Annotated in this window: 47 protein-coding genes and 3 tRNA genes (2 of these 50 running past the window's edge); 23 read left to right on the top strand and 27 right to left on the bottom strand. The window is 36.6% G+C overall.

Annotated elements, in window-relative coordinates:
- Nucleotides 1-853, top strand: the 3' portion of a protein-coding gene (locus tag ACK4R1_RS00975) for an LVIVD repeat-containing protein (RefSeq protein WP_409682370.1). The gene continues 392 nt to the left of window position 1, outside the view; 853 of the gene's 1,245 nt are visible here — the last part of the coding sequence; its start codon lies off the left edge, out of view; it ends in the stop codon at nucleotides 851-853.
- 57 nt (nucleotides 854-910) lie between these two features.
- Here ACK4R1_RS00975 and ACK4R1_RS00970 read toward each other — a convergent pair whose 3' ends face one another.
- The 5 genes from ACK4R1_RS00970 to gdhA form a co-directional block, all read right to left on the bottom strand.
- Nucleotides 911-1,291, bottom strand: a complete 381-nt coding sequence (locus ACK4R1_RS00970; protein WP_121312043.1) for a TraR/DksA family transcriptional regulator — start codon at nucleotides 1,289-1,291, stop codon at nucleotides 911-913.
- A 12-nt stretch (nucleotides 1,292-1,303) separates the two neighbouring features.
- On the bottom strand, nucleotides 1,304-4,705 hold the full coding sequence (ileS, locus tag ACK4R1_RS00965) for an isoleucine--tRNA ligase (RefSeq protein WP_409682367.1): 3,402 nt from the start codon (nucleotides 4,703-4,705) through the stop codon (nucleotides 1,304-1,306).
- A 122-nt stretch (nucleotides 4,706-4,827) separates the two neighbouring features.
- Complete coding sequence (recO, locus tag ACK4R1_RS00960; protein ID WP_409682365.1) at nucleotides 4,828-5,541, bottom strand: DNA repair protein RecO; 714 nt, start codon at nucleotides 5,539-5,541, stop codon at nucleotides 4,828-4,830.
- A gap of 64 nt (nucleotides 5,542-5,605) precedes the next feature.
- Nucleotides 5,606-7,897 (bottom strand): two-component regulator propeller domain-containing protein, encoded by a 2,292-nt coding sequence (locus ACK4R1_RS00955; RefSeq protein ID WP_409682362.1) that lies wholly within the window; start codon nucleotides 7,895-7,897, stop codon nucleotides 5,606-5,608.
- Nucleotides 7,898-8,062: 165 nt separating this feature from the next.
- Nucleotides 8,063-9,406: an NADP-specific glutamate dehydrogenase gene (gene gdhA / locus ACK4R1_RS00950; protein WP_409682359.1), complete on the bottom strand. Its 1,344-nt coding sequence runs from the start codon at nucleotides 9,404-9,406 to the stop codon at nucleotides 8,063-8,065.
- 266 nt (nucleotides 9,407-9,672) lie between these two features.
- On the opposite strand from gdhA, the gene ACK4R1_RS00945 reads away from it, so the two are divergent.
- Nucleotides 9,673-10,455: a THC0290_0291 family protein gene (locus ACK4R1_RS00945; RefSeq protein ID WP_409682356.1), complete on the top strand. Its 783-nt coding sequence runs from the start codon at nucleotides 9,673-9,675 to the stop codon at nucleotides 10,453-10,455.
- A gap of 3 nt (nucleotides 10,456-10,458) precedes the next feature.
- Here ACK4R1_RS00945 and hflX read toward each other — a convergent pair whose 3' ends face one another.
- Nucleotides 10,459-11,679, bottom strand: coding sequence for a GTPase HflX (gene hflX, locus ACK4R1_RS00940; RefSeq protein ID WP_409682353.1), 1,221 nt, complete (start codon nucleotides 11,677-11,679; stop codon nucleotides 10,459-10,461).
- Between the two features lie 188 nt (nucleotides 11,680-11,867).
- Between hflX and ACK4R1_RS00935 the strand changes: the two genes are divergently transcribed.
- Genes ACK4R1_RS00935 through ACK4R1_RS00925 form a run of 3 tightly spaced genes read left to right on the top strand, consistent with a single transcriptional unit; the run spans nucleotide 11,868 to nucleotide 21,369 of the window.
- A complete protein-coding gene (locus ACK4R1_RS00935; RefSeq protein ID WP_409682350.1) occupies nucleotides 11,868-18,524 on the top strand; it encodes a choice-of-anchor J domain-containing protein in 6,657 nt (2,218 codons plus the stop codon).
- 38 nt (nucleotides 18,525-18,562) lie between these two features.
- Nucleotides 18,563-19,480, top strand: a complete 918-nt coding sequence (locus ACK4R1_RS00930) for a type IX secretion system membrane protein PorP/SprF (RefSeq protein ID WP_409682347.1) — start codon at nucleotides 18,563-18,565, stop codon at nucleotides 19,478-19,480.
- A gap of 20 nt (nucleotides 19,481-19,500) precedes the next feature.
- On the top strand, nucleotides 19,501-21,369 hold the full coding sequence (locus ACK4R1_RS00925) for an OmpA family protein (protein ID WP_409682345.1): 1,869 nt from the start codon (nucleotides 19,501-19,503) through the stop codon (nucleotides 21,367-21,369).
- A 298-nt stretch (nucleotides 21,370-21,667) separates the two neighbouring features.
- Here the strand turns inward: ACK4R1_RS00925 and ACK4R1_RS00920 are convergent, their stop codons facing one another.
- Both ACK4R1_RS00920 and ACK4R1_RS00915 read right to left on the bottom strand, forming a co-directional pair.
- The gene (locus ACK4R1_RS00920) at nucleotides 21,668-22,138 is read right to left on the bottom strand and encodes a DUF6252 family protein (protein ID WP_409682342.1); all 471 of its coding nucleotides are present in this window, start codon (nucleotides 22,136-22,138) and stop codon (nucleotides 21,668-21,670) included.
- Nucleotides 22,139-22,285: 147 nt separating this feature from the next.
- Nucleotides 22,286-25,465 carry a reprolysin-like metallopeptidase gene (locus ACK4R1_RS00915; protein WP_409682340.1) on the bottom strand — a complete coding sequence of 1,060 codons (3,180 nt, stop codon included), beginning with the start codon at nucleotides 25,463-25,465 and terminating at the stop codon, nucleotides 22,286-22,288.
- Nucleotides 25,466-25,683: 218 nt separating this feature from the next.
- Between ACK4R1_RS00915 and ACK4R1_RS00910 the strand changes: the two genes are divergently transcribed.
- Both ACK4R1_RS00910 and mtgA read left to right on the top strand, forming a co-directional pair.
- A complete protein-coding gene (locus ACK4R1_RS00910) occupies nucleotides 25,684-26,799 on the top strand; it encodes an NAD(P)/FAD-dependent oxidoreductase (RefSeq protein ID WP_409682337.1) in 1,116 nt (371 codons plus the stop codon).
- 3 nt (nucleotides 26,800-26,802) lie between these two features.
- Nucleotides 26,803-27,483 (top strand): monofunctional biosynthetic peptidoglycan transglycosylase, encoded by a 681-nt coding sequence (mtgA, locus tag ACK4R1_RS00905; protein ID WP_409682334.1) that lies wholly within the window; start codon nucleotides 26,803-26,805, stop codon nucleotides 27,481-27,483.
- 52 nt (nucleotides 27,484-27,535) lie between these two features.
- On the opposite strand, the gene ACK4R1_RS00900 is transcribed toward mtgA, so the two are convergent.
- The 8 genes from ACK4R1_RS00900 to ACK4R1_RS00865 all read right to left on the bottom strand — a co-directional run bounded on the left by ACK4R1_RS00900 (nucleotide 27,536) and on the right by ACK4R1_RS00865 (nucleotide 36,236).
- Complete coding sequence (locus tag ACK4R1_RS00900; protein ID WP_409682331.1) at nucleotides 27,536-27,910, bottom strand: DoxX protein; 375 nt, start codon at nucleotides 27,908-27,910, stop codon at nucleotides 27,536-27,538.
- Nucleotides 27,911-28,127: 217 nt separating this feature from the next.
- The gene (locus tag ACK4R1_RS00895; RefSeq protein ID WP_409682329.1) at nucleotides 28,128-28,688 is read right to left on the bottom strand and encodes a type 1 periplasmic binding fold superfamily protein; all 561 of its coding nucleotides are present in this window, start codon (nucleotides 28,686-28,688) and stop codon (nucleotides 28,128-28,130) included.
- A gap of 11 nt (nucleotides 28,689-28,699) precedes the next feature.
- Nucleotides 28,700-31,078 carry a TonB-dependent receptor gene (locus ACK4R1_RS00890; RefSeq protein WP_409682327.1) on the bottom strand — a complete coding sequence of 793 codons (2,379 nt, stop codon included), beginning with the start codon at nucleotides 31,076-31,078 and terminating at the stop codon, nucleotides 28,700-28,702.
- A gap of 39 nt (nucleotides 31,079-31,117) precedes the next feature.
- Nucleotides 31,118-31,465, bottom strand: a complete 348-nt coding sequence (locus ACK4R1_RS00885) for a hypothetical protein (RefSeq protein WP_409682324.1) — start codon at nucleotides 31,463-31,465, stop codon at nucleotides 31,118-31,120.
- Nucleotides 31,466-31,557: 92 nt separating this feature from the next.
- Nucleotides 31,558-32,547: an aspartate-semialdehyde dehydrogenase gene (locus ACK4R1_RS00880; RefSeq protein ID WP_409682321.1), complete on the bottom strand. Its 990-nt coding sequence runs from the start codon at nucleotides 32,545-32,547 to the stop codon at nucleotides 31,558-31,560.
- Nucleotides 32,548-32,716: 169 nt separating this feature from the next.
- Complete coding sequence (gene mscL / locus ACK4R1_RS00875; protein WP_409682318.1) at nucleotides 32,717-33,094, bottom strand: large conductance mechanosensitive channel protein MscL; 378 nt, start codon at nucleotides 33,092-33,094, stop codon at nucleotides 32,717-32,719.
- Between the two features lie 72 nt (nucleotides 33,095-33,166).
- Nucleotides 33,167-35,611: a bifunctional UDP-N-acetylmuramoyl-tripeptide:D-alanyl-D-alanine ligase/alanine racemase gene (locus ACK4R1_RS00870; protein WP_409682315.1), complete on the bottom strand. Its 2,445-nt coding sequence runs from the start codon at nucleotides 35,609-35,611 to the stop codon at nucleotides 33,167-33,169.
- A gap of 4 nt (nucleotides 35,612-35,615) precedes the next feature.
- Complete coding sequence (locus ACK4R1_RS00865; RefSeq protein ID WP_409682312.1) at nucleotides 35,616-36,236, bottom strand: thymidine kinase; 621 nt, start codon at nucleotides 36,234-36,236, stop codon at nucleotides 35,616-35,618.
- A gap of 198 nt (nucleotides 36,237-36,434) precedes the next feature.
- Between ACK4R1_RS00865 and ACK4R1_RS00860 the strand changes: the two genes are divergently transcribed.
- Together ACK4R1_RS00860 and rsmI are read left to right on the top strand one after the other, a co-directional pair.
- On the top strand, nucleotides 36,435-37,349 hold the full coding sequence (locus ACK4R1_RS00860) for a hypothetical protein (protein ID WP_409682310.1): 915 nt from the start codon (nucleotides 36,435-36,437) through the stop codon (nucleotides 37,347-37,349).
- Nucleotides 37,350-38,042: a 16S rRNA (cytidine(1402)-2'-O)-methyltransferase gene (gene rsmI, locus ACK4R1_RS00855; protein ID WP_409682307.1), complete on the top strand. Its 693-nt coding sequence runs from the start codon at nucleotides 37,350-37,352 to the stop codon at nucleotides 38,040-38,042.
- A 61-nt stretch (nucleotides 38,043-38,103) separates the two neighbouring features.
- On the opposite strand, the gene ade is transcribed toward rsmI, so the two are convergent.
- Nucleotides 38,104-39,723 (bottom strand): adenine deaminase, encoded by a 1,620-nt coding sequence (ade, locus tag ACK4R1_RS00850; protein ID WP_409682305.1) that lies wholly within the window; start codon nucleotides 39,721-39,723, stop codon nucleotides 38,104-38,106.
- A 124-nt stretch (nucleotides 39,724-39,847) separates the two neighbouring features.
- Here ade and recJ point away from each other — a divergent pair, with 124 nt between their 5' ends.
- On the top strand, nucleotides 39,848-41,536 hold the full coding sequence (gene recJ / locus ACK4R1_RS00845; RefSeq protein ID WP_409682302.1) for a single-stranded-DNA-specific exonuclease RecJ: 1,689 nt from the start codon (nucleotides 39,848-39,850) through the stop codon (nucleotides 41,534-41,536).
- Here the strand turns inward: recJ and ACK4R1_RS00840 are convergent, their stop codons facing one another.
- From ACK4R1_RS00840 to ACK4R1_RS00820, 5 genes are read right to left on the bottom strand one after another with little or no spacing between them, the layout of a single operon-like run.
- On the bottom strand, nucleotides 41,537-41,899 hold the full coding sequence (locus ACK4R1_RS00840) for a hypothetical protein (RefSeq protein WP_409682299.1): 363 nt from the start codon (nucleotides 41,897-41,899) through the stop codon (nucleotides 41,537-41,539).
- Between the two features lie 6 nt (nucleotides 41,900-41,905).
- Nucleotides 41,906-42,658, bottom strand: a complete 753-nt coding sequence (locus ACK4R1_RS00835; RefSeq protein ID WP_409682296.1) for a UDP-2,3-diacylglucosamine diphosphatase — start codon at nucleotides 42,656-42,658, stop codon at nucleotides 41,906-41,908.
- Nucleotides 42,659-42,662: 4 nt separating this feature from the next.
- Complete coding sequence (locus ACK4R1_RS00830) at nucleotides 42,663-43,115, bottom strand: 6-pyruvoyl trahydropterin synthase family protein (protein WP_409682292.1); 453 nt, start codon at nucleotides 43,113-43,115, stop codon at nucleotides 42,663-42,665.
- A 38-nt stretch (nucleotides 43,116-43,153) separates the two neighbouring features.
- Nucleotides 43,154-43,327 carry a hypothetical protein gene (locus tag ACK4R1_RS00825; protein WP_409682289.1) on the bottom strand — a complete coding sequence of 58 codons (174 nt, stop codon included), beginning with the start codon at nucleotides 43,325-43,327 and terminating at the stop codon, nucleotides 43,154-43,156.
- A gap of 3 nt (nucleotides 43,328-43,330) precedes the next feature.
- Entirely contained in the window at nucleotides 43,331-44,095 is a 765-nt protein-coding gene (locus ACK4R1_RS00820) for an enoyl-CoA hydratase/isomerase family protein (protein ID WP_409682286.1), read from the bottom strand.
- 322 nt (nucleotides 44,096-44,417) lie between these two features.
- Between ACK4R1_RS00820 and ACK4R1_RS00815 the strand changes: the two genes are divergently transcribed.
- The 5 genes from ACK4R1_RS00815 (at nucleotide 44,418) to ACK4R1_RS00795 (ending at nucleotide 45,159) form a co-directional block, all read left to right on the top strand.
- Nucleotides 44,418-44,491 (top strand) — tRNA-Ala (locus ACK4R1_RS00815).
- Between the two features lie 37 nt (nucleotides 44,492-44,528).
- Complete coding sequence (locus ACK4R1_RS00810; RefSeq protein ID WP_409682283.1) at nucleotides 44,529-44,774, top strand: GIY-YIG nuclease family protein; 246 nt, start codon at nucleotides 44,529-44,531, stop codon at nucleotides 44,772-44,774.
- Nucleotides 44,751-44,825: transfer RNA gene (locus ACK4R1_RS00805), tRNA-Ala, on the top strand. The genes ACK4R1_RS00810 and ACK4R1_RS00805 overlap by 24 nt, the downstream gene beginning before the upstream one ends.
- A gap of 37 nt (nucleotides 44,826-44,862) precedes the next feature.
- Complete coding sequence (locus ACK4R1_RS00800) at nucleotides 44,863-45,108, top strand: GIY-YIG nuclease family protein (protein WP_409682281.1); 246 nt, start codon at nucleotides 44,863-44,865, stop codon at nucleotides 45,106-45,108.
- Nucleotides 45,085-45,159, top strand: a tRNA-Thr gene (locus ACK4R1_RS00795). Before ACK4R1_RS00800 ends, ACK4R1_RS00795 begins: the two co-directional genes overlap by 24 nt.
- Nucleotides 45,160-45,325: 166 nt before the next feature.
- Here ACK4R1_RS00795 and ACK4R1_RS00790 read toward each other — a convergent pair.
- Nucleotides 45,326-45,619, bottom strand: coding sequence for a type II toxin-antitoxin system RelE/ParE family toxin (locus ACK4R1_RS00790; protein WP_409682278.1), 294 nt, complete (start codon nucleotides 45,617-45,619; stop codon nucleotides 45,326-45,328).
- Nucleotides 45,612-45,860, bottom strand: a complete 249-nt coding sequence (locus ACK4R1_RS00785) for a type II toxin-antitoxin system ParD family antitoxin (RefSeq protein ID WP_409682276.1) — start codon at nucleotides 45,858-45,860, stop codon at nucleotides 45,612-45,614. Before ACK4R1_RS00785 ends, ACK4R1_RS00790 begins: the two co-directional genes overlap by 8 nt.
- Before the next feature lie 72 nt (nucleotides 45,861-45,932).
- On the opposite strand from ACK4R1_RS00785, the gene ACK4R1_RS00780 reads away from it, so the two are divergent.
- Together ACK4R1_RS00780 and ACK4R1_RS00775 are read left to right on the top strand one after the other, a co-directional pair.
- Complete coding sequence (locus ACK4R1_RS00780; protein ID WP_409684033.1) at nucleotides 45,933-46,178, top strand: GIY-YIG nuclease family protein; 246 nt, start codon at nucleotides 45,933-45,935, stop codon at nucleotides 46,176-46,178.
- Between the two features lie 348 nt (nucleotides 46,179-46,526).
- Nucleotides 46,527-47,768, top strand: coding sequence for a site-specific integrase (locus tag ACK4R1_RS00775; protein WP_409682273.1), 1,242 nt, complete (start codon nucleotides 46,527-46,529; stop codon nucleotides 47,766-47,768).
- Nucleotides 47,769-47,770: 2 nt separating this feature from the next.
- Here ACK4R1_RS00775 and ACK4R1_RS00770 read toward each other — a convergent pair whose 3' ends face one another.
- The 3 genes from ACK4R1_RS00770 to ACK4R1_RS00760 form a co-directional block, all read right to left on the bottom strand.
- The gene (locus ACK4R1_RS00770; RefSeq protein WP_409682270.1) at nucleotides 47,771-49,732 is read right to left on the bottom strand and encodes a hypothetical protein; all 1,962 of its coding nucleotides are present in this window, start codon (nucleotides 49,730-49,732) and stop codon (nucleotides 47,771-47,773) included.
- Nucleotides 49,732-50,418, bottom strand: coding sequence for a hypothetical protein (locus ACK4R1_RS00765; RefSeq protein ID WP_409682267.1), 687 nt, complete (start codon nucleotides 50,416-50,418; stop codon nucleotides 49,732-49,734). Before ACK4R1_RS00765 ends, ACK4R1_RS00770 begins: the two co-directional genes overlap by 1 nt.
- A 492-nt stretch (nucleotides 50,419-50,910) precedes the next feature.
- On the bottom strand, nucleotides 50,911-51,750 hold the full coding sequence (locus ACK4R1_RS00760; protein ID WP_409682264.1) for an RteC domain-containing protein: 840 nt from the start codon (nucleotides 51,748-51,750) through the stop codon (nucleotides 50,911-50,913).
- Between the two features lie 325 nt (nucleotides 51,751-52,075).
- Here ACK4R1_RS00760 and ACK4R1_RS00755 point away from each other — a divergent pair, with 325 nt between their 5' ends.
- The 6 genes from ACK4R1_RS00755 to ACK4R1_RS00730 all read left to right on the top strand — a co-directional run.
- Nucleotides 52,076-53,767 (top strand): hypothetical protein, encoded by a 1,692-nt coding sequence (locus tag ACK4R1_RS00755; protein ID WP_409682262.1) that lies wholly within the window; start codon nucleotides 52,076-52,078, stop codon nucleotides 53,765-53,767.
- 106 nt (nucleotides 53,768-53,873) lie between these two features.
- A complete protein-coding gene (locus ACK4R1_RS00750; RefSeq protein ID WP_162128050.1) occupies nucleotides 53,874-54,167 on the top strand; it encodes a helix-turn-helix domain-containing protein in 294 nt (97 codons plus the stop codon).
- Nucleotides 54,168-54,352: 185 nt separating this feature from the next.
- Complete coding sequence (locus ACK4R1_RS00745; RefSeq protein WP_409682259.1) at nucleotides 54,353-55,003, top strand: transcriptional regulator; 651 nt, start codon at nucleotides 54,353-54,355, stop codon at nucleotides 55,001-55,003.
- Nucleotides 54,936-55,601, top strand: coding sequence for an ATPase (locus ACK4R1_RS00740; RefSeq protein WP_409682257.1), 666 nt, complete (start codon nucleotides 54,936-54,938; stop codon nucleotides 55,599-55,601). The genes ACK4R1_RS00745 and ACK4R1_RS00740 overlap by 68 nt, the downstream gene beginning before the upstream one ends.
- Before the next feature lie 8 nt (nucleotides 55,602-55,609).
- On the top strand, nucleotides 55,610-56,257 hold the full coding sequence (locus ACK4R1_RS00735) for a hypothetical protein (RefSeq protein ID WP_409682254.1): 648 nt from the start codon (nucleotides 55,610-55,612) through the stop codon (nucleotides 56,255-56,257).
- A gap of 130 nt (nucleotides 56,258-56,387) precedes the next feature.
- Nucleotides 56,388-57,671, top strand: partial view of a site-specific DNA-methyltransferase gene (locus ACK4R1_RS00730; RefSeq protein WP_409682251.1) — the 5' portion only. Its footprint extends 702 nt past the window's final position; only the first 1,284 of its 1,986 coding nucleotides appear in the window; its start codon is at nucleotides 56,388-56,390; its stop codon lies off the right edge, out of view.

The raw sequence follows: 57,671 nt of genomic DNA, 5'->3' as shown, positions 1-57,671 counted from the left end.
CATTGAAAACAGTATTGCTTTTTACCCAACTTTTCCTGAAGAGGCTGAATTTTATGACTATACCGTTAATCCGACAGGAGATGAAATCATCACTGGATTTGACATTGTAATGAGAAACAGACCGGACGGCGAATTTATAACTTTAGCAAATGATGCTTTGGCTTCCTTTGAAAGTGCTGCCGGCGGTAATGTTGGTACCGGAGGTTCTTATGCCCGTTTTCAAATTAATGGCAATGCGCTTTATACAATTGACGCTTATAAGTTGAATGTTTTCAATATAGCTGATCCGGTTAATGCTTTTTTTGACAAAGAAGTTTACATGACGCAATGGTTTGGCGGTGGTGTATTTGAAACTTTATTCATCCAAAAGGAAATTTTATTTGTTGGTTCCACTACCGGAATGTATACCGTTGATGCCGAAGATGAATTTAACCCGTTTTTTGTTTCCGGATTTTCTCATGCTACGGCTTGTGATCCGGTTGTTGTTTATGGAAATACCGCTTATATAACGGTTCGTGGCGGTTCTTCTTGTGGCGCGATTGAGGACCAAATTAACGTGATAGATGTCACTGATATTGCCGCTCCAACTTTACTTTCGACTTATTTTCTAAACGAACCTTATGGTTTAGGAATTAAGAATGGCGTTTTGTATGTGGGTTGTGGGAATAATGGTTTGAAGATTTTTAATGCCACTAATAGTGCTAATCTAACTTTGGAAAACACTTATTCGATTAATGTAAAAGATATTATTCCGTTAGACAGTCACTTGATTGTAGTTGGCGATAACCATATTGTTCAATACAATTATGGTCCGAATTTCACTTTAATACCAATAAGCGAAATAGATTTATAACATAAAAAAGCCCCGAGAAATCGGGGCTTTTTTTACTTAGTAAATTACAATCATATATTATCGTTGTAAATTTTTAGCTTCGATACTCATTGTGGCGTGAGGAACTATTTTCAAACGTTCTTTAGAGATTAATTTACCGGTCACTTTACAAACGCCGTAAGTTTTGTTTTCCACACGGAAAAGAGCGTTTTTTAAATCGCGGATAAATTTCTCCTGGCGAATGGCTAATTGAGAGTTGGCTTCTTTAGACATGGTTTCGCTTCCTTCTTCGAAGGCTTTAAACGTTGGTGATGTATCATCGGTACCGTTGTTTAAATCGTTCATATACGCGCTTTTTATCAGGTCTAAATCGGCTTTGGCTTTTTCAATTTTCGCTAAAATAATTTCTTTGAACTCGGCTAAATCAGCATCTGAGTATCTTAATTTTTCTTCTACCATAATCTTTCTTAATTATTTAGAAATTAATATTCTTGTTTTTATCTCGTCGAATTCTATCTCAGTACCATTGGAAACTTCATTGTCTAAAACTAAGGTTTCGGTTAAAGTTTCTGATTTGATATAGTTTTCGTTTTCTTGTATAGCTTTCGCTAAAATATCATTATGTTGTAATTGAACTTTAATTTTGTCGGTAACTTCAAATCCGCTGTCTTTTCTAAGGTTTTGGATTCGGTTAACCAATTCTCTGGCGATACCTTCGTTTTTCAATTCTTCGGTTAGTGTAATGTCTAGCGCAACAGTTATGCCATTTGCATTGGCGACCAACCAACCCGGAATATCTTGGGAAGAAATCTCTACGTCTTCTAAAGATAAAATTATGCTTTTTCCTGAAATAACAAGCGATAGCTCACCTTTGGCATCTAATTCGTTGATTTGTTCCGGTGTAAAACTTTGTATCTCTTTGGAAATCAATCCCATGTCTTTACCAAAACGCGGTCCGAGCGCTTTAAAATTCGGCTTAATTTGCTTTACCAAAACCCCGGATGCATCGTCTAATAATTCAATTTCTTTGACATTTACCTCGGCTTTTATCAGGTCGGAAACGGCCTCGATTTCAGCACGTTGATGCTCGTCAAGTATTGGTATCATTACCTTTTGCAAAGGTTGACGTACTTTGATCATCTCTTTTTTACGGAGCGATAAAACGAGTGATGAAACCGTCTGTGCTTTCATCATTTTACTCTCGAGTGATTTATCAACAAAGTTTTCAACCGAATTTGGAAATTTCGCCAAATGTACTGACTCAAATTCCTCTGTATGTGTTGCCTGCGTTAAATCTCTGTAAAGTTTGTCCATAAAGAACGGTGCGATGGGTGCTGACAATTTCGCTACGTTTAACAAACAAGTGTAAAGTGTTTGGTAAGCCGCAATTTTATCGGTACCGTATTCGCCTTTCCAGAATCTTCTTCGGCACAAACGAACGTACCAGTTGCTCAAATTCTCTTGAACGAAATCAGAAATTGCTCTCGCCGCTCTTGTTGGTTCATAATCGGCGTAAGCTTCGTCAACCACTTTGATTAACGTATGCAATTCGGATAAAATCCAACGGTCGATTTCCGGTCTTTCGTTTAACGGAATTTCCGCTTCTGTATATTTGAATCCGTCGATGTTGGCATACAAGCTAAAGAACGAATAGGTATTATAAAGTGTTCCGAAGAATTTACGACGCACTTCGGCCACGCCTTCGATATCAAATTTTAAGTTGTCCCACGGATTGGCATTGGCAATCATGTACCAACGCGTAGCATCCGGACCGTATTCAGCCAAAGTTGTAAATGGATCAACGGCGTTGCCCAATCGTTTGGACATTTTTTGACCGTTTTTGTCCAATACTAAACCGTTTGATACTACGTTTTTATAAGCAATTTTATCAAAAACTAAGGTTCCGATGGCGTGTAAAGTATAGAACCAACCACGCGTTTGGTCAACACCTTCGGCTATGAAATCAGCCGGAAAGTCTTTGTTTTCGTCGATTTTATCTTTGTTTTCAAATGGATAGTGCCATTGAGCATAAGGCATCGCGCCACTATCGAACCAAACGTCAATCAAATCGCTTTCGCGTTTCATGGGTTTGCCTGATGGCGAAACTAATGTGATATTGTCAACCACATTTTTGTGTAAATCTACCAAATCATAGTTTTCCTCGCTCATGTTGCCTACTTCAAAACCTTTGAAAGGATTGGTAGTTTCAACTCCGGCAGCGATAGCTTTTTCGATGGCGTTATACAGTTCTTCAACCGAACCGATAAGTACTTCTTCTTGTTTGTCTTCGGTTCTCCAGATTGGCAATGGAATTCCCCAATATCTGGAACGCGATAAATTCCAGTCGTTGGCGTTTTTCAACCAGTTTCCGAAACGACCTTCACCGGTAGCTTTTGGTTTCCAATTGATGGTGTCGTTTAAGTCGAACATTCGGTCTTTAACGTCGGTTACTTTGATGAACCAAGAATCTAACGGATAATATAATAATGGTTCGTCGGTTCTCCAACTGTGTGGATAACTATGGACGTATTTTTCTACTTTGAAAGCTTTGTTTTCTTCTTTTAATTGGATGGCAATTTCTACATCGGCAGAACGTTCCGGCGCTTCATTGGCATCGTAGTATTCATTCTTTACATATTTGCCAGATAGTTCGCCCAAACCTTGGATGAATTTTCCTTGTAAATCAACAAGCGGTACAGGATTTCCGATTTCGTCTAAAACCAGCATTGGCGGTACTTCCGGTGTGGCTTCTTTGGCTACTTTGGCATCATCGGCACCAAAAGTCGGCGCGGTGTGTACAATTCCGGTTCCGTCTTCCGTGGTAACGAAATCTCCTGAAATCACTCGGAAGGCATTTTCAGCATTTTGATACGGCAATACCAATGGCATTAATTGCTCATAGCGGATTCCGACTAAGTCAGCACCTTTGGTTTCGGTTAAAATTTGGTACGGAATTTTTTTGTCTTCGGCTTTATAATTGGCAAAATCGGCCTCGCTTTCGGCCACAAAATATTTTCCTGCGAATTGCTTTCCGACTAAATTTTTAGCCAAAATAACATTAACCGGTTCGAAAGTGTATTGGTTAAAAGTCTTCACCAAAACATATTCTATTTTTGGTCCGACAGTTAAAGCCGTGTTACTTGGCAACGTCCATGGTGTGGTCGTCCAAGCTAATATGTGAATATCGCCAAAACCTTGTAAAAAGGCCGGTAAGGTTTCGTTTTTGGTTTTGAATTGCGCTACAACTGTAGTGTCAGTTACATCGCGGTAACTTCCAGGTTGGTTGACTTCGTGTGAAGACAATCCGGTTCCGGCTTTTGGAGAATACGGTTGGATAGTGTAACCTTTGTACAATAAACCTTTGTCATAGATTTGTTTTAGCAACCACCAAACGCTTTCCATGTATTTGGATTTGTAAGTTACATACGGATCTTCCATATCGACCCAATAGCCCATTTTTTCTGTTAGGTCGTTCCATACGTCAGTATAGCGCATAACCGTGCGTTTACATGCTTCGTTGTATTCTTCGATGGAAATGGTTTTTCCGATGTCTTCTTTGGTGATGCCCAATTCTTTTTCGGTACCTAATTCAACAGGCAAACCGTGAGTGTCCCAACCGGCTTTACGCTTTACTTGGAACCCTTTTTGGGTTTTGTAACGACAAAAAATATCTTTGATGGCGCGCGCCATTACGTGGTGAATTCCGGGTAAGCCATTCGCAGACGGCGGACCTTCAAAAAACACATAGGGCGTAGCACCTTCACGTGAAGTGACACTTTGTTCAAAGACGTTATTTTTTTTCCAAAAATCAAGAACTTCCGAGGCTACGGTTGGTAGGTCAAGTCCTTTGTATTCAGTAAACTTAGTACTCATTTTTGTCGTTTTCTTAAATCAGTTTGCGAAAGTAAGGAATTTTGAGAAAAGAGAATAGAAAATAGAGAAAAGAGAATAGACTTTTGCCGAAAATTAAGAAAGACTTATGATTTTTTAAATATTTAGGCAAAAACCTCTTTTAAAACCTCCAAAGATTTTGGTTTTTTGAATCCGTCGAGATGGATGGTGTAGTAGTCGAGTAGGATTTTGAGTAAAATCTGTCGTTCAACTCCGGCGAAGACTTTTTGGTTGCTGTCAAATTTTAAGCCGATGAGTTTTTTGAACAGATGGGTTTCGTGTTCGCTAAGACAGCCGATTCCTAAAAACGGGGTAAAAAAACCATCTTTCATTTCGAAATGTTGGCCTTCAATTTCAGAAGTGTCGGGATAGAAGCCAAGGAATTTGGTTACTTCTAACATTAAAATTAAATGAAAATTGGACGTTTCTTCATGAGTGTCAAGCCAAAGCAAAGCTGATTCTAAAAAGAGAAATAAGTTTTCATTTTTTTCTTCCTCTTGAATGCTGTGATGTAGAATCTCGGAGAGAAAAATCACCATTGTACTCTTGATGATATCTGTATTTATGGTGTGATAAGCCGTTGAAAGTTTGATTTCTTTGAAATGTTCCAAAGTACCTTTGTTTTTGTGATTGGCTTCGATTTCAAGTAGTGTTAAAGGTTGAAAATAGGCAATCTTTTGGTTCGATTTTTTAGCCGAAAAAGCGCTTTGTACAAAATAGCTTTTGAGTCCATCGCTTAGGGTAAAACATTTCACTATCAAGCTTTTTTCCTGATATTTTAGAGAAGAAATGACGATGGCTTTGGTTTTGACTAACATTAGTTAATTACGAATTTAGAATTACGAATTACGAATTAATAACTCGTAATTCATAATTCGTAATTTATCTGATGATCATTACTTTTTTAACGGCGGTTTCCGATGCGTCTTCCGCAGCGATGAAAATCATATAAACACCAGACGCGACTTTATATTTGCCAAAAGCGGTTGTGTCCCATTCAACGGTTCCGCCTTCAGAAGTAGTTTCGTGAACTAAACTGCCTTCAATGTCGGTGATTTTGATATTGGCTTTTGAAATTAAGCCGGCAATTTTAACGGTTCCAACGAAGTTAGGGCGAACCGGATTTGGGTAGACATAAACGTCTTTTAAACTGTCCGCCGGTTTGGTAGAAGTGCCTTGAAATGAGACCAAGCCTTTATCTGTTGCAAAGAAAACCTCCCCGGTTTCGGCATTGATTTCAACGTCGTTGACCACATTACTAGGTAATGGTGAATTGTCTTTGGTAAAATGATGAATGGTTTCTTGTCCGTTTGGAGAAAAGAGAAAAACGCCTGAATCTGCAGTAGAAATCCATTTTTGATTGGAACCGTTTACTGCAATGTCTGTGATGAATTGTTCAAATAAAAGTTCTTGTGCCAAATCCTCTTCTAAAATAATAATAGCATTGGCTTTCATCTGGTCTGTACCGTTATAACTGCTTGTGCTTGGCAATACGCGAAGGCCTTTATTGGTTCCGATCCATAATTGATTGCGGTTGTCTATAGCAATGGCTCGAACATCTTTAGAAGGAAGATTGCCTAAATCAACCCCATCAGTGATTTTTTTAAAAATATTGGTGTTTTCGTTGAAGGCTATGACGCCGTCAAGGGAAGAAGCCATCCATTTGGTTCCGCTGTTGTCTATTACAATTTTGTTTAAATTGCTGGCGACATAATTGTCAAAAATATCATCCATATTGTAGGATTGCCATTGACCACTTGTTCTTAGTACCTTTAATCCGTTTTTAATTTTGCTATTGGTTACCCAAAGATTTCCTTGACGGTCAAATGCAGTTCCGTTGATTCGCACACTTATATTGGCACCGTCAACTAATGATTCTAATCCGCTGTTGGTTTGGTTGTATAGCGTTGTTGGGATGTCATTTTCCAGTTTTAGCAGGCCGCTATGGTAAGAGCTTGCATAAACTTGGTTTTCATTATTGGGATTGATGGCTATTTTGGATATAGATTTTGCACCTAAAACGTCACTGTAAGGAATGTTTAGCCAACCATTTTGATTGAACTTGCTGATTCCGAACTCTGTTAAGTCGAAGCCGACATACAAATAAGGGTTATATGAAATGTCATATCCGCCATAAACAGCCCACAAATTGGTAGAGCTGCTATTGATAGCAAACATGTTGTTTTTGATTGGCCCATTAGGCATTATAAATTCGAAATTGGTTGGAGAAGTTATCGATGATGACAAAAGACCATTTTCAGCAGTTCCAATGTAGATGTTTCCATTGATAACTGTTGCGCAGGTAAAGATTACTGAAGCTGTTGTGACTTGTGTACTTTGTAAATGAATAATTTGTCCCAAAGCGGTATTGAAAATAAAAACATGATTAGCTGAAGTAACTATCAAATAATTTTCGGTTGCTCTAATATCTTTACCGGCTTGTCCTATTATGCTAAATTCTTCGAAGAAAAACCCATTGAATTTATATATCCTGTTGTTTGTGTTTAACCCAATAAGTTGGTTGTTAAAGGTTGCAATTCCGTTCCAAAATCCTCCATCAAATAAAATCCATTGGGCAAAATCATTCAAGTTTGGATTGTTGATGGCTGCTTTTCGGATACCGTGAGATTGGGTAACGGCAAAAATTTCGTCATTATGTATTGTGGTTTGGTATACTTTTATTTCTTCCCCGTTAGGGCCAATAAAATAAGTGTCGCCAAATTCTAAAGTCGCCAGTTTGTATTGCACAATGCCAAAGTCACAAGAAACATAAACAATTCCGTTGTGTTCCATAAAATGGTTTATCTTTTTTATGTTGGCAGGAATGTTTTTGTTGATAATATCCACAACGTTTAACATACTTCCATCAGCATCATTGATAACAATCATCAATCCGTTTTCATATCCGACTATGGTTTTGTTGAAATTATCGCTGTGATAAATCGCTGATATGGTTTGACCTGAAAGGCCATCAATTGAATTAATCGTTTGAACATTATTTGAAATGTTGTTTTTGATAAACAAGGCATTTTCGGCAGCGACATATATTTTATTAGCAGATTCAGAGAGGTCTTTGACTTGATTATATGAAAAATAGCCTTTCCAATTTTGGTTTTGCTGTGACAAACCAATTTGGGAAAAGCAAATTAATAACCAGAATAAGCAATTTTTCATTTGAAAAGAGTTTGGCCTACAAATATACTATAAACGCAAAAATTATCGTTTTGGTATTTTTGGTAAAAAAAACGCTCTCAGTAGTGAGAGCATTTTTAAGGTTTTTTGCGGCCTGTTCAGCTAAAGCATCTAGTTGGCTAGGCTTCGGGTTGGTTGTATTCTATATTATACTATTCCTTGGGCTAACATAGCATCAGCAACTTTTACGAAACCGGCAACATTGGCGCCTTTTACATAATCTGTATAGCCATTGGCATCAGTACCATATTTTACACATGCTGCGTGAATATTAGCCATAATGTCTTTTAAGCGTTGGTCTACTTCTTCAGAAGTCCAGCTCAAACGCAAAGAGTTTTGTGACATTTCAAGACCTGAAGTCGCTACGCCACCTGCATTAGATGCTTTTCCTGGCGCGAAAAGAATTTTAGCCTTTAAAAATACTTCAATAGCTTCAGGAGTAGAAGGCATGTTAGCACCTTCAGCTACACAAATACATCCGTTGGCTACTAATGTTTTTGCTTCGTCACCATTTAATTCGTTTTGAGTAGCACATGGTAAAGCGATATCACATTTTACTTCCCATGGACGTTTTCCGGCTATGAATTTGGCATTAGGATATTTGGCAACATAATCAGAAATTCTTCCGTAGTTTACGTTTTTGATTTCCATGATGTAAGCTAATTTTTCAGCATCAATTCCGTCAGCATCTAGGATATAACCTGAAGAATCAGATGCTGTAACTACTTTTCCTCCCAATTGAGTAGCTTTTTGGATGGCATATTGTGCTACGTTTCCAGAACCAGAAACCACTACGGTTTTTCCGGTAAAACTATCACCTTTGGTAGCCAACATGTTTTGAGCGAAGTATACATCGCCATAACCTGTAGCTTCAGGACGGATTAATGAACCTCCGAAAGAAATTCCTTTTCCGGTTAAAACGCCGGTGAATTCGTTTCTTAATCTTTTGTATTGACCGAACATATAACCTACTTCTCTTCCACCAACACCGATGTCTCCCGCAGGAACGTCAGTATCAGCGCCGATATGTTTAGACAATTCCGTCATAAACGATTGACAGAATCTCATGATTTCGTTGTCTGATTTTCCTTTTGGATCAAAATCGGCACCACCTTTTCCACCGCCCATTGGCAATGTAGTTAAGCTGTTTTTGAAGGTTTGTTCAAAAGCTAAGAATTTTAGGATGCTTAAATTTACTGATGGATGAAAACGAATTCCGCCTTTGTATGGTCCGATAGCAGAGTTCATTTGGATTCTGTAACCACGGTTTACTTGAGTATTTCCGGCATCATCTGTCCAAGTTACACGGAACATGATTACTCTTTCCGGTTCAACCATTCTTTCCAAAAGCATTTTGTTTTGGTATTTTTTATTTTGTTCAATAAAAGGAATTACAGTTTCTGCAACTTCTTTTACTGCTTGCATGAATTCAGGCTCATTGCTGTTTCTTTTAGCAACCAATTCGATAAAATCGTTGATACTTTGTGACATAAAATATACTGTTAAAATTTTTTAAGAAAACGTTTTCGTAAAATCGCACAAATATACATTTTATTAAAAATATGGGTGTGATTTTTTTTAAATTCTCAGAATTTTTATGTTTATGTTAAGGAATTTTAAAGAAGATTGTAATAAATGTTGCGTTTTAAAACTTTTATTGCTTTTTTTCGTATATATGACAACAAATTTTTATTTTTTTTTATAACTGAATGATGTTTTTATATATTTGTCGAGAATTGAACTAATTAGTAATGCAAATGCCCAAAAAATTTATCATAACCACGCTACTGTTATTTGCATTTTCAAATAGCATTTTTGCTCAATTTGGTTTTTCCCACGAAATAGGCGCTATTGTTGGTCCGGTTGCTTTTCAATCTGATTATGGTGAGCGTTATAATTTTGCTACCAATGCAGGAAATACAGGATATGGAATAGGAATCATTCACTATTTAAATTTTTCTTACAAAGCGGAATGTAACTGTTACACACCGGAAACTTATTTTAATGACCACTTTAAATTGAGAAGTGAATTGTCTTATAATAAGACTGAATTGCAACATTTTGGTAAATGGGTTGATAAAAGTAGGACTTCATTATTTGCAGATCAGTTAAGGGCTATGAGAGGAAGTACTGCTGTAACTAATGTTGGAATGCAGTTGGAGTATTTTCCTTTAAGCATTAGAGATTTTTCATCTACTATTGGAGCTTGGGCGCCATTCATTAGTTTAGGAGGTCAATTTAGTTTTTATGATCCTGAGGTATATTCAACTCTCGGTCCTATGAATACTCCAATATCCACACCAATAAAATATTACAACGCTACAACCAACCAAGGAGGAACAGTTTGGTCGATAGTAGGAAGCATTGGAACCCGTTATAAACTAACAGAGCTTTCTGATTTAATGATAGATTTGCGTTGGCAGTATTATTTCTCTAATTGGGTTGATGGGGTAAATCCTGATCCGGCCGTTTACATTGAAAACAGAGCTAACGACTGGAATGTTTGGCTGAATTTTGGTTATATTTATTACTTGCAATAAAATTTACTCTTCTACCGCGTCTTTATAATCAGGATATAAAAATTTATTGTAAGGGAAACGCGTAATGTGAATTTCTCTTACCGCTTCATAAACCCTTTCTCTGAACTCTTCGAAATTTTCTTTATTAGTTGCTGAGATAAATAAGGCATTTTTTGCCCCAACAGTACTCATCCAAGTAGTTTTCCATTCATCAAGTGTATTGTGTTTGGTTGTCTTTTCAGTCATTAAATCATCTGCATCAATAACGAGGTGTTGGTAAGCATCAATTTTATTAAAAACCATTATGGTTGGTTTGTCATTGCTTTTAATGTCTTGTAAGATTTGATTAACTGAATTGATGTGTTCTTCAAAATCGGGGTGTGAAATATCGACCACGTGTAATAATAAGTCGGCTTCACGAACTTCATCAAGTGTGCTCTTGAATGATTCTACCAATTGAGTAGGCAATTTTCTGATAAATCCAACGGTATCAGACAGTAAAAAAGGCAAGTTTTTAATTACTACTTTACGAACAGTGGTGTCAAGCGTTGCAAATAGCTTATTTTCCACAAAAACTTCACTTTTGCTGATGACATTCATTAGTGTTGATTTTCCAACATTAGTATAACCAACTAAGGCTACACGTACCATAGCGCCTCGATTACTTCTTTGAACCGACATTTGTTTGTCGATGGTTTTGATTTTGTCTTTTAGTAATGCGATTCTGTCGCGAACAATCCTTCGGTCAGTTTCAATTTCCGTCTCTCCCGGACCACGTAGTCCGATACCTCCTTTTTGACGCTCTAAGTGTGTCCACATTCCTGATAAGCGTGGTAATAAGTATTGGCATTGGGCTAGTTCTACTTGTGTTCTGGCATAGGAAGTTTCTGCTCTCTGTGCAAAAATATCCAGAATTAAATTGGTTCGGTCTAATATTTTGCAGTCTAAAATTTTAGAGATGTTTTTTTGTTGAGAAGGCGATAACTCGTCGTCAAAGATTACGGTAGAGATATTATTTTCCTTGATAAAATGATTTATTTCTTCCATTTTCCCAGTTCCCAAAAAAGTTTTTGGATTAGGTCTCTCTAATTTTTGAGAAAATCGTTTGATTACTTCTCCGCCAGCAGTAAATGTTAGGAATTCTAATTCATCTAGATATTCATTTAACTTTTCTTCACTTTGATTTTGAGTGATAATTCCAACTATTACTGTTCGCTCAAAATTTATTATTTCTTTTTCTAACATTAGGTACCATTTGAAATACAAAAATAGTGATAAGATATTTAAGTTTCGTTACATTTTCTTTACCAAATCATAATGCTAAGTTCGATTATTTTGCCAAAAAAAATATAAATGTTATTTTTTTCATAATTTTTACTAAATTTGGAACTCAAAATCCAAAAAAAACTCAATAACAACTAAATTTTCATTTTATGAAGAAAATTACATTATTAATTTTGTTGACATTTTTCACTATATCCGGATATTCTCAGTTTACACCGGTAACAGTTGAAGGATTTGAGTCAACAACAGGTCCGGATGTAGGAACCAACTGGACATTAGCAACGGGGAACTGGGCTGTTTTTGATAACGGCGTAGGAACTGGACAACGATGGGGGATTAACAATACTGTTGCTGACCCACCGATTGTTTATGCAGGTACAAATGCAGCTTACATCAACAGAGAAACCATGAATATTGGAGACATCTCTGAGGATTTCTTAGCAACTCCATTAGTAAATATACCAAGTAATGGTCAATTGCGTTTCTTTACGCGTTCATTTGCGTCAGGAAATCAAGGAACTATTTACCAAATTAGAGTAGCTCCTTCTTCGGCCTCGCAAACGAATCCAGCTGCTTATACCGTAATCCAACAATGGACAGAAGCTGATTTAACAACAACTTTTAATATTTACGAAGAGAAAGTTGTCAATATTCCTGCTATCTATCACAACAATCAAATTTACATTTCCTTTGTTAAGGTTCACAATCAGCAAGTAGCTGGTGTGGCTGGTTCAGGTGATCGTTGGTTGGTTGACAATGTTAGTGTTCTTGAACAGTGTTTAGATCCAACAACATTAGCTGCCGGAGGAATTACACAGACTTCGGCTAATTTAAGTTGGGCAAATCCAAGTGGGGCTACTTCTTGGGAGATTGAAGTTTTACCGGTAGCCGGAACTCCTACAGGAGTTGGAGTTATTTACAATGGATTTTTGCCATTTGTAGCTACAGCTACTGCAACTGGAACATTATTTACGCCTAGTACGGCCTACAAATATTATGTAAGGGCAAGATGTTCTAATGGTGCCAACAGTAATTGGGTTGGTCCATTTAATTTCTCAACTACTTCACCCGGATTTAGCTGTGCTGCTCCAATAGTGATTTCTGCATTGCCCTACAATACAACAGATAATACTGCTAATTATGGCGATGCTGCCCCGTTAGAGGGTACACCTGGTGGTGCTGCTGGATGTGGTTCCGCCAATGCTTATTTGAATGGAAACGATGTAGTGTATTCTTATACTGCAGCTACAACAGGTGTTATTAATGTTACAATGACACCAACAGCAACTTTCTCCGGAATTTTTGCTTATGCTAGTTGTGCCAATATAGGTGTTAACTGTTTAGCAGGTGTTGCAAATGCCGGTACAACCGTAAGGACTTTTGATTTGCCGGTTACGGCTGGGTCAACTTATTATTTTGTGATTTCAACATGGGCTGCTCCACAAACTACAGGCTATACGCTTACAATTCAAGCTGTAAACTGTCCGCCACCAACAACTTTGGCAGTAAATAATTTAACACAGACCTCTGCAAATTTAACATGGGCTAATCCTGGAGGTGCTACTTCGTGGGAGTATGATGTTCAACCAGTGGCGGCTCCTATACCAGCAGGCGCTGGAATACAAACCAGCAGTAACACTATTAATCCAGTAATTGACTTAACAGTGAATACTGCTTATAGATTCTATGTAAGATCAGATTGTGGTAATGGTACATTTAGTGCATGGGCAGGTCCATTTGTGTTTAATACTTTATGTGCTACATTCCCTGTGCCGTTCCAAGAAGGATTTAACTCAGGTTCACCAACAGAAAGTTGCTGGACAGTATTGAATTTAAATAACGATGCGGATGCATGGGATATGAACTATGCAGTTAATCCTTTTGAAGGAAATCAAGTTGCGGCAATCAATACAGATTTTAACGCTGGAGCAAATAATGATTGGTTAATTTCTCCACAAATTGTTTTGACTGGAAACCAACGATTGAAGTTTCATTATAGAGTTCAATCTACAGGTGAACCGAATGATTTTAGAGTAATGTTATCTACTAATGGACCAACTCCGGCTGATTTCACTACTACTTTAATTCCTCTTGCTTCATATAATAACATTACTTATGTGCAAAGAATCGTGAGTTTGGCTGGGATTACAGGTCCAGTTAACATCGGATGGCATGTTCCTGCGGGAGGTTTAGATGGTTGGAGATTATATATTGATAATGTGATTATCGAAGATTTACCTACATGTCCGGAACCAACTTTGGTTAGTTCATCTAATGTATTGTCTACTTCTGCAACAATAACTTGGGTTAATGGGAATACAGAAACAGCATGGCAAGTATTGGCTTTACCTTGCGGTTCTCCAGCTCCAACAGCAGCTTCTACAGGATTTATTGATGTAACTACTGGTAGCCCTTACACTCTTACTGGATTATCTCCAACAACATGTTATGATGTATATGTAAGAGCAGTATGTGCTGGTAATGATATTAGTCCTTGGACCGGTCCTGCAACTTTCACTACTCAAGTGGCTCCACCAGCTTGTGGTGGAACTTTTACAGATCCAGGAGGACCTAATGCTAACTATCCTAATAGCGCTGATTCAACAGTAACCATTTGTCCTCCAGCAGGACAGGTAGTAACAGTAACTTTCTCCGTTTTTAATACAGAAACGAATTGGGATGCTTTGTACGTTTTTGACGGACCAAGTATTACTTCTCCTCAAATTGCCAGTACTAACGGACCTGGTTTTGTGCCTGGAGGATTAGCAGGAGGATATTGGGGAACAACTATTCCTGGTCCATTTACAGCATCAGGTATTGATGGCTGTTTGACTTTCAGATTTAGAAGTGATACATCTGTTAATAATCCTGGGTGGATTGCTAGTGTTTCATGTGCACCAGCGCCTAATTGTCCAAAGCCATCTGCCTTAACAGCTACTAATATAACAACAACATCTGCCTATTTAGGATGGACAGAAGCTAATCCTTTGGTAACTTCATGGGATATTATCATATTGCCATTAGGTTCACCGGCACCACTTCCAACTGACCCTGGGTTTTTTACAGTTTCAGCAAATCCAGCTCTAATAACCGGTTTAAATCCTGGTACACAATACACTTTTTATGTAAGATCTAATTGTCCTGATGAAGGAGAAAGTTTATTGTCAAATGGCTTTAATTTCAATACTTTATTAGCAAATGACAACTGTGATGGAGCAATTTTTGCACCGGTAAACGGATCAGCAGTTTGTCAACAAGTTACTCCGGGATCCATAGCAGGCGCAACAGCTTCTGCATTCCCAGCTATTGCACCATGTATCGGAACGGCAGATGATGATGTATGGTTTCAGTTTATTGCAACAAATCAATATTTAAATGTTGCTTTACAGAATGTTGTAGGAACAAGTACAAATTTAAATTTTGCTGTTTATTCAGGACAATGTGGTACTTTGACACAATTCTTCTGTAGTGCCGCTAATGCTTTATCGGGTGTATTGAATAACTTAACAGTAGGAAATACTTATTTTATTAGAGTTTATTCCAATGCCGCTACACCTCAATCAACAACATTTAATTTATGTATATCGACTCCATCAACTTGTCCAACAGCTTCAACGGTTTGTAGTTTGACAAACTATGCCAATACAACAGGTGTGACAAGTTTAGGGACTATTGGTTGTTTGGGAAGTTCACCAAATCCAGCTTATTTTACCATTCAAGTGGCAACTACTGGTCCGATTAATTTCTTATTAACACAATCATCAACTATTGGAGGAACACCAAATCTTGATGTGGATTATGCTGCTTGGGGACCATTTACAAGTCAAGAAGTTGCATGTAATTTTATTGGTAGTTCAGCTCCATTTGCACCACCAGGAATCGGTGTACCGGTTACACAGCAAACAGGATGTAGTTTTTCGGCTGCACCTACAGAAACGCTAAATATTGCCAATGCTGTTGCGGGACAATTTTATATAGTGTTAATTACCAACTTTTCTAATCAGGCTGGATACATTAACCTAACACAAACAAATGCAACTACTCCAGGAGCAGGAACGACAAATTGTTGTCCTGATGCTTTCTTTACTTATTCTCCTGTTTCTTATTGTAAAGTACCGGGTGCCCCTAATCCAATTGCAACAATCACAACTGGTTCTGTGGCAGGAGTATTCTCTTCAACAATAGTTCCGGGATTAGTTTTTGCTAACACTGCTACTGGTGAAGTTGATCTTCAAGCTAGTGCCCCTGGAAATTATATAATTACTAACACTGTTGCTCAAACTGCAAGTTGTGTTGAAAAAGTAAAAACATTCACAATAAACATTACTGAGCCAACGGTAGCTACTATTGCTTACTCTGAACCGTCTTATTGTAGAAGTATTACTTCACTTCAGGACGTTATATTTACTGGAGCAACAGGAGGGACTTATTCAGCAAGTCCAAATGGAGGATTATTTATCAATACCACTACTGGTGCTATTAATCCTAGTTTAAGTGCTCCAGGAATTTATACAATTACCTATTCTTTACCAGGTTCGGGTGTTTGTACTTTAAGTAATCCAACAGCGCAAGTAGAGATTATTGCTTCGCCGGTAATTGTTCAACCAGCTCCGGTTTCTGTTTGTAATTCTTATACATTACCTGCTTTAACTGTTGGGGGCTATTTTGAACAGCCAGGCGGTGTTTCTCCTTTAGATATTAGCGTTCCGATAACGAGTACACAAACAGTTTATATTTATGCCGCTAATGGTATTTGTACGGATGAAAAATCATTTACAGTAACTATAAATTCAGCTCAAGCTCCTACGCTCAATGTTACACAACCAACTTGTTCCGTTCAAACTGGAACAATTGAAGTGACATCACCAACCGGATCACCAAGTGGCTTGCCTTCTAATTTATTTATTTCAGAAGTTACCGATGCTACAACCGGAGCCTTAACTTACATTGAGATTTACAATGGAACTGGTACTGCAGTTGATTTGAGTAATTACAAATTGAGAACCTTTAACAATGGTTCGACCACTGTAACTTCTCCTTGTGATAATGTTTTATCAGGAACTTTAAATCACAACAGTACATTCGTAGTAGCTGTTGGAAGTACTACTAATCAAGGTGGTGTTGTACCAAATTTAGTTTTTGCTTCTTGTACAGGAGTTAATAATGATGATAACATTAGATTGTCTACATTAAGTAATGTTGATATAGATATTTGGGGAAGAATAGATGGGGTTTCATTTACGCCACTAAACCAACCGGGTTATACTTACAGAAGAAACAATACAGCAACTGTTCCTAGTACAACATGGAATGCTGCAGATTGGACTACAACTGATCCTGAGGATTACACTAATATTGGTAGTTATACTTTCCCGACTTCAGGATACCAATATAGTTTAGACAATGGAACATTCCAATCTAGTACAATTTTCAATAATGTTGCGCCTGGTGATCATACTGTAACAGTACTTGATTTGGCTTCAGGATGTTTGTCTTTACCGGTAACAGTTACTTTAACTATAGTGCCACAGAATCCATCAGTGACTACATTTAGTTATCCAACTACTCCTGTTTGTCAAAATGGAACAACTAATCCGGTTCCTGATACATCATCGCCAGGGTTTACCACAGGAGGGACTTTTACATCGACAACCGGTTTGGATATTGATCCAAGTACAGGTGTTATCAATTTAGCAGGGTCAACAGCAGCTACTTATGTGGTTACTTATGCTGTTGTAGATGATCCGTTGACTTGTACTCAAGCAGGAAGTTCTACATTTACCATTGTTATTAATCCTGTGATTACTCCTGTTACAGGATTCACTTATACAACACCGGTTTGTAAAAATGGAACAGATCCAACGCCTATATTGGCAACCGGATTTACTACAAATGGTACTTTCTCTTCAACTGCTGGCTTAGATATTAATCCGTCAACAGGTGTAATTAATTTAGCTAATTCAACAGCTGGGACTTATACGGTAACTTACATTGTAAATCCAAACACAAGTCCAACAGTTTGTCAAATATTGGGAGCTTCAACATTTGAAATTACAATTAACCCTGTAATTACTCCTGTTACTACCTTTAGTTATACATCACCTGTTTGTAATACTGATGCTAATCTTACTCCTATTACTGGTGTTGGTTTTACTTCTGGAGGAGTCTATTCTTCAACAGCTGGACTAAATATCAACGGAACAACAGGTGAAATTACACTTCCAAGTACGCCAGGAACTTATACGGTAACTTACTCAATAGGTGCTGATGCACCAACTTGTCGAGTGGCTAGTTCAAGTACGGCTCAAGTTGTAATTGCTGCACCGGTTCAAATTGGTTTAACAGGTAACTGTGAAGGCGTTAACTTTGTTTTAACCGCAACACCTGTTGAAAATCAGGGTCAAGTTACTTACTTATGGGAAAACAGTTCAGGTGCAAATGTAGGAACTACACAAAATATTGTAGTTACACAGCCGGACACTTATACGGTTACGGTTACTTCTAATGGATGTCCAAATTCTAGTTCTATTGTGGTAGATGCCATAACTTGTGTAATACAAAAGGGTATCTCCGCTAACAATGATGGATTAAATGATTCATTTGACTTAAGAGGATTCAATGTTAAGAATCTATCGATTTTCAACAGATATGGAATGAAAGTATATAGCAAAGGCAATTATACTGATCAGTGGAAAGGACAATCTGATGGTGGTGATGAACTTCCTGATGGAACCTATTATTTCGTTATTGAAAGAGATAATGGTGAAACAAGAACAGGTTGGATTTATATCAACAGAGCACAATAGGACAAACAAAATTTGCATTCAAAATAAAATAAGACAAAATGAAGAAACTATATTTCATTGCCATATTAGCTTTATCAGTAACAGAGTTAAGAGCACAGCAAGATCCTCATTACACTCAGTACATGTACAACATGAGTGTGATGAATCCGGCGTATGCCGGATCTAAAGAAGCGGTTTCCGGTGGTTTCCTTTATCGTAAGCAATGGGTTGAGATAGAAGATGCGCCTACAACGGGAACCTTCTTTATCCACAGTCCGGTAGGCAGAAACGTTGGATTAGGCCTTTCTGTCATCTCCGATAAGATTGGACCGGTGGAAGAGAACAATTTCTACGCCGACTTCTCCTATACCTTAAACTTAGGTGGCGAACACCGCTTGGCTTTTGGTATGAAAGCCGGGGTAACCATGCACAAAATTGATTTCAATACCATCTATCCAACCTTACCTGATATCAATGATGGCGTTTTTGCTGGAGGCAATCCTAACAAAACCTTCCTAAACGTGGGTTCAGGGGTTTTCTATTACACCGATAAGTACTATGTAGCGTTCTCGGTACCGAACATGCTAAAGACAAAATATTTAGATTTTGACGGCAGACAATACGGAACAGAAGAATTGCACTATTTCTTAACCGGAGGTTATGTGTTTGATATCAACCCGAATTTAAAATTCAAACCTTTTGCGATGGTTAAATCCTCGCTTAACGCACCTACATCAGTTGATGTATCGACCAATTTTATGCTTTATGATAAGTTAGAATTAGGCGCCACTTATAGATTAGAGGACTCTTTCGGAGCCATGGTCAACTTTGCCATTACCCCTAGTTTAAGAATAGGGTACGCTTATGACCACATTGTTTCCGATTTGAATACCGTAACACCATCTTCTCACGAGGTGATGTTGTTATTCGATTTGAACTTCCCGAAAAAAGTATCCCGTTCACCAAGATATTTCTAACCTGTAAAGACACCTAAAAAATGAAAAATCTATATATAGCCTTAAGTTTTGTTACCCTAAGTTTCTCGCTTTCGGCACAAAATAAAGATACCAAAGCCGCCGACAAACTATTCGCAAGATATGAGTATGTTGATGCTGCTAAAGCCTATCTGAAACTTGTTGAGAATGATAAAGCCGACCCTTATGTGTACAAACAATTGGCCGATGCCAATTACAACATGTTCAACTCGGCAGAAGCTGCAAAATGGTATGCTAAAGCCACGGAGACCAATCAGGATGCCGAGACTTACTATCGTTATGCACAAATGCTAAAAGCCAATGGAAAATACGAAGAAGCCAACAAGCAAATGCAAAAGTTTGCCGCAGCAGCGCCTAATGACCAAAGAGCCAAAGCCTTCAAAGAAAACCCTAATTACGTACCAAGATTACTGGACAAAACCAAATTGTACAACGTAAAGTCATCTGATGTAAGCAGCGACAAGTCTGATTTTGGAGCCGTGCTTTATGACAATAGTTTGTATTTTGCCAGCGCTCGAAACGGTGCCAGAAAAAACTACGGTTGGACAGATGAACCTTTCCTTGACATTTACAAAGCCGATTACAATACCGATGGCACTATTACTAATGCGGGTGTGGTAGCGTCTTTAAACTCAAAATGGCATGATGGTCCGGTGACTATCTCAGCCGATGGCAATACGGCATACTTTGCCAGTGAGAGCTACAAAGAGAAAGACTACGAGAAAGACAAAAAGAACAATGCCCGATTCAGTCAGGTGTATTTGTTTAAAGCTACCAAAAATGGCGATTCGTGGAGTGAGTTAACCGCACTGCCTTTTAACGACAAAACCTATTCAAGCAGCAATCCATCACTTAGTAGAGACGGCAAAACGTTGTACTTCTCTTCTAACAGACCGGGCGGTTTAGGCGGAAATGATATTTGGAAAGTAAGCGTGAATGCTGATGGTAGTTTTGGAGAGCCACAAAATTTAGGCAGTAAAGTAAACACCGAAGGCAACGAGAGCTTCCCGTTTATAGCCGATGACAACAAAACATTGTACTTTGCCTCAAGTGGTAAACAAGGTTTAGGCGGATACGATGTGTTCCAAATTGATTTATCAGGAGGAGAAGCTACCAATTTAGGTACGCCAATCAATACCGAGAAAGACGATTTTGCATTTTCTTTCAACGGCACTAAAAACGTAGGTTTCTTATCGAGTAATCGCTCAGGAAATGACGATATCTTAGTGGTGAGCCCAATCTGTGGTGTTGATGTAACGGTGGTAGTAACCGATGCTAAAACAGGCGCTATTTTATCAAATGCCAATGTTGCCATCTTAGATGACAAGAAGAATGTTATTGCTACTGAAAAGTCAAACGCTAGTGGTGAGGTAAAATACCGAGTAGAGTGTGACAAACCTTATGTAGTACAAGCGTCAAAAGACGGCTACGAAGGCAATACTTTTGCTGTGACACCAAGCAAAGGACCATCGGCTAAAATAGCAGCCGCCTTACAACCAATTGATGTGATTGTAACGGATACCGAAATTGTATTGAAACCAATTTATTTTGAATACGACAAGAGCAACATCACCCAAGAAGGCGCTTTTGAGTTAGACAAACTGGTTCAGGTGATGAAAAACAATGAGAAAATGGTCATCTTAGCCAAATCACACACGGATAACCGTGGAACTGACAAATACAACGAAAGACTCTCAGACAGAAGAGCCAAATCAACAGCGCAATACATCATTTCGAAAGGGATTGCGGCCAACAGAATCTCTGCCAAAGGCATGGGTGAGTTAGAGCCAAAAGTAGATTGCGGCAAAGACTGCTCAGAAGAACAACACGCTCAAAACAGACGTTCTGAGTTTTTGATTGTGACGAAGTAATCAAATAATACTAAAAAATAGAAAACCCCAAGCAGTAATGTTTGGGGTTTTTGTTTTTAAGGTAAGAAGCTCTGATTGCACATGAGCAAAGCGAACTTAGGAAGTAAACTACTGATTTCACAAAAGACAGATCCTAACTAGCCCCGATGGCAGTGGCACGAAGTATAACGGACAGCGGGAATAGGGAAACCTAAAATGCCCGAACCATTCGCTCCTAAATTTGCGACACAAAACTACTTAAACAAAAAAACCCGATACTTACGCATCAGGCTTTCCGGTAATTATTTTTAAAGAATGATTACTCAATATTTTCAGCTCTAAAGCTTCCTTCTGTTACAGTAATAGTACCGCCGTTTCCATCATCGCCTGTAAATGAAAAAGTCCCTTTAATAACGTCTGCAGTTACTTCAGTGATGACCATTGTTCCGGTTTCATTGTCAGTATAAACGTCTTCGTTAAAATCGCTATAACTTCCATTATAGGAATTAACATTTGAAGGTTCATCTGTAATGGTAAAAGTTCCGTTAGCCACATTCAAAGGGGTAAATAGGGTAACCACCTTGCCGGTGTCTGCATCATTTCCTGTGATTGATTTAGACAATGAATTGATAACTATTGGATCTGCGAATTCAACCCATGTTCCATTTACTTTACATTTTAAGTAAAAGTTGGAGGATGAACCGCTACTACTGTCAGAACTACAGCCGAAAAAAATGGCGCTGAAAGCTACTAATGTAAATAGAATTGTTGCTTTTTTAAATGTTCTCATAATTGATTTAGTGTTTTTAATAATTTGATTCCAAATGTATTGTAAATAATCTAAGTCTTAACAATAAGAAGTCTTTTTTATTAAAAAAACCACTCCTTATTAAGAGAGTGGTTTTAAAATTATTGGTATATCTATTCACTTTTGACTTTATTCTTTTACAAAGCGTTTAGTGATGGTTGATGTTCCGTTGCTTACTTCAATTAAGTAAGCGCCAGCTTTTAACGAACCTACGAATACATTATTGTTTTCAATTTTGCCTTTTCCTAATTCTTGTCCCATCATGTTGAATATTCGGTAAGTGGCTGATGATTCCAGATTAGCTATATTTAATATATCACCTTTTACAGGGTTTGGGTATAGGTTGAAAGCAATCTTTGTTTCTTGTTCATCTTCAAAACGAGCAGTTGCAGTAATGTTTACAGTGTAATCTTCTACTTCACCATCTGCAAATATTTCGCAGGATGTTGGGGAAGCATTATATTTCATGGAAACACGCATTCTGGTTTGGCCTAGTAAAGCGGTTGCAGGAACAGTAAAGCTTCCTGAAATAGGCGTGCTTTTGGTTTTAGCTCTGTTGAATACCTGCTCGCCTGCGTCAAGGAAATCACCATCTTGGTTGTAATCAATCCAAACTCTGTAGGCTTCATTATAAACGGTTCCGGTCCAAGCAGGTGTGATCGTTATTGAATTACTTGTTCCGCGTACTAAATTAGTGGAAAGTGTTGTGAAATTGCCATAACCACCATTGTTTCCTGATAAGTTATTGATGGTTCCCAATTGTACTCGATTGATGTATTCATCTGCAGTATTATTTCCTCTTGATGCACAGTAAGTTACTGATGGTGTAAGTGTCGTTACATTAACGGTGTTACTTACTGGAGAAGCATTTCCGGCAGCATCTTTGGCAATTACATAGAAAGTATAAGTAGTTGAAGCTGACAAACCTGTAACCGCAAGCGTGGTCGAAGCCGTTGAAGCCAAGAATAATCCGTTTCTGAAAACATCATAAGAGGTTACTGCTACATTATCTGTTGCTCCTGACCAAGACAAGTTGGTTGATGAAGTAGTTGTTCCGGAAGCAGTTAGTGTTGCAGCAGTTGGCGCTGTTGTATCTGGAGAAAGTGTAGTTACAGTAACGGTATTACTTGCCGGGGAAAAGTTCCCAGCGGCATCCTTGGAAATCACATAGAAATTATAGGCTGTCCCTGTACTTAATCCGTTAGCTAATAATGTAGTTCCTGTAGTGGATGTTCTGAAAACACCATCTTGGTAAACATCATATCCAGAAACACCAATATTATCTGTTGCTCCTGACCAAGATAGGTTAGTTGAGTTTGCAGTAGTTCCTGATGCACTTAAGGTAGCTGCTGTTGGTGCTGTGGTATCAGCTACTGAACTCGTAATGGTGAAATTAGTATTAGAAACATCAAAGAAAATATGATTGGTTCCTTTTACCATGATACGATTGGTTGTTCCTGCTAAATTGGGAATAGTAACGGCTTGCGAACCGTCATTTGGCGTTGCAGCTAATAAAACGTGAGGATAAGTAAAGCCCCCGTCAGTAGACAATAAAATATCTACATTGGCGCAGTTTACATTATTTGCAGTAGTCCCTGCTACGTTCCAAGTTACGGTTTGAGAACTGTTTCCGGGGTAAGTAACTGCAGTATTTGGAGTACTTACCGTAAATGGTCCGGCTGTTGCGTTAACGGTAACAATCATGTCATCACTATTGTTAGCAGAACCACCGACTCTGTTATCTCGAACAGTTAATCTGAAATTCATGTTTCTGGCAACAGACGGTAAAGCTTCTACAAGTATTTCAGTTCCGGCGGTAGTAGTGGCTCCGTTTAAAACAGATTGAATTCTAGGGAAATACCTAATTGGAGAAGTAGATGAGTTGTAAGAACGGAAAGTTGGTCCGGTTGTTCTCGTAGCACTTGCGGCTGAACTTGCTCCGGTTGCCGTACTTGCGGCATTGTCAAATTGCTCCCAGTTATAAGTTAAGGCATCTCCATTAGCATCGGTTCCTGAACCTGTTAACATGAACGGAGTACTTTTTGGAATAGTATAGTCTAAGCCGGCATTCGCTGTTGGTACAGCATTACCGGTTGGGGTATTGGTTTGACAAGTTTTGTTTTTTACATTATTGGTAATTTGTTGGATACTAATAGCATGAAAATAAGCATCAGAATTAGGTTGAACATCTTGAGAAGTGATTCCGGCATAACCCATAATGGTTGAGCCACTTCCAGGTTCCATATTGGCGCCAGTTCCTTCATTACTCATAGAGAAAGTGTGGTTTCCACCGAATTGATGTCCAATTTCGTGAGCTACATAATCAATGTCAAAGGTGTCTCCTTGTGGTATTGTACTTGAAGTAAAACCGCTTCCTTTACCGGAATTACATACACAGCCAATACATCCGGCATTTCCGTTGTTAGATGCTCTTACAAACAAATGACCAACATCATAATTGGCATCTCCAATAACTGACGTCAAGGTACTTTGAAGTTGACTGTTGTAACTGGTTGTATAAGGATCGGTAGAAGCATTGGTGTAAATTACTAAGTCGTTGTTGGCAATTATAACCATTCTAATGGCAAAATCTTTTTCAAATACACCATTTACACGGGTCATAGAATTATTCATTGCCGCTAAGGCAAGTGCTTTCGTGCCACCAAAATAGGCGGCATATTCACCAGTGCAAGATAAGGCCAAACGAAAAGTTCTCAAAATAGCATCATCTGCGTTTGGTCTTAACATACTTTCGTCAACTTGAGGAACAACTTCGTCAATAACCGAACATTCAAAAGGAGTTAATGATTGGGTTTTGTCGGCTCTTCTAAACACAGAATAAGTAGTTAAGTCTTGCGAAATGGGCTCAATGAAAACCGCAGCTTTGTCAGCATTTAAAGTCATCGATTTAAAGCCAAGAGGTGTAACACTAAAATAAGAAGTCGAAGTTGGATTGTCAATTCCAATTCCAATGTAAGATTTAATTTCAGGGTAACGTGCTGCCAAGGCAGGGTCTAAAGCAGAATTTTCGTAAATGCTAAATCTTTCTAAAATCCCTTTTTCATTCGGGATAGATAAGGTGACTTGAGAAGTTCTAGCGCCTGCCGCTCTTTGAGGTGCATTGGCCAATAGGTTCCTAAGTCCGTCAAGATTTAAGGAAAAAAGATTGTTTTCAGGTAAAGCCATTTTGCTTTCCAGCGGAACCATATCTATTTTCTTGGTGGTCGAATTCCAGAGCGAGTTTCCTGTTTGTGAAAAAGCTACGCTGCTGATTGTCAACAAAGCAACAGTAAGTAATTTGTATCTCATAAATGATCGAATTTTGGTTAAATTATCGCTTCAAAATTAGAATTATTTTTTACAGCACAATGAATAAAATAACAAAATTGCTAACAAATCGACAAAAAACACAATAACTAACTAATAAATGAACAAAGAATTAATTAAAAAAATAAAAAATTCGAAAAAACTGACACTAACAACATTAAACAATTGTGAAAAAAAGTAATTTTAAAAAAAATTAAACAATGAATTTCAGTTACTGGGAACTCAAGAATTGGTTTACTAATGTAGATTTCGCAATAGTTGGAAGCGGAATTGTTGGTTTGCATTGTGCTTTGGCCTTGCGTGAAAGATTTCCGGAAAGCAAAATATTGATTTTAGAAAAAGGAATTTTGCCTCAGGGCGCGAGTACTAAAAATGCCGGATTTGCTTGTTTTGGAAGTCTTTCCGAAATTTTAGACGATTTGAATTCGCACAGTGAGGAAGAAGTCATTCGGTTGATTCAGAAGCGTTGGAACGGATTGCAATTGTTGCGTAAAAATTTAACCGATGCGGCTATCGATTTCAAACCTTTTGGTGGCTATGAGTTGTTTCTTAAAGATGATGAAAGCAGTTATAATGAGTGTCTGCAAAAGTTACCGTTTGTCAACGAAATTTTAAAACCCATTTTCAGAAACGAGGTTTTTGCCAAGGAAGTCGATCGTTTTGATTTTAAAGGGATACAAGAATATTTGATTTTTAATCCATACGAAGCCCAAATCGATACCGGAAAAATGATGCAAGCCTTGTTGCAAAAAACGGTATCCAATAACATCATGATTCTGAATCAAGTCGAAGTGACTTCGTTTGAAGAGCAAAACAATCAAGTGGAAATAGTGTTGGGTGATTTTAGTTTTAGTGCCAAAAAATTACTTTTTGCTACCAATGGTTTTGCCGGAAAGTTAACGGAAAACCAAGTAAAACCTGCCAGAGCGCAAGTTTTAATCACCGAACCAATTCAGAATTTAGACATCAAAGGAACTTTTCATTTGGACAAAGGGTATTACTATTTTAGGAATATTGATGACCGAATACTTTTTGGTGGCGGTCGAAATTTAGATTTCGAAGGAGAAACCACAACAGAATTAGGCCAAACCGAATTAATCCAAAATCGTTTGGAACAATTATTAAAAGAAGTAATTTTACCAAACACCGATTTCAAAATTGCCCATCGTTGGAGTGGCATCATGGGATTGGGTTCAAGTAAAAGACCAATAGTAGAACAGCTTTCAGAAAATGTCTATTGCGGTGTTCGTTTGGGCGGAATGGGTGTGGCTATTGGTAGTTTAATAGGTCAAGAATTAGCAGATTTAGTAAAATAAAATATGATAAGAAAAATTTCCCGTTGGCTTTGGAAAGCATTCCTTTGGTTTTTAGGGCTTTCGATACTTACCGTAATTATTTTCAAATGGGTGCCTGTTCCAATCACTCCATTAATGATTACCCGTGTCATAGAAAATAAAATCGATGGGAATGATGCGGTTCTGAGTCATGATTGGGTGCCGTTAGCCGAAATTTCACCCAATCTTCAAAAAGCAGTAATTGCCAGCGAGGACGGGAATTTTCTTAAACACAATGGCTTTGATTTTGCAGCTATGCAAAAAGCATTCAAGAACAATCAAAAAGGGAAAAGACTAAAAGGTGGCAGTACCATTTCGCAACAAACCGCTAAAAATGTTTTCCTTTGGCAAGGCAGAAGTTACCTTCGCAAAGGATTGGAAGCTTATTTTACGGTTTTAATCGAATTAATTTGGGGCAAAGAGCGCATCATGGAAGTTTACTTAAACAGCATTGAAATGGGTAATGGTGTTTATGGCGCAGAAGAAGCGGCTCGAGTTTGGTACAGAACCAAAGCCATCAATTTAACCCAAAGAGAAGCTGCAGGAATTGCAGCTATTTTACCCAATCCGAGAAAATACAAAGCAACAAATTCATCGTCTTATATAGAGCGAAGGAAAGCCAAGATTATGCGCAACATGCAACACATCGGAAAAATAGAATATTAAAAAAGCCGTCTCGATTTATAGAGACGGCTTTTTTGTTAAATATTTTAAATCCTTAGTAAAAAAGCGGTTTGTATTGTTGCCAATGTTTGTAAATTAAAATTCCGTTGAACAATAATATAACAATAGCAACCGGTAATCCTGAAATGCCTAAAAACAAATGAAAGAGCAAAATATTGATGGATATTGGTGCCAATAAAATTAAAGCAAAAGCTACCCATTTTTTCAACAATAACATCGCACCAATTATAATTTCCAATACACCTAACACCGGAAAGATATAGCCTGTTGCGCCAAGTGAATTCATAAAATCACCTGCAGAACCTGTTGGTGCTTCCATAGGAATGAAATGAAATAATTTATTAGCACCAAAAACAAGTAGTGCTAATCCTAAAGCGATTCGAACGATTTTAGTAAACATTGAATTCATAAGCAGATGGTTTTGAATTAGTGATATGGTAAAAATAACATTAAAAAATTAGAGTTATATCATAGAAAATATCAATTTATTAACATATTGTAGGTATTTGTTAATATTTTTTGAATATTAGTAGATGGGTTGAGTTCCAAAATAAAATACTGAAGTGTTCAAAAAAAATGCCCCAAATAGTTTACACTATTGGGGCATTCTAATAAAGACTTTTTAATTAATTAATCACAATCGGAAAAGTTACTTGTGCATCAGTGGCACCTCCGGCATTTGTAATATCACCCGAAGCGACACCGACTGCCGATTTGTTTGGTAAATGTCTCAAAGTCACAACCAGGTTTCCGTTTGCAGAGGAAGATCCGGTTGTATAAGTGAAACTTAAACCGATTGGTTTACCATTTGCATCAACATCAGTATATGTAAAAACACCAAGATTAAGAGGAGCTTGGTAAAAAATTTGATGTTCCAAACCTTCTTCTTCGATTTCAGCAGTTATGTCTTCCGCCGGACTTACCGTTTCATTAGTGAAAACGGTCTCTCCGATATAAGTGGTATTAGCAGTTAAATTTCCCGAAACAGTAACTACCGGAGCATTTGGGCCATCACCATCTAAGTCTCTCGATCTTAAAGTGATTACTTGTCCGCCACCGGTTAAAGTGGTAGTGACAGTTGTAATTACTTCTTCTTCGTTTACCGGACTGTCATCGTTGCTACAGGAAGCTAAAGTTAAGGTTGTGAAAGCAAAAAGAAATAATTTTGAAGTTTTTAAATATTTCATGGTTTTAATTTTTAATAATTAATTTTTAATTGAATTTGAAAGTTTCTACCCAATTCATCTACGTAAAAACGTTGTCTGTTGAGATAATCTCTGTATTGGGTATTTAAAACATTGAACACATTGAATCCTAAGGTCGCCAAAGTGTTTTTTGAGGTTTTAAATTTTACCTCTGAATTAAAATGCAATAAATGATAGGAAGAAGGTGGTGAACTAATGTCAACAACAACCGGAGCTAATTCTCCATCCACAATAATGTTGGTAGTAAAATTGTTGTCGGGGAATTGTGTTTGTCTGAAAACCCATTCGCTTTGCAAGGCTAAAATCAGATCTGACCATTCTTTTTTGTGAAATTGTATTCGATTGTTCAGGTTTAATGGCGGCATATCGATTAGGTCATCATCATTTGTTTTGTCTTTTCCGTTGATGTAAGAAACGAGTAAACGATGTTGCCAATGGTCTGACCATTTCCATTCAGCTTCAATATCTAATCCGGTCAATAAAGCATTGGATTGTTCGTATTGCCAAACCGGAAATGCACCTCTGATAGTAGTTTCAAAACCAATTGGTCTGAGGTACATATAATCTTCAATGTAGTTTAAAAAAGGATTAAGGCTAATACTGAAGTTGTTTCCTTTTTTTTGCAAAGTAGAGCTGATTTTGTTTGACTTTTCTTTAGCCAATCGCAAATCACCCAATTCAATCATGCCGCTCGAATGATGCAAACCATCGCTAAAATATTCAGAAGGATTTGGGTTTCGAACCGCTCGGCTGACATTTAAAAACCATTCGTAATTCTCGCCAAAAGAGTATTGTGTACCGATACTGGCGGATAAATTGTGAAAAGTAAAAGTTGGTTTTGTCAACCACTGTGTTCCAAAATCAGCAGCAATAAAAGAGTCGAATTCCGGACTGTAATTTCGTTCATCCCAACGCGATTTCAAGTAGTATTTAGTGGCTTCAATGGTTGAAAAATCATAACGAACGCCAACTTCAATTGAAAAATCTTCGGTGAAATGATAGTCGGTAATCCCATAAACTCCGGCGTCAAATTTATTATAACTTGGAATCAAAGGTCTGACTCCGGTATTAGGGTTAGCCGAATTGTTCTGAAACGATCCCATTACTCCCGATTTAAAATCCCAAGCATCTATACTTTTTTTGTAATCCGCGTTTAAAGTATGGGTCATTAAACTCAAATCTAAAGCAGGTTTACTATCAGAAACACCGGTTCTCAAATCAAATTCTTGTCGATTATTGAATTGAAAAGCGTATTGCAGCGCGATTGTTTCTCCATCTTTTGGATAATAATTATAATTGATCTTGGCCAAATGATGCTGTATCTTTTGCTTAGAGTTTTGTATCGAATAAGTAAAATCTTCGGTCACAGAAGGAATTTGATTGTTGATGGAATTGTATAAGTCATTAACGTTTCCAATATGTGCCGCACTCAAAATTCCGATGGTGGCGTTGTAAATACTGTAAAAAGTAGTAAAATCGTATTTTTTGCCAATGTATTTTACATCGCCCGAAAAATTAGCTTCTCTATTTCCGGTGTTGGACAACACATAGTCAGGCGATTCTCGATCACCAAAATACTTGAAACTTGCTTGGGCATTCCAACTCCAATCGCAAAAGTTGCCTTTGTGTAAACTAGAAGAAATGCTTCCGCCACGACCGTTGGATTCTGTTGTGACAATGGTTTTTCCGAAAAGGGTATCATTTTTAATACTATACGGCTCAATTACTACAATTCCGCCAATAGCATCGCCTCCATATTGTAAGCCGGAAGCTCCTTTGATAACTGTGATTTTGCCGGCAGCGTTTACATCAAAGTTAGGCGCGTGTTCCATTCCCCATTGTTGGTCTTCTAATTTTACATTGTTGGTGTAAATAGGCACACGGCTACTGTGTAATCCATTGATAACGGGTTTTACAACAGTACTTCCGCTTTTTAAAATAGAAATACCGGAAACTTCTTTTAAAGCATTACCCAATGATTGACTACTGTACTTTTCAATCGTCTTTTCTTTGATTTTTTGTTCCGAAATCGAATGGTTGTAGAAGTTATTTTTATGTTTTACCACGACTTCTTGTAATTCTTCTTTCTTGGTTTTCATGACAAAGTTAATCTCGCTATTTCCATTCACGGTAATAGTGGTATCAATAGACTTGTAACCAATATAAGTAATCAAGACTTTGGCGCTTCCGTTGGGAATGTTTTGCAAAGAATAGAAACCATTCTTGTCGCTGCTGCCCGATTTAGATCCAATATGAATATGGCACTTTTCCAAGGCCACATTGTTTTCTCCTATGATTTTTCCGCTTATAGTATTTTGACCCAGACTTATGCCAAAACACCATAAGCAAAAAAACAAACTGATTTTTTGCATTTTTTAATTGTTGTTAGTTGCCAATTTTTAATCGGAAATCTAAACAACAGGCGGACCGCGTAAGGAAAATAAAGCACCTTTGAATTTTTTTGGTACTTCGGAAGAGTAAGTAAAAGATTTTTTAGATACAATATCAATTCTGATAAATGTATTTCCCTTTTTTTCAGATTTATGATAATTACTAAAAGCAAACTCACAAACGAAACATTTTTCTAAACCGTCATGACCATGAGTAACTTCGGTTTTGTGGTCATGGTAAACGTGATGGCATTCTTTTTTTGAAAATTGCTTTACCAAATGCTCAAAAGAGTGAATCGACTGAAAAAATATTGCGAACAATATCATCAATCCCATCAATGCATTCGTAAAAAGTAGTTTTCTTTTCATCTTCGCAAATGTAAACTATTGCTAAATAAAATCCGTCCGGTTTTAACAAAATTTAGGATTTGTAAACCGGACGGATTATTGGGATGTGAAAATTACACTAGTTTGTTGGCTACTAAATATTCAGCAATTTGAATCGTATTGGTTGCCGCTCCTTTTCTCAAGTTATCTGCTACAATCCACATGTTTAAAGAGTTCGGCTGACTTTCATCACGACGAATTCTACCTACAAACACATCGTCTTTTCCTTGTGCATATAACGGCATCGGATAAGTATAAGTGTCGTTGTTGTCTTGTACGGTTACGCCATCGGTATGGTGAAGAATTTCTCTTATTTCATTCACATCGAAATCATTTGAGAACTCAACATTTACGGCTTCGCTATGACCACCAACAACCGGAATTCTGATAGCGGTTGCCGTAACAGCGATCGATTTGTCACCGATAATTTTTTGGGTTTCACGGACCAATTTCATTTCTTCTTTGGTATAGCCATTCTCCTCAAAGCTGTCGCATTGTGGAATCGCATTGCGGTGGATTTGGTATTTATAAGCCATTTCACCTTTAATACCGGCGTATTCGTTTTCCAATTGTTGTACAGCTTTCACACCTGTTCCTGTAATGGATTGGTAAGTAGAAACAATGACACGTTTGATGTTGTATTTTTTATGTAATGGCGCTAAAACCATCACCATTTGAATAGTAGAACAGTTTGGATTCGCGATAATTTTGTCTTCTTTGGTTAATTCTGAAGCGTTGATTTCAGGAACCACTAATTTTTTAGTCGGATCCATTCTCCAAGCAGAAGAATTGTCGATTACGGTTGTTCCTGCTTCGGCAAATTTGGGTGCCCAAGCTAAAGAAGTTTCGCCACCGGCTGAAAACAAAGCGATGTCTGCCTTCATGTCTACTGCTGTTTGTAAACCAACTACTTTATACTTCTTGCCCTTGAATTCGATTTCCTTTCCAACTGATTTCTCAGAGGCTACGGGAATTAATTCGGTTACGGGAAAATTTCTTTCCGCCAATACTTGAAGCATCACTTCGCCAACCATACCGGTTGCGCCTACAACAGCAACTTTCATAATAATTATATTTAGATTTAATAAAATTTGAAGTACAAAAGTAATCAGAAAACCACTTCTGCTTTCGTTTTTACTATAAAAATTACTGAATTCTGAAAGCGTTACAGCTAAAAAGAAAAACCGCCTCAATTAAGAAGCGGTTTAGTTTAGAATATATAATGTAGCGGAATTATTTTTTCAGTAAATCTCTAATTTGAGTAAGCAATTCTTCTTGTGTTGGTCCTGAAGGTGCAGCCGGAGCGGCTTCCTCTTTTTTCTTCATACTATTAATGGCTTTTACCATAATGAAGATAACAAAGGCAATAACAATGAAGCTAATCACGGCCGCCAAGAATTTTCCATAAAGAACTCCTCCGTCAGTTTTTAAATCTGCTAGATTTTCAACTTGCGCTGCTTTTAAGGCCGGATTTAATAAGGCCGGAGTAATTACATCGGTGACTAATGAATTTACAATAGCACCAAATGCGGCTCCGATAATAACTCCTACAGCCAAATCCATTGCGTTTCCTTTAGCAATAAACTCTTTGAATTCTGAAACCATTCCCATAATTATTTGTTTTAATTGGTTATAATGACACTAAATTAGTTAAAAAAATATCAAATCCGAATAATTTTAAAACTATTCTCGGAAAAACACCCGTTTTACGCGTTGCGAAATACTGGTCAAAATTTCATACGGAATGGTGTTCAATTCTTTGGCAATATAATTCACAGAAGGATTTTCGCCAAAAATAATTACCGAATGGCCTTCTTTACAATCAATGTTCGTTACATCAACCATTAGCATGTCCATACAAACACTACCAACGATTTTCGCTTGTTTGTTATTGATAACCACATACCCAACGCCGTTGCCCCAACTTCTGCGAACGCCATCGGCGTAACCAATAGGAATCGTGGCGATTTTGGTTTCCTTTTCGGCTATAAATCTTCGGCCGTAACCCACGCTTTCGCCTTGGTCAATTGTTCGAATTTGGGAAATAACCGATTTTAAAGTGCCAACGTTTTCCAGGTATTTTTGCTCTTCGTCATCGTTAGAAATTCCATACAAACCAATGCCTAAACGAACCATGTCGAATTGCGCATCGGGATAATTGGAAATGCCCGAAGTGTTTAAAATGTGGCGAATCGGTTTGATGTTTAATTCAGAAATCAATTGAGAAGACAATTTTTCAAACAAAGCAATTTGTGATTTCGCAAAATCATCGTGTTTTAAATCATCACTCGTAGCCATGTGTGACAAAACACTTTTGATTTGAACGGTTTCATTGTTTTTTAAAATGGAAATCAATTCGGATATATTTTCTTCTTCAAAACCCAAACGATGCATTCCGGTGTCGATTTTAATATGAATCGGGAAGTGTTTCAATTTCTTTTGCTCGGCAATTTTCAAAAAGGCTTTCAAACCTTTAATCGAATAAATCTCCGGTTCTAAGTGGTGTTGAATGATAGCCGAAAAACTTGTCGTCTCCGGATTCATCACCATAATCGGTACCGTAATTCCGGCACTTTTTAACGAAATTCCCTCATCGGCGAAAGCCACACCGAGATAATCCACTTTATGATGCTCTAATAATTTGGCAATCTCAAATCCGCCATTACCATAACCAAAAGCTTTGACCATGACCATCATTTTGGTTTTGGGCGCCAATTTCGATTTGAAAAAATTCAGATTATGACTAACCGCATTCAAGTTAATCTCCAAAACAGTTTCGTGAGTTTTCTCTTCGAGCATGGAGACGATTTCTTCAAAATGAAAATCACGTGCGCCTTTAATCAGTATGGTTTCGTTTTCAAAATTCAATCGGTCAAACGCATCTGAAAATTCGGTTACATTTTTGAAAGTAGTGCCGTTGATGAACTTGTTTTTATACTGCGAAATCGTTTCGCCAATACCAATTACTCGGGTGATTTTGTTGGAAATAATCAATTGCGAAACCTGAGAATATAATTCTTCATTATTCAATCCGCTTTGGAAAATATCCGAAAGAATAATGGTTTTCTTTTTGTGTTGTTTTTGGTGTTCCAAAAAGTCTAAAGCTATTTTCAACGACTGAAAATCGGAACTGTAACTGTCATCGATAATCGTACAATTGTAAATCCCGTTTTTGACTTTCAAACGCATTTCCACCGGATACAATTGTGCCATTCTGGTTTGAATAACTTTGTGATTGTAGCCAAAATACAACATCACCATCATACAATGAATCGCATTTTCCACCGAAGCTTGGTCCTGAAACGGAATGATAATCGGGAACGTGTCTTCTTTGTAAGTGACTTGCAATTCGGTTAAATCGCCAATGTTTTTTTTGGTGATATAAACATCCGCGCTTTTGTCGTCAGAACACCAACTAAAGGTTTTTATTTTTTGATTAACAAAGGCGCTTATAGTTTTATTCTTGTTCAAAATCAAAACATTCACCGAAGTAAAAAGCTTTAATTTTTCCTTTATTTTTTCGGCTACACTCGGAAAACCTTCATCATGCGCCGTGCCAATGTTGGATAAAATCCCAATCGTTGGGCGAATAATTTTTTGCAGTTTTTCCATTTCATTTAAAGTGGAAATTCCCGCTTCAAAAATCCCGAGATTGTGCTTTTCATTAATCCCTAAAATCGATAACGGAACACCAACTTGCGAATTGTAACTTTTAGGACTGCGGATGATATTGTAATCCGGACTCAACAAAAAATTCAACCATTCTTTAATGATGGTTTTACCATTGCTTCCGGTGATTCCAATGATAGGGAAATCGAATAGACTTCGATAATAAGAAGCGAATTTTTGCAGAGCTTCCAACGTGTTTTCCACCACTAAAAAATTGGCTTTTCCGCTTACTGTTGGAGGAATATGAGTAACGACAAAATGCTTTACGCCTTTGCTAATCAATTCTTCAATATAGGAATGGCCATCATTGTTCGGGCCGGAAATCGCAAAAAACAAAGTGTTTTCGCCATTTTGCAACGAGCGACTGTCAATAGAAATGGCATCAATAATGGCTACATCATTTTGCCCGATCCAATTGGCCTTAATGATGGGAATAATATTTCGTAGGGTTTGTGTCAAGGGGTTATTCTTCTTTAGATAGGTTTTCGGCGTCTTTTACCACCATGTTTTCACGCATGGCATTGAAATAAGCAGCGCGACTCAAAGGTTCGTATTCTTCGGTTTCACCGAGCATGACCAGTTTTTCGTTGTCATTTTTTCGGAAACTGTAATGGGCTAAATTTCCCGTACGAGTGCAAACGGCGTGGACTTTAGTTACATATTCAGCGGTTGCCATCAACGCAGGCATTGGTCCAAAAGGATTGCCTTTAAAATCCATGTCCAATCCGGCAACAATTACTCGGATTCCCGAATTGGCCAAATCATTACAAACCGCTATAATTTCGTCATCAAAAAATTGCGCTTCGTCAATCCCAACTACATCACAACCTTGAGCCAAAATTCTAATGTTGGCGGCGGCCGGAACCGGAGTTGAACGGATTTCGTTTTTGTTATGGGAAACCACCATTTCTTCATCGTAGCGAATATCGATAGAAGGCTTGAAAATTTCGACTTTTTGTTTGGCAAATTGCGCTCTTTTCAACCGGCGAATGAGTTCTTCTGTTTTACCCGAAAACATCGATCCGCAGATGACTTCAATCCAACCAAATTGTTCTTTATGATTTACTGTATTTTCGAGAAACATTTTGTATTTTTCTTGCGCTAAAAATGAATAGTTTTTATTACTTTGTAACGAAAACAAATCGACATCATTTTTTTCTATTTTTACGTCGATTCAAATGTAGAAAAATTTTAATTACCGTTACTTCTTCCCAAGGTTAAATAAATGAAACGGAAGAAAATTTACAGAAACATTAGCTTGTTCCAAATAATTTCAACACCTATGAAAAAAAGATTAGAGTCCGAATTAATCAGCATTGCCCACCGAATTTTGAAACTGAAAAACAAATCGGAAGTTGATCAATTGTATAAAGAAACCCAAAAATTATACGAAACATTATCCGTTTTAAAGTTTTATCAAGACAATTTTGAATCGGTTAAAAACGATGTAGAAGCTGCAGTTTTGGAAGAAAAATTAGCGCAACATTTAGAAGAAGAAACACCGCAAGAATTGGTTTCAGAAGTAAAATTGGCTGAAGAACCAACAGTTGAAATTCAAGCAGAACCTGAAGCTGCCGTGGCAACGGAAGAAGAAGCGGAAGTGGTTTCAGAAGAAGATATTGAAGAAGTGGAAGAGGCAACTGTGTCTGAAGAATCGGAGGAAGAAGTAGAACCTGTTTTGGAAGAAGAAATTGAGCCGGTTGCAACTAAAGACGAACCGGTTTTCAAACCAATATTTGAATTAGCCGAGGAAGAAGAGGAAGAAATTGAGCCTGCCGAGATTGCTTCGGAAGTAAAACCTGAAACCAAACATGTGGCTTTAGAAGATTTGTTAGGGGAAAACTATGTCGATCCAATTTTTGTGAAACCTAATGAAGTTTCGCTTTTTTCTTCAGACTCAAATGATAACGAACCGACAAAACAATCGGTTACAGAAACCAAAACGACTTCAATAAATACTGCTTTTGGTAAAACCATGGAAATAGGATTGAACGACCGAGTGGCTTTTGTCAATCATCTTTTTGCCGGAAGCAACGAAGACTTCAACCGCGTGATTTCGCAATTGAATACTTTTGATAATTTAGCTGAAGCTAAAGACTTTATAAACGAAATGGTCATTCCCGACTATAATTATTGGGTAGGCAAAGAAGATTATATCGAGCGTTTTATGGAGGTTGTGGAGAATAAATTTAAGTAAATGTCCAAACTTTACATCGTTCCCACGCCAATAGGCAATTTAGAAGACATGACTTTCAGAGCGATTAAAGTTTTGAAGGAAGTCGATTTGATTTTGGCAGAAGACACACGCACCAGCGGAAAACTCCTAAAGCATTTTGAGATTTCGACACACATGCACAGTCACCACATGCATAACGAACACAAAACAGTCGAGAATCTCATAAAGCGCTTGCAAGCCGGAGAATCTATTGCGTTGATTAGCGATGCCGGAACGCCTGCCATTTCTGATCCGGGATTTTTGTTAACCAGAGCTTGTGTGGAAAATAATATTGAAGTCGATTGTTTGCCCGGTGCAACGGCTTTTGTTCCGGCCTTGGTCAATAGTGGTTTGCCTAATGACCGATTCGTCTTTGAAGGATTTTTGCCCGAAAAAAAAGGCAGACAAACTCGTTATTTGGCGCTAGCCGAAGAAAACAGAACCATGATTTTTTATGTGTCACCACACAAATTGGTCAAAACTTTGGTCGAATTTGTACAGTATTTTGGCGAAGACCGACCGGTTTCCGTTTCCAGAGAATTATCCAAACTACACGAAGAAACCATTCGCGGAACAGCCACTGAGGTTTTAAAACACTTTGAAGCCAAACCACCAAAAGGCGAAATCGTAGCGGTGGTTGGCGGGAAAGTTTCACAGAAAGAAAAAAGAGAATAGAATATAGAAAATAGATTTTCTGAATGGTCTTTTCTCTATGTTCTTTATTCTATGTTCTTTTTCAAACTTCCAAATCTACAAAAGCAAAACTATTACCGCTGAACAAACCTTTGTCGGACAATTTCAAATCGGGAATTACCAACAACGCCATAAACGAAAGTGTCATAAACGGTGCTTTTAAAGTACTGCCTAAATCTTTTGCCATCGCGTCGATTTCTTGGTACAAACGTCCGGCTTCCCAACCGTTTTGGTCGCTCATGATGCCGGCAACCGGTAATGCCAATGATTTTTTATCGGAACCATTTACAGCACAAATTCCGCCGGTATTTTGAATAATCAAGTTTACAGCACTCAAAATTTCCTCATCCGAAGTGCCAACCACCACAATATTGTGACAATCATGCGCAACCGAACTCGCAATGGCGCCTTTTTTTAATCCGAAGTTTTTGATAAAAGCAATAGCCGGCTTGGTATTTTCATAGCGATTTACAACTGCCATTTTCAGAATGTCGTTTTCAATATCGGACACTAAATTTCCAGCAACAATTTTTGGCGTACAATGAACTTCATTGGTAATCAATTGGCCTTCCAAAGCTTCAATAACGCGAATAGTTTTGGCGGAACTTTCTATTTCAAAATCGCTTAAAGCTTTAACGGAAGTATTGAAATTATTAGGTTTGTCAAACTCGACATGTTGTACAAAAGATTGACCGTTTTCCGCGACCAATTCTCCGTTGATATACGTTTGTTTTACTTTGAAGTTGACCAAATCTTCTACCACTATAAAATCGGCAGCATCGTTTTCTTGCAGTAAACCAACTTCCATGTTATAATGTTTCACGGGATTGACACACGCGACTTGTAATACTTTAAAAACATCAATGCCTTTCGCAACCGCTCTAGCGCAAAGTTGGTTGATGTGTCCCAAAATCAAATCATCGGGATGTTTGTCATCGGAACAAAACATCATATTGTCAAAATTTTCAGGAAGCAAATCGATTAAAGCTTCGAAGTTTTTGGCTGCGCTTCCTTCGCGAATGATGACTTTCATGCCCAGCGATAATTTTTCAGCAGCTTCGTCATAAGTGAAACATTCATGGTCGGTTGTGATTCCCGCCGAAATATATTTTTTGATGGGTTCGCCACGCAATCCCGGAGCATGACCATCAATAGGTTTGTTGAAATGTTTCGCCCAAGCAATTTTTTTCAAAACTTCTTCATCGTCAAACAAAACGCCAGGATAATTCATCATTTCCGACAAATAATAAATATCAGGCAAAGCCATTAATTCCTTTATTTGTTCAGAATCGATCACGGCACCGGCGGTTTCAAAAAAAGTTGCCGGAACACAAGATGGTGCGCCAAAATGAAACTTCAAAGGCACTTTTTTACCGTTGTCAATCATATAATGTACGCCGGCTTTTCCCAAAACATTGGCTATTTCATGCGGATCAGAAATAGTTCCCACGGTTCCGTGCAAAACGGCAATTTTAGCAAATTCAGAAGGCACGAGCATTGAGCTTTCAATATGAATATGGGCATCGATAAATCCGGGAAGAATGTAGTTTTTGATGTTGTGATTTTTCTCTACAACGGAAACAATTTTTCCATTGGCCACGGTAACTTCTCCAGAATAAATTCGTTTGTTTTCGATATCGACAATTAGACCTTGAATTTGCATTTTGTATTACTTTTAAAGTTCAAAAGTAGCGAATATTTTTTTGGGAAGCATCGATGTTTTTGTAGTATTTTTTATATATTTGTTTTGCTATTCGTAATTCATAATTTTCAATTCGTAATTAAACATGCGCTGGACCTTAAAACCAAAACCATCTTCCGAAAAAGTTAAAGCTTTAGCAACCGAATTAAAGGTTGACGAGCTTGTCGCGACGCTTTTGGTACAAAGAGGTATTGAAACGTATGAAGCTGCGCGACAATTTTTCCGTCCGAGTTTGGAAGATCTACACGATCCGTATTTGATGAAAGATATGGACAAAGCTGTAAATCGAATTGAAAATGCAATAGCTAGTGGCGAAAATATTTTAGTCTTTGGCGATTATGATGTTGATGGCACGACGGCGGTTTCGTTGGTGTCGAGTTATCTGAAAAGTTATTATCCTGATGTGGCGACTTATATTCCCGACCGTTATGACGAAGGTTATGGGATATCTTATAAAGGTATTGACTATGCAGATGATAATGGCTGCTCGTTGATTATTGCTTTGGATTGTGGGATAAAATCAATTGAACATGTGGCTTACGCCAAAAATAAAAATATCGACTTTATCATTTGTGATCACCATCGCCCGGGTGAATTTTTACCCGAAGCGGTTGCGGTTTTAGATCCAAAACGAGAAGACTGTAGTTATCCTTATGACGAATTGTGTGGTTGTGGCGTGGGTTTTAAACTCATACAAGCCTTGGCACAAAATAGAAATCAAACGATAGAAGATTTGTTGCCTTATTTGGATTTAGTGGCAACAGCCATTGCGGCAGATATAGTTCCGATTACTGGTGAAAACAGAACTTTAGCCAAGTTTGGGTTAGAAGTTATTAATTCGAATCCACGTCCGGGAATCAAAGCATTAATCCAAAACGTAAAGAAAAAAGTACTGACGATTACCGATGTTGTTTTTATCATTGCGCCAAGAATCAATGCTGCGGGAAGAATTAAACATGGTAATGAAGCCGTTGCTTTGCTCACAGAATACGACTTAGACCAAGCTGAAATTTTCGCTTCAGAAATTGAGCAACACAATTCAGACCGAAAGGATTTAGACAAGCAAATTACTACTGAAGCATTAGATCAAATAGAAATAAATCAGGAAGCTGAAAAATTCACCACCGTAGTTTATGACAAAAGTTGGCACAAAGGTGTAATAGGTATTGTAGCTTCGCGATTGACAGAAACGTATTATCGCCCGACAGTTGTGTTTACTAAAAGCGGAGACAAACTCGCGGCTTCTGCGCGTTCGGTAAAAGATTTTGATATTTATAATGCATTAGAAGCTTGTTCGGAACATTTGGAACAATTTGGCGGACACATGTATGCGGCCGGAATGACGTTAAAAGAAGAAAATTATGCCGCTTTTAAAGAAGCGTTTGAAAGAGTAGTTGGAGAAACGATTCATCCCGATTTGTTGACGCCGGAAATCTCGGTTGATGCTGAAATTAATTTGACAGACATCAACGAGAAATTAATTAGGATTTTAAATCAATTCGAGCCTTTCGGGCCACAAAACATGACGCCGGTCTTTATGTCGAAAGGATTAAAAGACAGTGGATATGCGAAAGGCATCGGTGCTGACGAAGCCCATTTAAAACTATTTGTCAAACAAAATGGAAGTCAAGGTTTTGGTGCAATTGGTTTTGGTTTAGGCAAAAAAGTAGATTTGGTTAAAAATCAAAACCCGTTTGACGCTGTGTATTGCATTGATGAAAATGAATTCAATGGAAATGTAACAGTACAGTTGAGGTTGAAGGATTTGAGGTAATCAAAAAAGGAAAAGCACAAAATGAATTATGGCCGGAAGCATTACTATAGACAACGTAAATGCCAATCCGAATTTGAACATTTTGGGACCATAAGTTATGCTTCTTTTTACAAATAACTCGGTAAACCAACCTAACGTATAACCAATATTACATACTATAGCAAAAAGTAAAACAGCAATCGGCTCTACTAGGTCTTCACCTTTTTGTAAACTTACAAGAGCGGACATTATTATTAAACTTAGGAAACCAAAAAATAAAACTATTAAATTATAAAGAATTCTTCTGATTTCCCACCAAAAAATGATTTGAAAGAAGTTTCTGTTTTCATCACTAACGGTTAGAAATCGGTTAAGTATTTTCATGTTGGTTTAATATTCCTTCAACTCAAAATTCTCGCCGTCAAAAACCCCATAAGTAAAATACCCAATCCAGTCGCCTAAATTTACATATTCCGAGTTTTCACCGACTTTGATAACCATTGGTAAATGTCTGTGGCCAAAGATAAGGTAGTTGTAGTGTTTGGTTTCGAGTTTGCGTTTGGCATATTGCACCAACCATTCGTTTTCTTCTCCTAAAAATTTCACGTCTGCTTCGCCTGAAATCAGTTTATTTTTAACAGAAAGATATTGTGCCAATTTCACACCAAGATCAGGATGTAACCAACGAAATAACCATTTAGAAAACGGATAAGTGAATACTTTTTTCATACGTTTGTAACCTTTGTCGCCTGGACCTTTGCCATCGCCGTGACCAATTAAAAACGTTTTGTCATTAAAAGTAAATTCCTTGTTGTCATGATAAACGGGAATATTTAGCTCTTTTTCAAAATAATCATTCATCCACAAATCGTGGTTGCCTACAAAAAAGTAAATCGGAATGCCACTGTCGCGAATTTCGGCCAATTTGCCTAAAACACGTACAAATCCTTTAGGAACAACTGTTTTATATTCGAACCAAAAATCAAATAAATCGCCTAATAGGAAAATAGCATCCGCATCTTTTTTGACTTCATCCAGCCAAGCGACAAATTTTTGTTCCCGCGGAAAACTCAATTCTGGCGTTGGTGCGCCAAAATGTTGGTCGGAGGCGAAGTATATTTTTTTGTTAGGAGAAATTGTCATGTTTTTATTCGTTATCCGAAGCGTACCATTCGGCAAAAGAGGTTTCGGTTTCTTGCAATTTTAGCGAATGCAAAAGGATATCTTTTGGCAAGCGGCTTTTTATTTTTTGAGCAAAATCGGTGACCATATTTTCGCTCGTTGGCTGGTAATCCACTAAAATCACATGATGTCCACGAGATTTTAATTCGGCTGCCAATTCAACATGTGGCGTATTTTGATTGAAAACTGTGGCATGGTCAAAAATGTCAACGATTTCTTCTTTTACAATTTTTTTCAAATCAGAAAAGTCAATCACCATTCCGAATTTTACATTTGAAGAGTCAGTTATTGGTTGTCCAATCACCGTTACCGACAATTTATAGCTGTGACCATGCACATTTTTGCATTTGCCGTCATAGCCATAAAGCGCATGTCCGGTTTCGAAAGAAAATTGTTTGGTGATTCTGATATTACTCATGAAAGAAGTTTTTACAGCGCAAATTTAGTAAAATAATACTATAGGTCGTTTTGTCTTTTTTTGGCACGGCTGTACAGCAAATAGGCAATACCAACCAAAACGACAAAAGGCAATATATAACCAATCCAAATCCCAATCAAATAACCGTTGTCGGGCGCATTTTTAATTTTTTCATCGATATTAACCTGCTGAATAAGAGAAATAAGAGTCATGATTTATTTTTTAAATTCGCTCAAAGCATTTTTAGTAAAATCGGAAAGTACTAATTTACCCGAAATTGCGGCGCGTTTATATAAAAGTTCATCCCAATTTTCGGTGCCTTCCCAAAAGACTTTCTTCATTTCAGCCAAAGCTTCCGGATTGTAGCCGGCTAGTTTTTGGGCGAAAGCCAAAGTGTTTTCCTCTAATTCACCATAACTGTCAAAAAGATCAGCATAAAGTCCTTTTTCTACTGCCCAATCCGCAGTTTGCCAATGATTAGGTTGTAATGTCAATTGTGTCATAGCGGTTTTCCCGATTTTTCTGGAAACGGCCGGTTCAATCACAAATGGACCAATGCCGATAGCGATTTCCGATAATTTAATCGATGCATCTTGGTAGGCAAAAGCAAAATCACAAGCCGAAGCCAGACCAACGCCACCACCAACTGCTTTTCCTTGTATTTTTCCAATGATGATTTTGGAGCATTTGCGCATCGCATTAATCACATTGGCAAAACCCGAAAAGAATTGTTGCCCGGTTTCGAAATCGGTGATAGAAAGCAATTCGTCAAAAGAAGCACCGGCGCAAAAAGTTTTGCCTTCGCTTTGCAGGATAATTACATTGATTTCTTGGTTGCTGCTCAACGCATTCAATTCTTCTGTAAGTTTTTGCAATAAATCACTGGGAAAAGAATTACTTGCCGGATGACTAAAAGTAATCGTCGCGATTTTGTTCTCAATTTGGGTTTCAATAAACCCGTTGGTATTTTCGGCAGACATAAAAAGGATATTTAAGGTAAATTTACAACAAATCTCAAAAAAGATACTTGCCTAATTGCTTTTTGTTTGGATAAAATTATATATTTGTCGTCTCAAAAAAATGGGGGATTAGCTCATTTGGCTAGAGCGTCCCGATGGTAATCGGGAAGGTGATCTTTAGTTAATAAAAAATATTGGGGGGATTAGCTCATTTGGCTAGAGCGTCCCGATGGTAATCGGGAAGGTGATCTTTAGTTAATAAAAAATATTGGGGGATTAGCTCATTTGGCTAGAGCGTCCCGATGGTAATCGGGAAGGTAATCTTTAGTTAATAAAAAATATTGGGGGATTAGCTCATTTGGCTAGAGCGCTTGCCTGGCAGGCAAGAGGTGACCGGTTCGAATCCGGTATTCTCCACAAAGTCTCGATTTATCGAGACTTTTTTATTTTAAGTATGTTTTACATCTATATCATATTTTCAAAATCACTCAATAAATATTATGTGGGTTCTTGTCAAAACATAGACGAGCGACTTGACGACCATTTGAACAGTAGAAGTAAATACACAAAATCAGCTAAAGATTGGGAGTTTAAATATTCAGAGGTATTTTCTTCAAGAAGTGAAGCTTATCAAAGAGAAATGCAGATTAAGAAAATGAAAAGTAGAATTTACATTGAAAATTTAATTAATAAGGGCTAGAGCGTCCCGATTGCATCGGGAAGGTGGCCGGTTCGAATCCGGTATTCTCCACAAAGTCTCGATTTATCGGGACTTTTTTATTTTAGGTATGTTTTACATCTATATCATATTTTCAAAATCACTCAATAAATATTACGTGGGTTCTTGTCAAAACATAGACGAGCGACTTAACGACCATTTGAACAGTAGAAGTAAATACACAAAATCAGCTAAAGATTGGGAGTTTAAATATTCAGAGGTATTTTCTTCAAGAAGTGAAGCTTATCAGAGAGAAATGCAGATTAAGAAAATGAAAAGTAGAATTTACATTGAAAATTTAATTAATAAGGACTAGAGCGTCCCGATTGTATCGGGAAGGTGACCGGTTCGAATCCGGTATTCTCCACAAAGTCTCGATTTATCGGGACTTTTTTATTTTAGGTATGTTTTACATCGTATCGCCGCTTAGCTTTCGTGGCGGCAATTTAATAAATAAGTTTAAAGATAATCAAAATTTCATTTACCAGATTATTTTTCAAGAAAGATAAACCAGCCATGAAGCCAAACGGCTATTATAGGAGGTTTTTCATATCCATCATACCATGAAGAATTCTAACAACTTCAATTTCCTTTTCCGTTACTATTCTGTAAAATATAGCATGTTGTCCGGTTTTAAATCCTAAAACATTTTTTTCAACTACTTCGTATGATTTTCCTTGATTTGGTTTATTTGCTAATTCTTGGCAAGAATCGATGAGTAACGAATAATAAATTTCTGCTTGATTTTCAGACCAAGTTTCAACCGTATAATTCCAAATGTCACCTAAATCTTCAACGGCTTTGTTAGTTAAGTAAAACTTAGCCATTCCTTTTTCTAGACTTTAGAGTTTCTAAATGTTTCTTTGGATCAAAATCGTCAGCGCGACCGCTTTCAATACCTTCACGGATTGCGTTACGCAAAACGATTATACGATTTTCTTCTTCTTCCAAAAGTCGAAGACCAGCGCGTACGACTTCACTGGCGTTACTGAAACGACCTTTCGAAACAGTTGATTCAATAAAACTTTCAAAATGATTGCCTAATGATATTGATGTGTTTCTTCCCATGATTTATTCATTTTTGGTAAAGTTACCAAAATTTGGTAATCAAGAAAATAATTTCTAAGAAATTCTGGAAAAATCACCTATAACTATATCATATTTTCAAAATCACTCAATAAATATTACGTGGGTTCTTGTCAAAATATTGACGAGCGACTTGACGACCATTTGAACAGTAGAAGTAAATACACAAAATCAGCTAAAGATTGGGAGTTTAAATATTCAGAGGTATTTTCTTCAAGAAGTGAAGCTTATCAAAGAGAAATGCGGATTAAGAAAATGAAAAGTAGAATTTATATTGAAAATTTAATCAATAAGAGCTAGGCGTCCCGATTGCATCGGGAAGGTGACCGGTTCGAATCCGGTATTCTCCGCTAGCTTAACGGCAAATTTAATTAAAACCCTTTAATCCGTAGGATATAAAGGGTTTTTTCTTTTCAATATCCTTCAAATTATTCATTAATGCGTGAACCTTAGGGGATAAATTCGGTTACCCAAACTTTGCGGTAATTCTGGGTAACCGAATTTCTCCTCAGGCTAGAATGCATGAGGGATTACAGAGTTTTTATTGAACCTATTTAGGAGCCTATTCAATAACCTACTTAAAAAATGAACATCTTGTGTTGTAGCCATTTTAGAATTAAATTAATTAATAACTAAAAGGTCACCACCATGAAAGCAAAAGTTTCAATTCTCTTTTACGCAAAGAGAGCAAAAACCAATGTAAACGGGCTTGTTCCAATTTATTCAAGAATTACAGTAAATGGTAAACGAATCGAACTTACTACTGGAAGATTCGTAGAATTAGCTAAATGGTCTGCGGATGCAGGCAAAATGAAGGGCACAACAGATGAAGCCCGTTCAATTAATAATCAGCTCGATATTCTGAAAATGAAGATTATCGATGCTCAGATGGAATTGATACATAAAAACATTCCTGTTACTTCGGAATCATTAAAATTGAAATTACTTGGTAGCAATGAAAGAGCAAGAATGCTTGTGCCAATATTTCAGGACCATAACAACAAGATTAAAGAGCTTATCGGCAAAGAATATGCTGCAGGCACATTAGAACGTTATACAACATCCTTAAAGCACACAATTGAGTTTCTGGAATGGAAGTATAAAGTTTCAGATATTGATATCAAGCAAATTGATCATGCGTTTATTACCGATTATGAATTCTATTTAAGAAGTGTTAGAAACTGCAGCAACAATACAGCTGTCAAATACATTAAAAATTTCAATAAGATAATCAAGATTTGTCTGGCCAATGATTGGTTAGATAAGAACCCTTTCAATAACTACAAATCTAAAATTAAAGAAGTTGAAAGAAATTTTCTTTCAGAGACTGAAATGCAATCAATTTTGAACAAGAATTTTAAAACAGAAAGGCTTTCACTGGTTAGGGATATTTTTCTCTTTAGCTGCTTTACTGGTTTGGCATACATCGATGTTAAGAACCTTACTAAATCTCATATCAGCATTGGAATCGATGGTGAGAAATGGATTTACACCCATCGTCAAAAAACCGAATCGGCTTCTAAAATCCCTATACTTCCAATAACTCAAATGTTAATTGATAAATATGAGAACCATCCACAAAGCAATAACCAAGAAGTACTTTTACCTATTTTAAGTAATCAAAAAATGAATGCTTATTTAAAAGAAATTGCTGCCATTTGCGAGATTGAAAAAGACCTAACATTTCACATCGCTAGACATACATTTGCAACAACTGTAACCTTAACTAATGGCGTTCCAATTGAAAGTGTAAGTAAGATGCTTGGTCATAAAAACATCAAGACCACACAGCACTACGCTAAAATTTTAGATAAGAAAGTTAGTGATGATATGCAGATTTTACGAGAAAAATTCTCAGAAAACAAATTTTCTCTTCAAGCAAATGGCTAAAATTAATTGTCAATTTGGTTTCCAATTACACCAATTACATACGCGGCTTTATCAATAACCTCAAAAGAACAGAAAGATGCAATATCCAAATAGACTGCATTCTGGATATTTACCAATGCATTCTGTTCTGAAAGATTTTGCAAGCCGCTTCTTCTTTTCCAGCTTTCGGGGTTTTGATCGTAAATCTGTTTTGCTTCTTCTGGTGTTATTAGTTTAACTTCAACTTTTAACTCGTCATTATACCAATCTACATTTTGCTTATACTTCATTAAAAATGCCTTTTCAAATTCAGTTACAACCACCTTACTTTGTAGTTGTTCGCTAAAGCAAGAGTACACAGGAATATCTTTAAATTCCCCCAATAAAAACATTTCTTCATTTGCGGCTTCAAATCCTTCTAGGTCATACTTCCTTATAAAATCTTTATCATTTAAAAAACTCTCGTCTTTATAACTGTATTCTGATGGCACTATGATTAAGTTCGCTTTACTTCCCTTTTCCTCTAATTTTGCAAGACAGGAATTAATCGTTTGAAGAATAGTCTCCCCAGTTGCGTAGGCAGGGTCATTACTAATGATAGCATCAATAAAGTTATCATCTATCCATCTTGCAGTTTGTCCTCCGATTTCACTAACATTATATATAGGCTGATAATAATCGCCATCGATAAACATTTTTTTTGCGCTGGCAAAAAATGTCTTGTCCCCAACTTTATCTATATGACTTTCGTTATCAATAATTCTGTTTTCTTTTTTTATAAATAATTTTCTGATAGCAGAATTTTGATTCCAAGATTTACCCACTGAACCGACAAATTCACCTATACGTTCATCTGACAATGGGAGATTAGCAATCTGTGTTTCTTTGTCTGTAATATCTTTGACCTTAAACTGTTCAAACATACTCAGAATTCGGCTGGCCCTCAGTTCTAATTCCTCAGTAGTATTTACCTTCAGAATTGAAGTCCATTTTTCAAAATGATCTTTAAAATACTTAGCATAGTCCTTTAAAGTTTCATACATATAAGTAACTTCTTGGAGTTGCTTGGTATCAAAATCTTCCGGATTAAAGTAGTAGCGATTATCTCTTATTAAATCAATAAAAAACCCTAGAGTAAGCCAATCTCGAGGATTAGGCGGTGTATAAGATTTCATACTAAGGCGTTCCATAAAATCCCATGAGCCCCATTCTAAATAGCCATCCCAGCCCTTATTACGTAAAAAGATTATATCTTTTAGCAGTTCCTCGGAGTCAGCGCGAATTATGAGTTTATCAGCAAAGATTTCAGTAGTTGCTAATTCATTTCGGCCAACATTATACATAAAATAATTCCAATATTTAATACCAGTGATAACATGCCTTTTGTAGTTTTGATATTGCGAGACTACTTCATAAAGTCTTTTTTGATTTTCAAATTCGGGAGTATCTTCTGGGTAAAATTTTACTTTTGTCCTAAGATCATGGAAGTTGTTATAGCTTAATGTATCTAATTGATTGAACTCATTTAGGGTGTATTCAAATGTAGACGTGTCACCATTTTTGATGATAGCGTAAAACAATCTACTAAACCCATTGTAGGCTTTATAAATAAATAAATTCTGCGTACGGAGTTCGTCGAAATTAAGTGCTTGGATATCAGCCTTTTTATACCTGAGTTCATAATTAAGAATTTCTTTTAACTGCATAGCTGCCAATTCGCTAACATACTTATTGAGGTTACGATATTGAATGTTCTCTTTCGCCTTAACATAAGTGATATAGTAGTATGACGAAAAAAAGATTATGTATTTTTCAAAATGCTTTATTGAACCTTTTTTTATACTCAGAGATAAAACATTTCGTATAAATTTATTTAGTACTAGGAATGTTTCCTTACTGTTTTTTTCAAAGGCTTTCTCGAGAGCCTGCCAAATTGTAGACTCGATTCCATATGTGATATCTGTATCGTCCTTAAAAAAATTCATTATTGATTTGTTATTTGTAGATCATACAATTCGATATATGCCTCAAGAGTTATCTCTAAGTTTTGGTATTTGCTTTCCTCGGCCAGCTGAATAATTTTTTGATCAAATTCTTTTCTATACATGTCTGTATCGATTGCATTTGTGACCTTTGCAGTTAGAACACTATTTCTTAGCAACCATTTGTAAAATTTATTGTTAGGTTTTTCATTTGACCATATAATTTCCTTTCCTTTTTCAATGTGTTCATCGAGCACAACTCTTGTAAAAAAAATGTCCTTAGTTGATTTTGACCTCAACCATAAGTAAAATTGAAGTACTAGTATGTTTACATCTTTTAAAATTCTTATTTCTACTGTCTCTACATCATCAACCTCCGTGAATTCAATATTTGCTCCTAATAAGTTTTCCAAAGTTATTTGAAATTCCTGCGTCGCAAAATTCTTAAATAATGTTGGATAAAGCTGTCCGCTGTATTTTTTAATCAATATTGCCTTCATTTTCCTTTGTCCTTCGGCAAGCAGTTCTTCTTTCAACATTCCGGCTATCATCTTTTCATTTGTAAAATGGATAATTTTTCTAAATAAATAACCGATAAGAAAAAGAATAGCTAATGCAAGATAGCATCCTGTGATTACAATTCGTGTGAAGGCAAATTCTCCTAACGTATCTCTTAAAAGTGATGCCATAATAAAACATCCTATTGTTGAAAGTGTCAGGTATATTGTAAAATATAGAAGGGACCTTTTAAATAAGAGTTTATAGGTAATTGGAGACTTGACAGCTAGATTATTTATTAAAAATCCGACTACCACTAGACTGATGCTTATAATAGTCGCAATATTGGACGCTCTTTGATCTACAATTGTTTTTGCCGAATCGAGGTTGAGTGTTAGGAAATTAAAAAAACTGACTTGTACAAACGGAGCGATGGCGAAACAAACAATTACCGATAGTAAAACTAAAATCCAACAATTCTTATGAGTAAAGAGATTCCGAATTGTATTTTTGAATATTTGTACTTTTGATATGAATAGCCCTTTATGATCTGTCTTAATTTTATTTAACACTCTATGTCTGAGCCAAGCATTATTGTATGTAAAAATATTCATGCACGATAAATTTAATATCTTCAATCACAAATCTAGGCAAATTAGGATTAAACTTGTTTAAATGTATTATCAAATTTCATCAACCTCATCCATCCGCCGCACCAATGTATCGCGAAGTGAATTCAAAAACTTAGTTCTATCAGCCTTTCGCGCTCTCATTTCAAAAAAGGTTCTGTGAAACTGTCCCAAATCAACATCAAATACTTCTTCGAAGAATTTTGCTGTTTCTTTCAAGTCGCTAGCGCCATTATTAAAAACGCCTTCGGCATGCAGCGCATATACTAACTCAATCAGCGCAATTTTTGTTCCGGTCCATTTCTGTACTTGCCGTTCAGTTAGATTAAATAACGGAGCCTTGTTTTCAATTTTGACTATTTCACTTTCTAAATAATTTTGTATTAAATTATTCGCCATTATCTTGGCCACTTTAAAATCATGCGAAGTTGAGAACCGGCTGTCAGCTTGAAAATAAAAACTATCGAGTGTTAACTTGATATCATACCTACCCCGAACAAAGTATTTATTATCAAGGTAAGTGTTTCCGTTCCGGTAGTATTTAAAAAACTCTACATTTTCAGTATAGAAGCTTTTTAGTTTTGCTAATTCACCGGTGTAGTATTTTCTCAGTGTCTTATTTCCGCCAAAAGGTTTATTAGTCATGATATTATAAATCTCGTTATAATAAATCAACTTGCTTACAAACTGTGGCTTAATGTCCCTGAAAAAGGAAATTTCATCTTTCTTACTTTCAAACTTATACTTTACAAAATTGGTTTTTAAAGTTTCAAGTACACTTATAGTTTTCCGGATTGAATCCTCAACATGCTCGATAGTTTCTTTTTTGGCCAATTCTATTTCTTTTAATTGGGTTTCTAAATCTTCTAGTAATCTTAGAGCAGTTTCCTTCATCCGGGTATTGTCATTAATAGCGGTTAATAATTTAATCCAATTTGTTCAAACCAAATCTAAAATCAGAACTTCTGATTTCCAACTCTATGCTACAACCATTCAACAATGTTAAATGATAAACAACGAAAGGATTAATTAATCATTCACTACAAAAACGTACACAAACCACTGTTGTTAAACCTCTTACACTTGAAATCTAAACATTTAACATTGTAGGGTTATTTTTCTATTTGACACTCGTCTTTAATTTGCTATTTTTCTAATCTCAATAAACAATGCTTAATATTCACTCATTTTAATCAGCTACTAACCTACATAACTAAAAATGAAAATCTTACAAATTACAGTTGCAGTAGTATTCTTTTTAACTAGTAAATGTTTTGCCCAAAAAAATCAATTCATTATCCCGGATTCACTTAAAAGTAAAAATATTGAGTATTTAAAAGAGCGTCTTTCAAATGATAGTGATTCTCAGAAATTGGACTCAATTTATGGTCATTCGATATTGTCAAAAGCTAAAGCCGGTAATAATCCGGAAAAAGTGATTGAAGCATACAAAACTGTAATGTATAAATCTAGTAAGAAGACGTGGTTAAATTACTGTGACAGTATAATGTCAGTAGCTGTAAAATCAAGGAATAACGAACTAATTGGTTCAGCCTATTTAACAAAGGGTATTGTTTACTATCATTTCAAACAGGAATCAAAAGCTTTGGATAATTACATCCTTGCGGACCAATTCATTTCTAAAACTCACAATCAATATTTGATTCACAAAACCAAATATTCTATTGCCTCAATAAAATATTATCTCGGTTTCTACGATGAATCTATTTCTCTATTAAAAGAATGTGAAGAATATTTTAGGGTTCATGAACCTGGTAATCCAAGGTTACTTTCACTTCATTTACTTAGCTTATGTTATATAAAAACCAAACAATACAACTTGGCTGCAGCTACAATTGACTTAGGGTACCGTGAAGCCATTAACCTTGACGAACTAACTATTATCCCATATTTTACTAATGCCGAGGGAAGAAACGAGTTTTTCAAGAAGAACTATAAAAAAGCAATTGACAATTTAAATAAATCATTACCTCATTTCATTCAAAGTAATGATATAGCAAATACCTCAACTACAAATTTGTATTTAGGTCGAAGTTATTGGGAATTAGGTGATAAAGACAAAGCTGTGCCATACTTCAAGAAGGTCGATGAAACTTTCAAAAAGGATAAGTTCATAAAAGAAGATTTGATTGAAGCTTATTACCTATTGGCTCAGTATTACGAATCTAAAGGAAATACAACTGAGCAACTTAAATATTTACACGGTCTTTTAGAAGCTGAGACTTTTGTTAGTAAAAACTACAGATACCTTTCTAAAAATATGTACCGGGATTATGACCTCAAGAAAATTGCTGATGAAACCGAAGAATTAAAAAGCCACCTTTTCTTTAGAAATAAAATGGATATAATTTTCGGCATCATATTTCTTTTAATTACTGCAACATTTACATACATCTTTTGCAAACAGTATCAGCGCCGAAAAATTAGAAAACAGCGATTTAAAAACTTAGTCTCTCGTAAGATAAAGAAATCACAACCGGTTGAGGTCAAAGAAAAAATCATTGATGGGGAACAAATTATCAAGCCAGAAATTATCTCTGCAGTCTCCAAAAAATTAGAAAAGTTTGAAGAAAGTAATCTTTATCTCGACAAAGATTTTAATCTAAGTAAAATGGCAGCCATTGTGGATTGCAATACACGTTATACATCAAGGATAATATCCGAGACACGGAATAAAAAGTACATTGAATATGTTGACGATTTAAGAATTGAGTTTATCATCGAGAAGTTAAAAAATGATTCTAAATACAGAAACTATACTATCAAAGCATTAACTGAGGAAGCAGGTTTCAAATCACCTCAAAAATTTAAAGAAGCCTTTACTAAGGCCACAGACTTAACACCTTTGTACTTTATTAAGGAATTAAAAAAGCAGGATTCCAAACAGTAAATTGTGCCCTTTTCTAAAAAAATAACCCTGAACTTCAAATCAACTTCGGTAATAAAGTAAATCAATAGTAACAATTTTGCGCCATAACAATTTAAAATCGCACATTATGGCTATCGAAGTTATTACCAGAGAAGATCTTAATGAATTCAGAGTATTATTGCTCAAAGAATTAAAAGACCTATTACAGCTTAATCAGCAGCAAACCAAGCAATGGTTAAAATCAACCGAGGTTAGAAAACTACTTAACATTTCTCCCGGAACACTACAGACACTGCGTATTAATAAAACGCTCTCCTATACTAAAATTGGAGGTACAATTTACTATGCCTATCAAGACATTGAAAAGGTATTAGAGCTTAACAAGGTTAACTCAGAGCAAAATTTGTTTAATGCCAAGTAATTCGGTTTATGAATTACATCAAGCACTTAACCGGATTCTTTGACAAAGTGGCCAAAGACAAAATGCTCAACCCTACTCACGTCAGTTTGTACATAGCATTATTTCAATTCTGGAATATCAATAGATTCCGCAATCCAATAAGTATTTCTAGGGACGAAATTATGCGCATCAGCAAAATCAGTTCCATGGCTACCTACCATAAATGCCTAAAAAATTTGCATGCTTTGGGCTATATAAAATACGAGCCATCATTTAATCCATATAAGGGTAGTCATGTATACTTATTCAATTTTGCAGAAGACCTAAAACCGCACCAAAAAAAGGATAAAACAACCTCAAATTTTGAACATGTTGATGAACAAGTAGTAAACAAGCTTTGTACAAGTGATGAAACAAGTAGTGAACAGGTTAATGAAATAGCATTAGTACCTTCTATAAACTATACAAACAATACAAACAGTAAAGACGATGTAAACATTGAAAACTTGGGTGAGCTCGCGAAAAAAAATGAAAATATCATTCCGTTTTTTAAAAATGAGTTTGCAGAAGAAAAAGAAAAAAGTTCCGCCAAAAAAGAAAAAGAAACTATTCCTCTTTATGAAGAAGTTTTAGCTTTTTTCTCAGAGCATAGTTTTCCGGAACTGGAAGCAAATAAGTTTTACAACTATTTCAAAAGTAACGGTTGGTTGATTGGCGGCAAAACACCAATGGCTGACTGGCAAGCTGCAGCAAAGAACTGGATATTAAACGTACCTAAATTCATAAACCATGGAAGAACAGACAGCGCAAAACAATTCGACACCTCAGCAGGAAAAGACTATTCAGAGCCACTATAGCTACGAGGAAATAATTGCATGGCTCGAAGTAAAAGGTCGTGAATTGTATTGGCCGGGATTTAAGATACATGAAATTGATTATCCTGTAGTGTATAAACTTATTGCATACTTCCTTCGGGATGAACAATCATGTAATCAATTCGGAGTGAATATGAATAAAGGAATATTACTTTCTGGTCCAGTTGGCTGTGGAAAAACTGCACTAATGAGTCTTATGAAATTCATCACCAAAACAGAACATAAATTTTTTGTAAAGCCTTGCCGTGATGTAAGCTTTGAATTTATCCAGGACGGATATCAGATTATCCACAAATACAGTAATGGCAGATTATATCACAGTGACCCTAAAATAATATGCTTTGACGATTTAGGCATTGAAAACAACCTGAAATATTTTGGCAATGAATGTAACGTTATGGCAGAAATAATATTAAGCCGCTACGACATTTTCATTAGCAAAAAAATCCCAACACATATTACTTCCAATTTATCAGCATCCGAAATTGAAACGCACTACGGACTGAGAGTTAGAAGCCGTTTACGCGAACTGGTTAACTTAATCTCCTATGACAAAAACACTTTAGACAAACGAAAATAAATTAAGATATGAAAACAATAACCTTATTCTGGGAATGGATTCAATATAATGAACAAACCCTAAGAAATCTAAGAAACGAAAAACCTAAAGTCCAAAAGATGTTTCTCTTTTGGCTCGACAAGCATTTGCATTATTACTGTGAAGGATTAGAATGTATCATAATGTTCCCAGCAAATGAAAGTGAACCAATTCAATTAGTAATTTCAGCATGTGGAAATCCAGAGTTTTTTGAACAAGTCATAACATTAATTGATGCATCACCTAAGCTCAAAAACTGGCAGTTTACAGCATTTATACAGCCTACTCAATCCATAGATGAAATGGAAGCCGGTCTAGACAAACCTTATGTATTTAAAGATATTACACTTAAAGCAAGTGAACTTAAATTTATGCCCTTCCAATATGAGAATGAAAAGAAAATTGACATGATTGTTTACTTAAAAAACTTTACTGTTCTATGCCATAATAAAAATTTGTTACATGTCGTTTACATTATAATGCAAGACATTTTGGGTGAAAAATCACTTTATGAAAATGTAAATTTTGTTGAATTAGTACAGTTACCAGAAGTGGTTAGCAATGAATTGATTTGCCTGTATGATTTACAGTTGTACCTTGATGAAATTAATAAAGATAATAACTCAACTATTAAATAAAAAAACCGCATTAATGCTTTTTTTTTGTGGCAGACCAAGGATTCGATTAAAGGAAAAACGTTATATTGCGTACATTTTTAAAGCAATATTATTTGCTCTTAATATGCCAATTCTCTGATTTTATTTTTAAATGAAATATTCTATTACCGAACAAGAAAGACTTTTTATCTTGAACGCTCTACAAAGTGGCGATCAAATTCCGTACGATTTTAAATATAAATTATTCCCTACTCAACAAAAAGAGTATGAATTAAGCTATGCTGGCAAGATGCTGAAACAAGACGTTCTCCGTGGCGAAGATGGCGTTCTTCCAGTACCATTACAAGTTGAGAAAATTTTTAATGGAGAGCGTAAAGCCTATGATGACGGCTGGAAAAATATGATTGTATTTGGAGACAATTTACAGTTTTTAAAAACTTGTTATCAAAATAGCGACGAAATCATTAAGGATAAGGTTAAAGGTAAAGTCAAATTAATTTATATCGATCCGCCATTTGCGACAGAATCAGATTTCTCAGGTAACCAAGGGCAAAAGGCATATGGTGATAAAACAAAAAACGCGGAGTTTGTTGAATTTCTTAGGAGAAGATTAATTGTAGCACGTGAGTTATTGGCACCTGATGGCGTTATTTTCGTTCATCTTGATTGGAAAAAAGTGCATTATATTAAGATCCTTCTCGATGAAATTTTTGGAGAGAATAATTTTAAAAATTCAATTAGTTGGCATTACGGAGGTCGCATGATGCACCATTTAAAGCAATTTAACAGGAAACATGACATAATATTATTCTATTCGAAAACGGTGGACAATTATACTTTTCATATGCCATCCGACGATATAAATTTTGAACAATATGCAAAAACAAGGCATGAAAAAATTCATATTGATGAAGAAGGCAAAAGATATCTTTTAGCACCGGATGCAAATATGGCTCGGACAACGAGGCAATACGAAGAAGAAATTGTAGAGCGTGGTAGGGCTATCGATGATGTATGGGAAATTAGGTACATTAGAGGAAATGCAAAGGAAAGAACAGGATATCCTACTCAGAAGCCAGAAGAACTATTGCAAAGAATAATTGAATCGACAACAAATGAAAATGATATTGTGATGGATTTTTTTGGTGGAAGTGGTACAACCGCTGCAGTCGCCGAAAAATTAGGTCGAAAATGGATTGTCTGCGACATTGGTAAACTTTCGTTTTATACAATTCAAAAAAGAATTCTTACAATCCAAGGCAGTAAAAGTTTACTTTCTCCAACAAAGGCATACGCTGAATTGGCTAAAAGTTTTGTCACAATTAATGTTGGTCAGTACGATTTATCCAAACTATTTGAACTAGGAAAGGAGAAATATGTAAAATTCGTTTTGAATTTATTTGAAATCCAACAATACCCGAAGCCAAAAACCATT

Origin of the sequence: Flavobacterium sp., from assembly GCF_046293665.1 — a bacterium.
In the GTDB taxonomy this organism is placed as follows: Bacteria; Bacteroidota; Bacteroidia; order Flavobacteriales; family Flavobacteriaceae; genus Flavobacterium.
This window is presented reverse-complemented; position numbering and strand designations above follow the sequence as displayed.

Excerpts from the sequence above, each read along its gene's own strand:
- ACK4R1_RS00910 (WP_409682337.1), top strand. The coding sequence starts at position 25,684 with ATGAATTTCAGTTACTGGGAACTCAAGAATTGGTTTACTAATGTAGAT.
- ACK4R1_RS00970 (WP_121312043.1), bottom strand. The coding sequence starts at position 1,291 with ATGGTAGAAGAAAAATTAAGATACTCAGATGCTGATTTAGCCGAGTTC.
- ACK4R1_RS00770 (WP_409682270.1), bottom strand. The coding sequence starts at position 49,732 with ATGAATTTTTTTAAGGACGATACAGATATCACATATGGAATCGAGTCT.
- ACK4R1_RS00915 (WP_409682340.1), bottom strand. The coding sequence starts at position 25,465 with ATGAGATACAAATTACTTACTGTTGCTTTGTTGACAATCAGCAGCGTA.
- ACK4R1_RS00755 (WP_409682262.1), top strand. The coding sequence starts at position 52,076 with ATGAAAATCTTACAAATTACAGTTGCAGTAGTATTCTTTTTAACTAGT.
- ACK4R1_RS00885 (WP_409682324.1), bottom strand. The coding sequence starts at position 31,465 with ATGAAAAGAAAACTACTTTTTACGAATGCATTGATGGGATTGATGATA.
- ACK4R1_RS00765 (WP_409682267.1), bottom strand. The coding sequence starts at position 50,418 with ATGGCATCACTTTTAAGAGATACGTTAGGAGAATTTGCCTTCACACGA.
- ACK4R1_RS00840 (WP_409682299.1), bottom strand. The coding sequence starts at position 41,899 with ATGAAAATACTTAACCGATTTCTAACCGTTAGTGATGAAAACAGAAAC.
- ACK4R1_RS00820 (WP_409682286.1), bottom strand. The coding sequence starts at position 44,095 with ATGTCTGCCGAAAATACCAACGGGTTTATTGAAACCCAAATTGAGAAC.
- mtgA (WP_409682334.1), top strand. The coding sequence starts at position 26,803 with ATGATAAGAAAAATTTCCCGTTGGCTTTGGAAAGCATTCCTTTGGTTT.
- ACK4R1_RS00735 (WP_409682254.1), top strand. The coding sequence starts at position 55,610 with ATGAAAACAATAACCTTATTCTGGGAATGGATTCAATATAATGAACAA.
- ACK4R1_RS00865 (WP_409682312.1), bottom strand. The coding sequence starts at position 36,236 with ATGTTTCTCGAAAATACAGTAAATCATAAAGAACAATTTGGTTGGATT.
- ACK4R1_RS00860 (WP_409682310.1), top strand. The coding sequence starts at position 36,435 with ATGAAAAAAAGATTAGAGTCCGAATTAATCAGCATTGCCCACCGAATT.
- ACK4R1_RS00890 (WP_409682327.1), bottom strand. The coding sequence starts at position 31,078 with ATGCAAAAAATCAGTTTGTTTTTTTGCTTATGGTGTTTTGGCATAAGT.
- ACK4R1_RS00900 (WP_409682331.1), bottom strand. The coding sequence starts at position 27,910 with ATGAATTCAATGTTTACTAAAATCGTTCGAATCGCTTTAGGATTAGCA.
- ACK4R1_RS00925 (WP_409682345.1), top strand. The coding sequence starts at position 19,501 with ATGAAAAATCTATATATAGCCTTAAGTTTTGTTACCCTAAGTTTCTCG.
- ACK4R1_RS00745 (WP_409682259.1), top strand. The coding sequence starts at position 54,353 with ATGGCTACCTACCATAAATGCCTAAAAAATTTGCATGCTTTGGGCTAT.
- hflX (WP_409682353.1), bottom strand. The coding sequence starts at position 11,679 with ATGTTAGAAAAAGAAATAATAAATTTTGAGCGAACAGTAATAGTTGGA.
- ileS (WP_409682367.1), bottom strand. The coding sequence starts at position 4,705 with ATGAGTACTAAGTTTACTGAATACAAAGGACTTGACCTACCAACCGTA.
- ACK4R1_RS00880 (WP_409682321.1), bottom strand. The coding sequence starts at position 32,547 with ATGAAAGTTGCTGTTGTAGGCGCAACCGGTATGGTTGGCGAAGTGATG.
- ACK4R1_RS00750 (WP_162128050.1), top strand. The coding sequence starts at position 53,874 with ATGGCTATCGAAGTTATTACCAGAGAAGATCTTAATGAATTCAGAGTA.
- ACK4R1_RS00790 (WP_409682278.1), bottom strand. The coding sequence starts at position 45,619 with ATGGCTAAGTTTTACTTAACTAACAAAGCCGTTGAAGATTTAGGTGAC.
- rsmI (WP_409682307.1), top strand. The coding sequence starts at position 37,350 with ATGTCCAAACTTTACATCGTTCCCACGCCAATAGGCAATTTAGAAGAC.
- ACK4R1_RS00895 (WP_409682329.1), bottom strand. The coding sequence starts at position 28,688 with ATGAAATATTTAAAAACTTCAAAATTATTTCTTTTTGCTTTCACAACC.
- ade (WP_409682305.1), bottom strand. The coding sequence starts at position 39,723 with ATGCAAATTCAAGGTCTAATTGTCGATATCGAAAACAAACGAATTTAT.
- ACK4R1_RS00945 (WP_409682356.1), top strand. The coding sequence starts at position 9,673 with ATGCCCAAAAAATTTATCATAACCACGCTACTGTTATTTGCATTTTCA.
- ACK4R1_RS00935 (WP_409682350.1), top strand. The coding sequence starts at position 11,868 with ATGAAGAAAATTACATTATTAATTTTGTTGACATTTTTCACTATATCC.
- ACK4R1_RS00830 (WP_409682292.1), bottom strand. The coding sequence starts at position 43,115 with ATGAGTAATATCAGAATCACCAAACAATTTTCTTTCGAAACCGGACAT.
- ACK4R1_RS00740 (WP_409682257.1), top strand. The coding sequence starts at position 54,936 with ATGGAAGAACAGACAGCGCAAAACAATTCGACACCTCAGCAGGAAAAG.
- ACK4R1_RS00810 (WP_409682283.1), top strand. The coding sequence starts at position 44,529 with ATGTTTTACATCTATATCATATTTTCAAAATCACTCAATAAATATTAT.
- recJ (WP_409682302.1), top strand. The coding sequence starts at position 39,848 with ATGCGCTGGACCTTAAAACCAAAACCATCTTCCGAAAAAGTTAAAGCT.
- ACK4R1_RS00920 (WP_409682342.1), bottom strand. The coding sequence starts at position 22,138 with ATGAGAACATTTAAAAAAGCAACAATTCTATTTACATTAGTAGCTTTC.
- gdhA (WP_409682359.1), bottom strand. The coding sequence starts at position 9,406 with ATGTCACAAAGTATCAACGATTTTATCGAATTGGTTGCTAAAAGAAAC.
- mscL (WP_409682318.1), bottom strand. The coding sequence starts at position 33,094 with ATGGGAATGGTTTCAGAATTCAAAGAGTTTATTGCTAAAGGAAACGCA.
- ACK4R1_RS00955 (WP_409682362.1), bottom strand. The coding sequence starts at position 7,897 with ATGAAAAATTGCTTATTCTGGTTATTAATTTGCTTTTCCCAAATTGGT.
- recO (WP_409682365.1), bottom strand. The coding sequence starts at position 5,541 with ATGTTAGTCAAAACCAAAGCCATCGTCATTTCTTCTCTAAAATATCAG.
- ACK4R1_RS00835 (WP_409682296.1), bottom strand. The coding sequence starts at position 42,658 with ATGACAATTTCTCCTAACAAAAAAATATACTTCGCCTCCGACCAACAT.
- ACK4R1_RS00760 (WP_409682264.1), bottom strand. The coding sequence starts at position 51,750 with ATGAAGGAAACTGCTCTAAGATTACTAGAAGATTTAGAAACCCAATTA.
- ACK4R1_RS00930 (WP_409682347.1), top strand. The coding sequence starts at position 18,563 with ATGAAGAAACTATATTTCATTGCCATATTAGCTTTATCAGTAACAGAG.
- ACK4R1_RS00775 (WP_409682273.1), top strand. The coding sequence starts at position 46,527 with ATGAAAGCAAAAGTTTCAATTCTCTTTTACGCAAAGAGAGCAAAAACC.
- ACK4R1_RS00785 (WP_409682276.1), bottom strand. The coding sequence starts at position 45,860 with ATGGGAAGAAACACATCAATATCATTAGGCAATCATTTTGAAAGTTTT.
- ACK4R1_RS00800 (WP_409682281.1), top strand. The coding sequence starts at position 44,863 with ATGTTTTACATCTATATCATATTTTCAAAATCACTCAATAAATATTAC.
- ACK4R1_RS00825 (WP_409682289.1), bottom strand. The coding sequence starts at position 43,327 with ATGACTCTTATTTCTCTTATTCAGCAGGTTAATATCGATGAAAAAATT.